This is a genomic window from Saccharothrix sp. S26, assembly GCF_021390395.1.
In the GTDB taxonomy this organism is placed as follows: Bacteria; Actinomycetota; Actinomycetes; order Mycobacteriales; family Pseudonocardiaceae; genus Actinosynnema.
This window is the reverse complement of sequence record NZ_JAJUWT010000007.1, coordinates 112680-168328: the sequence shown is the minus strand read 5'-3', so window position 1 is coordinate 168328 and position 55649 is coordinate 112680. Positions and strand designations below refer to the sequence as shown.

Sequence of the window (55649 nt, the reverse complement as noted above, 5' to 3'; positions counted from 1 at the left end):
GCAGCATCACGCCGAGGAACAGCTGGAACCAGTCGGAGTTCCAGTTCGCGTAGACGATGCCCTGCCGGGCCATGCCGAAGATCAGCGCGCCGATCGCCGCGCCGACGGCCGAGCCGAACCCGCCGGTGAGCAGGCAGCCGCCGATGACCGCGGCGATGATGAACTGGAACTCCAGGCCGATGCCCTGGTTGGCCTGGACGCTGGTGAACCGCAGGATGTTGATCGAGCCGACCAGCCAGGCCGCGCCGGCCGTGGTCATGAACAGCAGCACCTTGGTCCGCGTCACGGGCACGCCGACCGCCCGTGACGACAGCGGCGACCCGCCGACGGCGAAGATCCAGTTGCCGAACCGGGTGCGCAGCAGCACGACCGCCGCGACGGCCGTGCACAGCACCCACCACAGGATGGACACGTAGAACGCCGTCCCGCCCAGCGTGAACGTCGACGCGAACAGGAACCCGGCCGACGAGTAGCCGTCGGCGGAACGCATCCCGGACACCTGCACGGTCCCGGTCACCAGCCGCGTGATGCCGAGGTTGAGGCCCTGCAACGCCAGGAACGTCCCCAGCGTCACGATGAAGCTGGGCAGCCCGGTGCGCGTCACCAGCCACCCGTTCAGCGCGCCGACCGCGAGCGCGAACGCCAGCGAGGCGAGCAGCGCGAGCCACACGTTCCAGCCGAGGCGGGTCGCGAGGATCGCGGTGACGAGCGCGGTGGAGGCGGTCATCACGCCGGCGGACAGGTCGAACTCGCCACCGATCATGAGCAGCGCGACGGCGACGGCCATGATGCCGAGCGTGGACGCGTCGTCCAGCCAGGTCGCGACCCCGCCGGTGCTGAGGAACCGCTCGGTCGCGACCGAGAAGAACGCGAAGACCAGCAGGGCGCCGAGCAGCGCGCCGATCTCGGGTCGCAGCACCAGCCGGTCGAGCGGCCGGGGCGGGCCGACCCGCTCGTCCGGCGGGTCCGATACCGCGGTCGAAGTCACCGGGGTCCTCCTCAGCGGGTGCCGCGTTCGGCGTACTCGGCGACCTTGTCGACGTTGGACTCGTCGACGAAGCCCGGTCCGGTGAGGACGGGCTTGCCGCCGCCGACGGTGTTGGCGTTGTCGCGGTAGAGCTTGAGCATCACGATCGGCAGGTAGCCCTGCTCGTACTGCTGCTGGTCGACGGCGAACAGCACGTCTCCGGCCTTGATGGCGGCGGTGACGTCGGCGTTGAGGTCGAAGGTGGCCACGGCGGCCTTGGCGGACGCGCCCTTGACCGCGTTCACCGAGGACACCGCGACCTGCGGGTTCAGCGCGAGCACCGCGTCGACGGACGGGTCGGTCTGCAACGCGCCCTTGATCCGGGACTCGACGTCGGTGGGGTTGTTGATGTCGACCTGGAGGTTGGTGACCGTGCCGCCGAACCCGGTTCGCGCGCCGTCGCAGCGCTGGTTGAGGCCGACGTTGCCGGCTTCGTGGATGACGCACAGCAGCTTGGTCTTGCCCGCTTGCCCCAGCTTCTGCCCGGCCTGTTCGCCGGCGACGCTCTCCTCCTGGCCGACGTGCGCGAGCGCGCCGAAGGAGGCGCTCTTGTCGGAGCCGGAGTTGATGGTGATGACGGGGATGCCGGCCTTGACCGCGTTCTCGATCGAGGTCTTCAGGGCGTCCGGGTTGGCCATCGAGACCACGATCCCGCCGACCTCCTGCGACACCGCGTTGTCGATCAGGGTCGCTTGGCGGCCGGGGTCGCCGTCGGAGTTGTAGTCGACCGTGACGCCGAGCTGCTCACCCGCGGCGGTGGCGCCGTTCTTCACCACGTTCCAGAACGCGTCGCCCGCCGTGCCGTGGGTGACGACGGCGACGCGCAGGTCACCGGTCGGGGTCTGGGCCGCGCCGGTGCTCGTGGTGGTGTTGTCGGCGGCCGGGCCGCTGCACGCGGCCAGCAGCGCGAGCCCGGCCAGGGCCAGGCCCGCGCGCGGGACCGGTCGAGTGGACGTCATCGTCTCTCCTCGCTCCAGGGGAATCAGGCGGTGATCCGGGTGAGGTGCGCGAGGCTGCGCGCGGTGTCCCGCACCGGGGTGTCGAGCGGGCTGCCGTCGCCGAGCGCGGTGTCCTGCTCCAGGACGTACCAGCCGGTGTAGCCGGCGTCCCGCAGGGATGCCACCAGCGCCGTCACGTCCACGTCGCCGTCGCCGAGCGGCACGTACATCCGCTGCTTGACGGCGTCCGCGTAGCCGATCCGACCGTCGCGGACGGTGGCCGCGATGTCGGCGCGCACGTCCTTGAGGTGCACGTGGCCGATCCGCCCGGGGTGGCGGCGGGCCAGGTCGACGGGGTCGGTGCCGCCGATGAGCAGGTGGCCGGTGTCGAGGCAGAGGTCGAGGTCGGAGTCGGCGAGGAACCGCTCGACCTCGGCGGTGCGCTCGACGTGCGTGCCGACGTGCGGGTGCAGGGTGGTGCGCAGGCCGTGGGCGGCGGCCCGGTCGCGGACGAGCGCGGCGGTGGCGACGAGGGTGCGCCACTCGTCGTCGGTGAGCGCGGGGCGTTCGTCGTAGCCGTCGAGGCCGGTGGCGGCGGCGAGCACGAGGACTTCCGCGCCCGCGGCGGCCAGCAGCGCGGCCACCCGGTCAGCCTCGTCCGCTGTGGACTGTGCGCCGGTGTGCAGCGGGACGGCCAGGAAGCCGCCGACGAGGGTGAGGCCGTGGTCGTCCAAGAGGGACTGCAACGCCGCCGGTTCGGCGGGCAGGTAGTCGGGCGGGCCGAGTTCGGTGGCCCGCAGCCCCGACGACGCCATCTGCGCGAGCACGGTGCCCGCGTCGAGGACCTTGCCCCAGCCCGGGACCTCGCACACACCCCAGGAGATGGGCGCACCGGCGACCTTCACGCGGCGACCTCCGTCCCGACGCGGACCGGAGCGCCCGAACGCCGCGACCGCTCGCACGCCTCGGCCAGCCGCAGGCTGGTCACGCTGTCCCGCGCGGGCGACGGGTTCGCCACCGCGCCGGCCACGACCTGCGTGAACACGGTGACCTCGGCCAGGTAGGCGCGGTGGAAGCGCTCCGGGAAGCCGGGGTAGGCGTCGGCGGCGGCCTTCGGGCCGTCGGGTTCCAGCGACGTCAGCGGGGTGCGCGGGTCGAGGCCGACGGCCAGGCTGTCGCGGCTGCCCAGCACCTCGATGCGGTGGTCGTAGCCGACCGGGTCGTGCCGACCGCCGGCCAGCACCGCGTGCGCGCCGCCCGCGAACCTCAGCATCACCACGGCGTTGTCGACGTCGTCGGCGTCGGCGAACGCCCGGTCCACCAGCACCGACCCGGAGGCGTAGACCTCCACCACCGGTTCGCCGACCAGCCACGGCACCGCGTCCAGGTCGTGGATGAGCAGGTCGCGGAAGATGCCGCCGGACTGCGGCAGGTAGGCGAGGTCCGGCGGCCGGGCGTCGTTGCCGAGCGCGCGGACGAGGTAGACGTCACCGACCTCGCCCGCGCGGACGCGCCGGTGCAGTTCGGACACCGCCGGGTCGAACCGGCGCTGGAACCCGACGAGCACCTCGACCCCGGACGCCTCCACGTCGGCCACCAACGCCCGCATCTCGTCCAGGTCGCTCGCGATCGGCTTCTCGCACAGGGTGGGCACGCCCGCCGCGAGGGCCGCGCGCAGCAACGCCGGGTGGGTGGTGGTGGGCGTGGCGAGCAGGACGCCGTCACTGGCGGTGAGCAACGTGTCGAGGTCGTCCACGCTCCTGGTGCCGGGCAGGAGGGCGGACGCCTGCGCCGCGCGGCCGGGCACGGGGTCGAACAGGAGCACCTCGTCGACCTCGGCGAGCGTGGCCAGGTTGGTGGCGTGCATGGTGCCGATCCGACCCACTCCGGCTACTCCGATGCGCATGCCGCAGGTCTCCGTCCTGGTAGAGGCGCTCCGGCGTTGGAGCGCTCTATTTGTTGGAGCGCTCTAAGGCTGTAGCGTCCGTCACACGGGTGTCAAGGGCGCGTTTCTCGTCGAAGGGGGGACACCGGGTGGCCAGACCGACGATGGACGACGTCGCGGCCCGCGCCGGCGTGTCCCGCGCGCTGGTGTCGCTCGTCATGCGGGGGTCACCGAAAGTGAGCGACCGCCGCCGGGCGGCCGTGCTGGAGGCGGCGGCGGAGCTGGGGTACTCGCCGCACGCGATGGCGCGCTCGCTGGCCAGCCGCACGTCGCACGTGCTCGGCGTGATGGTGTCCGACCTGCACAACGCGTTCTTCGCCGAGGTCGTGGACGGGCTCGACGCGGTGGCGGCCGAGCACGGCTTCGACCTGATCCTCAACACGGGCGGGCGCAGCGCGGCGCGGGAGCGGCGGGCGTTGCGGAGCCTGCTGTCGTTCCGGCCGGCGGGCCTGGCGCTGCTGTCGCCGGTGGTGCCCGCGGCGGACATCGGCCGCGCGGCGGAGCAGACGTCCGTGGTGCTGGTCGCGCGGTCGTCCCGACTGGCCACTGTGGACGCCGTGAACGACGACGGCGAGCGTGGCATCACGCTCGCCGTCGACCACCTGGTGTCGTTGGGGCACAAGCGGATCGCGCACCTCGACGGCGGTGGTGGCTCGCAGGCCGCGCCGCGGCGGCGCGGGTACCTGGCGGCGATGGCGGCCCACGGCCTCACGCCCCGGGTGGTGGCCAGCGAGTACACCGACGCGGCCGGCGCGCGTGCCGTGCGCGGGCTGTTGGGCGACCTGCCGACCGCGATCGTCGCGTGCAACGACTTCAACGCGGTCGGCGCGATCTCGGCGTTGGAGGAGGCCGGGTTGCGGGTGCCGCGGGACGTGTCGGTGGTCGGCTACGACAACACCTCGCTGGCCGCCTTGCGGCACGTCTCGCTGACCACGATCGACCAGCCCCGCCACGAGTTCGGCCGGCTGGCCGCCGAAGCGCTGCTGCAACGGGTGCGCGGCGAGCGGGTCGAGCCCGTGCGCCACCTGCTGCGCCCGTCGCTGGTGGTCCGCTCGACCACGGCCCCGCCGGTCAGGCCGGCTTGAGGCCCACCACGCCGAGCACGATCAACCCCAGGCACGCCGGCCGCAGCGGTGACGCCGGCGCTCCGGCGACCGCGCCGGCCTGGCCCACGCGTTGATCGACGCCTCGGAGCGCGAGTTCCAGGCCGCGTTCCTCACCGGTCCGCCCCCGTCGGCCCCGGCGCGCCGCCCGCCGACCGCGTCCGGGCGTTCCTGCACGCCCTGGTCCCACCGCGGCGCCGAGGCCGACCGGCTCAAGTCCGGCCTCGACGCCGTGCTGGACGGGCTGCTCGCGCGCTAGGCGTCCACCTTCGGTCGTTCCGGCTCCGGCGACGCCGCCTCGGCGGGCGGGGTCGGCCTGGCGATCAGGCGGCGGATCAGCGGCCAGCTCACCAAGACCACCACGATGCCGTAGACGACCAGCGCGAACGGCGTGTTGAACAGGCCCGTCAGGGAACCGTCGGACAGTTGCAGCGCACGGCGCATCTGCTGCTCCGCGGCCGGGCCGAGGATCACGCCGATGATCGCCGGCAGCACGGGCAGCCCGTAGCGCCGCATCACGAAGCCCAGCACGCCGATCACGAACATCACCAGCAGGTCGAACACGTCCGCGTTCACCGCGTACGCGCCCACGCTGGCGAAGAACAGGATCCCCGCGTACAGGTACGGCCGCGGGATGCGCAGCAGCTTCGCCCACACCGGCGCCAGCGGCAGGTTGAGCACCAGCAGCAGGCACAGGCCGATGAACAGCGACGCGATCAGGCCCCAGACCAGCGCCGACTCCCGCTCGAACAGCAGCGGACCCGGCTGGATGCCGTACTGCTGGAACGCCGCCAGCATCACCGCGGCCACCGCCGTGGTCGGCAGGCCCAGCGTCAGCATCGACACCAACGTGCCCGCGGCCGACGCGCTGGCCGTCGCCTCCGGCCCGGCCACGCCCTCGATCGCGCCCTTGCCGAACTCGTCGCGGTGGCGGGACAGCCGCTTCTCCGCCACGTACGACAGGAACGTCGGGATCTCCGCGCCACCCGCCGGGATCGCGCCGAACGGGAACCCGATCAGCGGGCCGCGCAGCCACGGCTTCCACGACCGCCGCAAGTCCTCGCGGCCCAGGAACGCCCGGCCGACCGGGATCGCCTCGGCGGGCTTGCGCCGCAGGTGCGCGGCCACCCACAACGACTCGCCGACCGCGAACAGCGCCACCGCGACCACGACCACGTCGATACCGTCGGCCAGGTGCAGGGAGCCGAACGTGAGCCGCTGCTGGCCGGTCATCTCGTCCAGCCCGACCAGGCCGATGGCCAACCCGATCAGCAGGGACGCGAAGCCGCGCACGCGGGACGCGCCGAGCACCGACGTGACCGCGATGAACGCCAGCACCATGATCGCGAAGAAGTCGGGCGCGCCGATGTCCACGGCGAACCCCGCCACCGTCGGCGCGAGCAGGACCAGCAGCGTCGTGCCGATCACGCCACCGACGAAGTGCCCGATCGCGGCCGCCGCAAGCGCTTGCGAACCGCGCCCCTTGCGGGCCATCGGGTTGCCGTCGATCGCCGCGACCACCGCCGCGCTCTCACCCGGCGTGTTGAGCAGGATGGACGTGGTCGAGCCGCCGAACATGCCGCCGTAGTAGATGCCCGCGAACATGATGAACGCGCCGGTCGGCTCCAGGCCGTAGGTGACGGGCAGCAGCAGCGCCACCGCCATCGCCGGGCCGATGCCCGGCAGCACGCCGATCGCCGTGCCCAGCAGCACGCCCAGCGCGGCCAGCGCCAGGTGCGTCGGCGTCAGCGCGGTCGCGAAGCCCTCGAGGAGGTTGTTGAACGAGTCCACGTCAGAACGTCCCCACCAGCGGACCGCCGGGCAGTGGCACGCCCAGCAGGTTGTTGAACAGCACGAACGTCACCACCGACAGCCCGGCGGCGAGCAGCGGGTCGCGCACGGGGTTCCGGCTGCCCAGCGCGTAGGCCGCGCCCCAGAACAGCACCGCGCCCGAGATCGGGAAGCCGACCACCCCGATCAGCGCCGCGTTGGCCAGGAACGCCCCGCACAGCAGCAGCACGGTCCGCCAGTCCGCCGGCGCGGCCAGGTCGACGTCCTCGCCGCCCTCCGCCTCACCGCGACCGCCGCGCAGCACGTCGCGCGCCAGCAGCGCGGCGACCACGATCAACCCGACGCCGACCACCACCGGCACCGCCCTCGGCCCCACCGGGCCGCGCTGCGCGAAGTCGGTGTGGATCCGGATCGCGTCGACCAGGACCAGCACGCCCAACCCGACCAGCACCGCGGACACGCCCAGCTCGGAGCGCTCGCGCAGCCACGCCCGGCTCAGGGGTTTGTCCACCGCGTTCACCGCCTTGTGCACGCCCAACCCTCCACTCATGCCAACCCCAGGTCCTTGAGCACGGTCGCCACCCGCTCGTTCTCCTCGCGCAGGAACGCGCCGAACTCGTCGCCCGGCGCGAACGCGTCCGTCCAGCCGTTGCGCGCCACCGCCTCCCGCCACTGCGGCGTGCCGTGCAGGTCGGTGAACAGGACCACCAGCCGGGCCCGGTCGGCGTCGGAGATGCCCGGCGGCGCGACCACGCCGCGCCAGTTGTTGAACTCGACGTCCACACCGGACTCGCGCAGCGTCGGCGCGTCCACACCGGACAGCCGCGACCCGCTCGTCACGGCCAGCACCCGGATCTGCCCGGCCTCGATCTGGTCGCGGTACTCGCCCACGCCCGACACGCCGAACGCGACCTTGCCGCCCAGCACCGACGCCAGCAGCTCGCCGCCGCCGTCGAACGGGATGTAGTTGACCCGCCGCGGGTCCAGGCCGACCGCCTTGGCGATCAGCATCGGGGCCAGGTGGTCCGGCCCGCCGGGCGAGGAGCCGCCGCCGACCGTGACCGCGCCCGGGTCCGCCTTCCACGCCGCGACCAGCTCGTCCAGCGTCCGGTACGGCGAGTCCTTGCCGACCACGACGATGTCCGGCTCCTCGATCAGCTTCGCGATCGGGGTGGTGTCCAGCAGCGACGACGGGGCCTTGTTGGTGTAGACGCTGCCGACCACGCCCAGGCCCATCGACATCACGAGCTTGCCGTTGCCGCGCTCGCTGACCGTGCGGCCGAGGCCGACCGTGCCGCCCGCGCCGGGCAGGTTGAACACCTCGGTGTTGCGGATCAGCTCCGCGTCCTCCATCGCCTTCGCGGCGGTGCGCGCCGTGACGTCGTAGCCGCCGCCCGGCGCGTTCGGCACCAGCACGCGCAGGCTGCGCAGCGACGCCGTGGTGTCCGCGCCGGACGTCAGCAGCGGCGGCACGAGGACGACGACCGCCAACGCGCCGACGACCGCGAGCCAGTTCCTGATCCGCACTGTGATCCCCGCCTCTCTTCCGCGTGGTTGGACATGTTCCACTCGTGTAAACAGAGAAGTCCCGCTTGCGCGCCTAAGGGTTCTTTTGTTCTTTGTGGTCACGGGAGGTGCTGATGGGTGGTCGGGGATCGCTGGCCCGTCAGCTGCTCGTGTGGCAACTGGTCGTGGTCGCGGCGCTGCTGTGCGCGGTGGGCGTGCTGTCCGTCGTCCAGGCGGGCAACAACTTCCGCACGACCGAGGGACGCCGGATGCTGTCCGTGGCCGAGGACGTGGCCGCGACCGCGGGCGTGCGGGTGTCGTTGGCCGACCCGCTGCGGCACTACGCGCTGGCCCCGTTCGCGGAGAGCGCCCGCAGCCTGTCCGGCGCCAGCTACGTGATCATCACCGACCCGGCCCGCAGGGCGCTGACCTCGCCTGATCCCAGCCAGCTCGGTGAGCCGCTCGACCTCGGCGGCAGCACCGCGTTGCAGGGCCGGTCGTGGGTGGGCGAGCTGGGCGGCGCGACCGTGGCGCACGTGCCGGTGATCGGCGACGACGGCGCGGTGATCGGACTGGTGGCGGCCGGGCGGCAGGCGCCGGGCTTCTGGGACGGTGTGCTGGACTCACCGGACAACGCGCTGCGGCTGCTCGGCGTGGCGCTGGTCATCGGCGTCACCGGGTCGCTGCTGCTCGCCCGGCGGGTGAAGAACCAGACGCTGGGCCTGGAGCCGCACGAGATCACCGCGCTGGTCGAGTACCGGGAGGCACTGCTGCACGGCATCAAGGAGGGCGTCGTCGCCCTCGACCCGCAGCACCGGATCACCCTGGTCAACGACCACGCGCGCGACCTGCTGGCGCTGCCGCCGGACGCGGTGGGCCGGTCGGTGGCCGAGCTGGACCTCGACCAACGGCTGCGCGACGTGCTGACCGGCCGGGCCACCGGCGTGGACCAGCTCGCGCTCACCGGCGGCCGCGTGCTCACCCTGAACTACATGCCGCTGGACGTGCACGGCGCCGTGGTCACGCTGCGCGACCGGACCGAGCTGACCGCGTTGCGCGACGAGCTGGACGCGAACCGGCGCGCCACCGACACCCTGCGCGCCCAGGCGCACGAGTTCAGCAACCGCCTGCACACCATCGCGGGCCTGGTCGAGCTCGGCGAGTACGACGAGGTGCGCGGGTTCATCAGCCGCATCACCACCGCGCAGGGCGCGTGGCGGGCCGAGGTCGGCTCGAAGGTCGCCGACCCGGCCGTGGCGGCGCTGCTGATCGCCAAGTCGAGCCTCGCCGCCGAACGCGGCATCGGGCTGCGGATGGCGCCCGACAGCTCGCTCGGCGCGGTGGACGAGGCGTTGTCGACCGACCTGGTCACGGTGATCGGGAACCTGGTCGACAACGCGCTGGACGCGTTGTCGGAGCGGGGCTGGATCGAGGTGTCGGTGCGGCAGGCGCCCGACGAGGTGGTCGTGGTGGTGCGGGACTCCGGGCCCGGTGTGGCGGCGGGGCTGGCCGAGGAGGTGTTCCGGCACGGGTTCACCACCAAGGCCGCCGAACAGGGTCAGCGCGGGCTCGGCCTGGCGCTGACCCGGCAGGCGTGCCTGCGGCGCGGCGGGTCCGTGCGGGTGCGCAACGAGGACGGCGCGGTGTTCACCGCCCGGCTGCCCGTGGAGGTGCCGGTGTGATCAGGGTCCTGGTGGTGGACGACGACTTCATGGTCGCCAAGGTCCACAGCGGGTACGTGGCGCGCACGCCCGGGTTCGAGGTCGTCGGCGTGGCGCACAACGGCGCGGACGCGGTGCGGCTGGTGCGCGAGCTGCGGCCGGACCTGGTGCTGCTGGACGTGTACCTGCCCGACGTGGACGGCCTGGCCGTGCTGCGGGAGCTGCGCGGGTTGGCCGACGACGTGGACGTCATCGTGATCACGGCGGCGACGGACGTGGAGACCGTGCGCAGCGCCATGCGCGGCGGTGTGCTGCACTACCTGATCAAGCCGTTCGAGTACGCGGCGCTGCGCGACCAGCTCGCCCACTTCGCCGCGCTGGACCGGCGCCTGGACCAGCTCGCGTCGGCCGGCCAGGCGGACGTCGACCAGGTCTTCGGCGCACGGCCGCGCAGCGCGCCCGTGCTGCCGAAAGGGCTGACCGCGCAGACCGCCGCGCTGGTGGAACGCGTGCTGCGGGAACGCCCGGTGACCGCCAGCGAGTGCGCGGACGCCACCGAGCTGGCCCGCGTGTCCGCGCGCCGGTACCTGGAGCACTTCGTGAGCACCGGGAAGGCCGAGGTGCGGCTGAAGTACGGCGGCACCGGGCGGCCCGAACGCCTCTACGTCTGGCTGGGCTGACCGCTCTTGCGCACGAGCAGGTAGCCCTGCGGCGTCTTCTCCCACCTCGGGTCGGCCGACTCCCGCTCCACCCGGGTGTGCGGCTCGAAGCCCGCGTCGACGAGCTGCCCGAGCAGCTTGTCCGGGTCGAGCCGGTAGGCGTCCGCCACGATGTCGTGCCCGTAGGCGTGCTCGATCCGGCGGACCTCGTCGCCGACCTGGAACGCCAGGAGCAGCAGTCCGCCGGGTGCGAGGACGCGGTGGAACTCGCCGAACACCGTCGGGTGCTCCTCCCACGGCACGTGGATCAGCGAGTACCAGGCGAGCGCGCCGCCGAGCGAGGCGTCCGGCAGGTCCAGGTCGAGCATCGAGCCGACCTCGAAGCCGATCTCCGGGTGATCGCGGCGGGCGACGGCGACCATCTCGGGCGACAGGTCGACGCCGAACACGTCCACGCCGAGCCCGCGCAGGTGGCCGGCGATCCGGCCGGGCCCGCAGCCGACGTCCGCGACCCGGCCGTCGACCAGCTCGGCGAACAGGCCGAGCACCGCCCGGTCCGCCGGAGTCTCGGCCAGGTGGTCGCGCAGGGCGTCGGCGTAGTCGTGGGCGACGGTGTCGTAAGCGGTGCGGGTCATGGTCAGGAATTCCGGCTCGGTCACGCCACGCGACCCTAGTCCCAGCCGCCGCCGCGCCGACCCTGCTTCGTCTGGGCGCGGCGCTTCTTCTCCGCGATGCGGCGCTCCTTGGAGCCCTTGGTCGGCTTGGTCGGGCGGCGCACCGGCGGCGGCGCGGCGGCCGCGTCACGCAGGAGGGCGGCCAACCGCTCCCGGGCCGCCTGGCGGTTCTGCAACTGGGCCCGGTGCTCGCTCGCGGTCACCGTGAGCACGCCGTCCACCAGGCGCTTCTCCAGCCGGCCGACCATCCGGGCACGCAGCCACCCCGGCACGGACGGCGAGGCAGCCAGGTCGAAGCTGAGCTCCACCCGGCTGTCCGCCGTGTTCACGCCCTGGCCGCCGGGGCCGGAGGACCGGGAGAACCGCTCGCTCAACTCGGCCGCCGGGATCACCAGCGTCCGCGTCACGGTCAGGTCCTCGGCCACGCACCCAGGTTAGAAGACCAGGCCGGGCACCGTCACGATCTTTGCCAGCTGCTCCCAGTCCAGCGGCGGCACCGGCCCGTTGGGGTTGACGTTGTCGTTGGTGTTGGACGCCTGCGCGGTGAACACCGCGCCGTCGGGCGTGGCAGTGCTGACCGTGACCTCGGTGATGCCGCCGGACTCGCGCGTGGACACCGTCACCGCCCGGCCGGCGTACTGCCGCACCTGGCACCTGGTGTCGCCCGGGTCGCACCGGGTGGTCTCGCGGAAGGTGTGCAGGTGCAGGGACACCGACCCGCGACCGGCGGGCGTGGTGACGTCGGTGGTCGACGCGTACCCGGTCGTGTCGACCGCGTAGAACGTCCACGGGTCCATGAGGGTCGGGTCGATCGCCGACCGCGGGACCGCCGCACCCCTCGCGTCGGCCGGGATCGCCCCGGACGCGGCGAGCACCGCGGTCAGCTCGGCCGCGCGCTGCGCCGCCACCGGCTTGGGCGGCGGCGGGATGGGCACCGTGACGACCGTCGAGCCGGAGTTGCCGCTGGACCTGGTCTCGGGCACGGACGTGCCGGTGTCCACCGGCGGTGCGGTGGTCGAGGACCCCTCGACCGCCAGCGGCACTCGCGGCCCTCCGCTGCCACCTCCGGCTCCCGACCAGAGCAACGCCGGCACGGCGACGGCCGCGACGGTGGCGAGCACCGCCGCACCGGTGTAGCCGCGGCGGCGGACCGCCTTGCGCCGGCCTTCGCGGACGATCGCCGCCTTGTCGATGCCCAGCGGGGGCTCGTCCTCGAACGCGGTCGCCAGGCTCTGCTTGATGTCGGTCATCGCTGCTCCTCGAAGACGTGGCGACCGAGAAGTGCGCGCAGCGCGGCAAGGCCCTTCGCCGCCTGGCTCTTGACGGTGCCTTCGGTCCGACCGAGCAGTCGGGCGGTTTCGGTGACGCTCAGGTCCTCCCAGTAGCGGAGCACCACGACGGTGCGCTGCCCCGACGGCAGCATCGCCAGCGCCCGGCGCACGTCCAGGTCGGCGGGCACGGCACCGGGGACCGGGCTGTCCGGCACCGAGTCGACCACGGTCTCCCGACGCCGGAACCCGCGCCGGCCCTCGTCGATGGCCGCGCGCACCAGCACCTTGCGGGCGTAGGCGTCCACGCTGTGGCGCCGCACCCTCGGCCAGGCCACGTACAGCTTGGTCAACGCCGTCTGGACCAGGTCCTCGGCGCGGTGCCAGTCACCGCACAGCAGGTACGCCGTCCTGCGCATCACCAACGCGCGGGCGTCGACGAACTCACCGAACTCGCGATCGCGTTCCACTCACCCTCCTCGGTCGCCGCTTAGTACGGATCGGCGACCGCCGGAGGTTGCCGGTGACTAGAAGCGCGGGTGCTCGCCCACCAGGGCCGCGCCCGGCTCCTCGGAGCGGACCACTTCGCCCAGCACCCACGCGGGCACGTGGCGGGCCGTGAGCACGGCCAGGGCGCGGTCGACGTCCTCGGGGGCGACCACGGCCACCATGCCGACGCCCATGTTGAACGTCTTCTCCATCTCCTCGCGCTCGACCCGGCCGCGCTGGGCGATCAGGGCGAACACGGGCGCGGGCGTCCAGGTGCCGCGGTTGAGGTCGGCGCGCAGGCCCTCGGGCAGCACGCGGGCCAGGTTCGCGGCCAGGCCACCACCCGTGACGTGCGCGAACGTGCGCACCTCGGTCTCGGCGGCCAGCGCCAGGCAGTCCTTGGCGTAGATGCGGGTCGGCTCCAGCATCTCCTCGCCGAGCGTGCGGCCGAACTCCTCGACGTGGCCCTCCAGCGGCATCCGCGCGATGTCCAGCAGCACGTGCCGCGCCAACGAGTACCCGTTCGAGTGCAGGCCGGACGAGCCCATGGCGATCACCACGTCACCGGCGCGCACCCGGTCAGGGCCGAGCATCGCGGACGCCTCGACCACGCCGACACCCGTGCCGGAGATGTCGTAGTCGTTCTCGCCCATCAGGCCGGGGTGCTCGGCGGTCTCGCCGCCCAGCAGCGCGCAGCCCGCCAGCACGCAGCCCTCGGAGATGCCCTTGACCAGCGCCGCGACCTTGTCCGGCACGACCCGGCCGATCGCGATGTAGTCCTGCAGGAACAGCGGCTCCGCGCCGCACACCACCAGGTCGTCCACGACCATCGCGACCAGGTCGATGCCGACCGTGTCGTGCTTGTCCAACGCCTGCGCGACCGCGATCTTGGTGCCGACGCCGTCGGTCGAGGACGCGAGCACCGGCTCCTTCCAGCGGTCCAGCCTGAGCTGGAACAGCCCCGCGAAGCCGCCGATGCCGCCGAGCACCTCGGGACGCTGCGCCTTCGCCGCCCACGGCTTGAGCTTCTCCACCGCCTCGTCGCCGGCGTCGATGCTTACTCCAGCTGCGGCGTAGGTCGCCTTGGCGCTGTCGGTCACGTCTCTGTGCTCCACGATTCCGGGCATCCACATTTCAGGGCATCTGTCCATCCGGGCGCGCGCCCGGCTCCGCCGACGCTCAGGGGCGTTGCAGGGCGTCCTCGGCACCGTACCCGTTCGTCAGGACGGGGGTGGCCGAGCCCGAGACACCCCGGATGCCCTCGAGCAGGTGCTTGCCGATCAGCGCGTCGTCGGGCAGCGGGATCGGGTACTCGCCGTCGAAGCACGCGCAGCACAGCCGCGTCTTCGGCTGCTCGCTGGCCGCGATCAGCTCCTCCAGCGACACGTAGCCCAGCGAGTCCGCGCCCACCGAGCGGCGGATGCCGTCGGTGTCCAGGCCGTTGGCGATCAGCTCGGCCCGGGAGGCGAAGTCGATGCCGTAGAAGCACGGCCACTTGACCGGCGGCGACGCGATCCGCACGTGCACCTCGATCGCGCCCGCCTCGCGCAGCATCCGCACCAGGGCGCGCTGCGTGTTGCCGCGCACGATCGAGTCGTCCACGACGACCAGGCGCTTGCCCCGGATCACGTCGCGCAGCGGGTTCAGCTTGAGCCGGATGCCCAACTGGCGGATGGTCTGCGACGGCTGGATGAACGTGCGGCCCACGTAGGCGTTCTTGACCAGGCCCGAGCCGTACGGGATGCCGCTGGCCTGCGCGTACCCGATCGCGGCTGGCGTGCCCGACTCGGGCACCGGGATGACCAGGTCGGCCTCGACCGGGTGCTCCGCGGCCAGCCGGCGGCCGATCTCGACGCGGGTGGCGTGCACCGAGCGCCCGGCGATCGTGGTGTCCGGGCGGGCCAGGTAGACGTACTCGAAGATGCAGCCCTTGGGCTCGGGGTTGGCGAACCGGCTCGACCGCAGGCCGTTCTCGTCGATCGCGATCAGCTCGCCCGGCTCGACCTCGCGGACGAACGACGCGCCGACGATGTCCAGCGCCGCCGTCTCGCTCGCCACGACCCAGCCGCGCTCCAGCCGGCCCAGCACCAGCGGCCGCACGCCCTGCGGGTCACGTGCCGCGTAGAGGGTGGACTCGTCGGAGAACGTGAGGCAGAACGCGCCGCGCAGCGTGGGCAGCAGCTGCATGGCCGCCTGCTCGATGCCGATGTCGGCGGCCTGGGCGGCGAGCAGGCCGCACACCAGGTCGGAGTCGGTGGTCGCGCCGTGGCTGGTGTCCACGCCGACCTCGCGGGCGCGGGCCATCAGCTCGGCGGTGTTGACCAGGTTGCCGTTGTGGCCGAGCGACAGCCCGGAGCCGGTGGCCGTGGTGCGGAACGTCGGCTGCGCGTTCTCCCACGTGGTGGAGCCGGTGGTGGAGTAGCGGCAGTGGCCGACGGCGACGTGGCCGCGCAGCGACTGGAGCACCTGCTCGTCGAACACCTGGCTGACCAGGCCGAGGTCCTTGAAGACCACCACCTGGCTGCCGTCGCCGACCGAGATGCCGGCGGCTTCCTGGCCGCGGTGCTGCAAGGCGTACAAGCCGTAGTAGGTGAGCTTGGCGACCTCTTCGCCGGGTGCCCACACGCCGAACACACCGCATTCTTCGCGGGGTTCGCGTTCTTCCTGGGTTTCGGGGTCAATGCGGCCGGTTGCTGAATGGTCGGTGACCACCGGGTTGCTCCCTAGCGACGAGGGTCGGGGCTGCACCATCGAGTGTAAGGCTGATGGGGGCGGTACCACCCCCCTCAGACCCCCTCCGACGTGACCAAACGCACCCTCACCCGGCCGTCAGTCCAGCTTGAGGGCGTACCAGACCTGCTCGTCGCCGGTGTGCCGCAGCGGCAGCCTGCCCCACAGGCCGTAGTGCACGAGCTGCGCCTCGCCGCTGATCCGGAGGTCGGTTTCCTCGCCCGGCCAGGCCGCCCGCACCTCGGGCACGACGCCCGGCGCGAACGTCACCACCCAGGCCTCCGGCACGTCCGTGAGCTGCACGAGCGCGGTGCCCTTGGCGGTCGGCGGCACGTCGGCGGCGTACTTGGCGGCCAGCAGGGTGGTGAGCGCCTCGTCGATGCCGTCGACGGCGAAGTCCGCGTCGCCCACGACGAGCTCCCGCAGCGCCGCCTGGGCGTCCCACCGGCGCAGGTCCAGCTCGTGCGCGATGCGCCGGTGCCAGACCCACGCCAGGTCCGGCGCGGAGGGCGAGAACGTCCAGGCCGTGCGGTTGCCGGGGGTGGACGGCAGCAGCTCGGCGGCTTTGGCGAGCTGCTCGTCCAGGTACGCCAGCGGCACCACGCCGGCCGGCGGGCTCGGCAGGCGCAGCTGGACCGTGCTGCCGGTGCGCAGGTACTCCAGCGACGTCTCCAGGAACCTGCCGACGTGCAGCGTCAGGTCGGTGAACGTCCAGCCGGGGCAGCTGGGCACCTTGGCGTCGGGGTCGGCCTTCCCGACCGCCGCCCGGAACATCCCCGCCTGCGCGGTGAAGACCTCGGTCCACCGCTGGGTGGTCCAACCTCCAGGCACGTCCAGCCTCCCGCTTGAGTCGATCGGTGCGCGGCCATCGTGCCGCACGGGGATCCGCCCCGGCGGCGCGACGACCGACCTTCTCCCCTACCGACGCGGGGGCACCGCCGTCGGTGCCCTCCGATCACGTCCCGGTCGCACCTCTCACCACAACCGGTTGCGCACCTCGTCCCGGGCCGCCGCGTCGAGCCGCGCGGCGGCCTCGTCCCACCACCGGGCCAGGTCGCCGACCTGGAACTCCCACTCCTGTTCGGGTTCGGCGGCAGCGGGGTCGACGGTGCCGGTCTCGTCGGTGCTCTGGGCGAACACCGACGCGAGGTCCACGCCCGAGAAGTCGGCGGAGAAGTCGGCGGTGGGGTGCTCGTCGGCGGTGCGGACCAGGGCGTGACGACCGGTGGACGGCCAGTCGACGCAGGAGGAGTCGTCGGTGGTGAAGTCGGCCGAGGTGAAGTCGAAGGTGGAGAAGGTGGTCAGGGGTTCGGTGACGAACAAGTGGGTCAGGGCGGGTTCGGGGAGGGCGGGGTCGTCGAGGTGGCCGGTGAAGCCCGTGTCGGGCTGCGCGGACCACGGCTCGACCCACGTCTCCCCCCACGTCTCGGGCGAGGTCTCCGGCCACCCCACGGCCTCCACCGGCGAGAGGACGTGCGCCGCGGCAGCCGACCCGACACCCCAGTCGGAACCGGGCTCCGGGTTCGGCAACGCGTACGCGTTCATCGGCACGAGGTGGTCGGTCCACTCGTCGTCGTCGTGCTGGGCGACATTCGGGGATTGGGCCGTTCGGGGTGGTGGGTGCAGCGCGCTCCAGACCGGTGTGCGCGCCGGCACGTCGTGGCCGAGGGTCGGTGCGGGCGAGTGCGCCGCGACCTCCGTGCGCACGACCGGGTCGAGGCGGTGGACGAGGGCGGTTTTCCAGCGCTGCCAGCGGATTTGCCGGGCCGAGAGCATGCGGTGACGCGGTCCGGAGCGGGGTCGGGTCAGCAAGGCCACGAGCAGTGCCCGGACTCTCCCGACGAGTTCGCGGGCGACGTGGAAGGCCACGGTTCTGGGCGCGGGGAGCAAAAGTGTCATGTGTCAATGGTCGAACTGGCGTTCGACGTCGGCAAGATCACCTTCGAGTGATCACCAATGGGCGGTTTGTCGGCCCTCCTTGGCCCCCGGGGCGAGGGAACCGAAGATGATGAACGCGCGTCGCATTGCCGGTGGTTGGCGGCACGAAGGGTGGGCGATCGTGTTCGGGGTGCGACCAGAGACGTTGCGAGAGGCGTCCAAGCAGTTCCACGAAGGTGCGGACGCGACCGGCGACGGCGCGGAGATGATCTCCATGCTCCGGCTGGACGCCGACGCGCTGGGGCAGGTGCCCGCGGCGGCGGAGTTCGTCGACGCGCTGGCCAAGTGGTCCGGTGAGCAGTCCGACGACCTGCGCCGGGGCAGCGCCTGGTACCGCGACGCCGGTGACGGCCTCAACGAGAACGCCGACGCCTACCAGCGCTCGGACGACGACTCGAACTCCTCGTTCCGCGGCATCGAAGGGGGCCTGGCGTGAGCTTCACCGACCCCGAGGTCCTGTACGGGCAGCTGGCCGCCGGTGACGCGGGCCGCGTCGCGGCCGCCGCCGACCCGATCACGGGCGCGATGAGCGCGGTCGGCCGCGCGGGCCAGGCCGTCACCGCCGGCGGCAGCACGGCCACCGCCGACTGGCGTGGGGACGCCGCGACCAAGTTCGGCGCGCGCGCCGAGCTGTCCGCCAAGTCCGCCACCGTGGCCGGCGAACGGCTCGGCGCGGGCGCGGACATCGTCCGAGCCGCCTCCCGCGCTTACACGCAGATGCGCGGCAGCGCCGACCAGCTGATCGACTTCTGGCGCGGCCGCTCGCCCGCGCTGGACGAGGCCCAGACCCGCGAGCTGGCCGGCCGCGTCAACGAGCAGCTGAACAACGTCAAGGCCGGCTACGAACGCGTCCTGCGCTCGTACGCCGACGCCCTCACCAAGGTCCGCCCCGGCTTCGAGGAGACGGCGGGCAAGGACGCGGGCTGGGCCACCGCCGTCACGGCCCTGCGCACCACCGCCACCGTGCCGGGACCGGGCACCGACCCCAGGCAGGTCGCCGCCTGGTGGAAGTCGCTGACCAAGGAGCAGCAGGACGAGCTGCTGCGCACCAGGTTCCAGGAACTGGGCCAGTTGCGCGGCCTGCCGTCGGAAGTCCTCGACCAGGCCAACCGGATGCGCATCCAGGACGACGCCCAGCGCTTCGGCGCGCAGCGCGACCAGCTCGACGCGGAGATGGCCGCGCGGGCACGCGAGCTGGGCCTGGACCCGGGCAAGTCCGAAGACCTGACCAAGCTGATGAACGACGAGCGGTACGCGTCGCTCAGCGAGCAGCGCCAGGAAGCCGCCACCAAGGCCGAGAACGCCGAGAAGGTCCAGCGGAGCATCGAACGGGCCGAGACCCTCGCCAAGGACAACGGGTGGCTCAACGCCCAGGGCCGGCCGGACGTGCGCATCCTGGCCTGGGACCCCTACGGCCCGCGCGGCGACGGCGGCACCGCCATCGCCTACGGCAACCCCGACACGGCCAAGAACCTCGCGGTCAGCGTGCCCGGCACGGGTTCGACGCTGGACGGCTTCTCCGTGGACCAGGCGGGCAACCTGCGCCAGGCCATGGGCGCGGAGGGCAACGCCACCATCCAGTGGCTGGGCTACGACGCGCCCGGCTGGGCCCCCGGCGAGGTCGACAACCCCGCGCAGGCCCGCGAGGGCGGCGCGAACCTCGTCGCCGACGTCAACGGCTACCGCGCCGCCGCCGAAGCCGCCGGCAACAACCCGCACGTGACCGTGATCGGCCACTCCTACGGCTCCACCACGGTCGGCTACGCGGGCATGAACGGTTTGGCGGCGGACGACATCGCGTTCGTCGGCTCGCCGGGCGTCGGCGCGTCGAACGTCAACCAGCTCTCCGCCGGCCCCGGCCACGTCTACGTCGGCGCGACCGAGCACGACCCGGTCGTGCAGGGCACGAGCCAGACCTGGTTCACCGAGGACGGCTCCTCGGTCGGCCCGTACGACGACCGGTTCGGCGCGCGGACGTTCGGCACCACCGACGGCACTTCCGCGCTCGGCGCGCACTCGCAGTACTACGCCCCCGGTTCGGAGTCGGTGCAGAACCTGGCCCGGATCGCGACCGGCAACGGCGACTCGGTCACCTCGCAGGACTGGGACGAGAACCCGCTCGGCCCGTCGCTGCCGGGCTCCCACATCCCCGGCGTCGGGCCGGTGGTGGACTTCGTCGGCGGCACCGCCGTCGGCGCGGCGGACCTGGTGGCCGACGCCGGGACCGGGCTGTGGAACGCCGGTCGCGAGGCGGTGAACGGCAACTGGTCCGAGGCGGGCACCGGCTTGCTCAACACGGGCAAGGAGGTCGTCAACGACGCCGTGGACGTGGTGGTCGGCGGGGTCGGCGACGTGGTCGAGCTCGGCCGTGACGCGGTCGAGGGCGTCGGGAAGGCCTGGGACAAGACCGTCGGGTCCTGGTTCTAGGTCAGCGCAGGCGGCAGGGCCCGATCTCGGTCTGGACGCCTTCCTGGTCGAAGCCGCCGCGGTCGGACTGCCGCACCGAGCACACGACGAGGTCGCCGACCTCGATCCCTTCCGGGAACTGGTCGAGGTCGGCGGACTTCTTGCCGATCCGCTCGAGCCCGCCGGGCTGGTCCTGGTCGATCTCCAGGTTCGCGTACGCGGGCTTGGTCTGGCCCATCGACTCGTACGGCGGGTTGACCTGGACGACCTTGAAGTTCACCTCGCCGGCCCAGTCGCTGCCGCAACCAGCGAGGAGAGCTCCGACCGCGAGGACGGCGACACACGCCTTGAGCGCCTTCACGCGGTCGAGCTTAGCTAGAAGCGCAGCACCGGGAGCAGGGTTGACAGATCCGCCCGGCTGCCGGACGCGGTGACCTTGGCGTCGTCCAGCGCCTGCGCCCAGCCGAGCCTGCCCACGGCCAGTTCCAGCCACGTGCGCGGGTCGGTCTCGATCACGTTCGGCGGGGTGCCGCGGGTGTGGCGGGGGCCCGCGACGCACTGCACGGCGGCGAACGGCGGCACCCGCACCTCCACGCTGCGGCCGGGCGCGACCTGTTCCAGCGTGCGCAGGCTCAGCCGCACGGCGGCGGCGAGCACCGGGCGTTCCGGCTTGTCCGCCTCGCCGGCGAGCCAGGGCAGCACGGCCTCGACCGCGGCGCGCACCTCGTGGGGGTCGACGGGCTTGGACGGCACCGGATCAGGCTATCGGCCGCGGCCGGTGCGCGGGTCAGATCCGCGCGGCGCGCACCGCTTCGGCGAGCAGTTCGTCGACCTGGTGGGCGAGCCGGCGTGAGTCGGTCGGGCTGAACGTGCTCCACGGTGCCGACCCGTTCGACGCCCGCCGTTGTTGCAGGTAGCGGCCGTCCTCGGTGTCGAAGAAGGCGACCACCCGGTCCGGCCGGCACCGCTTGCCGTACTTGTCGCGGGCCGCCGCGCCGAAGTTGCCGGTGTGCACGAGCCCGGTGAACATCTTCACCAGCGTGACCGCGTCCTCCTGGCGCACGCCGTGCTCGCGCAGGCAGTTCTCCAGGCTCTTGGGCGAGCCGTCGGACTTCTTGACCGCGGCCTCCAGGTCGGCGCTGGGCATGGTGACCGAGTGGCCGGTGCCCGCCGGGTGCGCGGGCAGCGCGGCGAGCACCGCCGACGGCAGGCCGCTGCCCGCCGCGCGCCGGAACGTCAGCCGGTTGTCGGTGAGCGTGGCCACCGCGCCGTCGTCGCCGTTGGCCACGGCCAGCACCCGCACGCTCTTGCCGATCCAGACCCGGCCGTCGACCTCGCGCTCCGGCCTGCTGAACATGCGCAGCAGGTGGTCGAGCTCCGGGTGCAGCCCGGTCGGACCGCCCAGGCCCCGCGCGCCGATGCCGTGCCAGACGCGCCGTTCCAGCTCGGCCCGCTCGGCGTGGGTCTTGCCCGGTGAGGGCACCTTGATCACCAAGGGCATCTGGCCGAGGTCGAGGCGTTCCCAGAGCACGTCGAACTCCTCGGCCGAGAGCTCGATCGGCTCCCGCTCCGCGGGCCCCCCGAAGTACGTCACCGCTGTCCCCGTCCCTCCAACAGCGGACACGGGCCCGCGCCGAGTCGACGCGAGCCCGTGCACCGCGAGATCCCTACTGCGGCATTTCCCCGATCACGGGCGGCGCGACGAGCCGGTCGTCGCCGAACACGTCGTTCGTCTCGACCAGGTAGTCGGCTGCCTTGTGCTCGAGGTCGTCCTCACCCTCGCCGCCGTGCGCGCCGGGCGCGCCACCGGCCAGGCCGGGACCACCGGGGCGACCCGCCGCGCCGGGGCCGCCCGCGCCGGGGACGCCCGCGCCGGGGCCGAAGCCGCCCGCGCCGGGCACACCGCCGCGACCGGGCAGGCCGGCCGGGTTGCTGCCGCCGGGCAGGCCCGCACCGGGCATCCCGGCGCCGGGCATCCCGGGCACACCGGGACGCATGCCGGGGCCGTTGGGCCCGTGACCGCCGGGGCCACCGGGACCGCCCGGCATGCCGGGCATCCCCGGCACCCGGTTGGCGGGCAGGCCGGGGCGCGGCCCGCCGGGACCGGTCGGCACCCTCGGCGGCACCGGCCGCTGACCGTCGGTCGGCGGCTTCGGCGGGGTCCACGTGGGCGGGGGCACCGGGCCGACGGGCGGCCGGACCGGCGGGTTCACCGGCGGGTTCACCGTGGGCGGTGGCGGCGTCGGCGTGCCGGTGGACGGCGGGGCCCACGACGGGGTGGTGTTGCCGCCGCCCGTGCCGGGCAGCTGGCCGGGCAGCGTCACCTGCGAGCCGGTCGACGGCGGGGCCCACGAGGTGGTCGTCGTGCCACCGCCGCCGCTCGGGGCCGTCCAGGTCGGCGTGGAGGTGTAGTTCGCGCTGGAGTTGTTGTACTCGCCCGCGCCGGCAGGCGGCGGGGTGTCGATCACGACCTTCGGCGGCGGGACGAACTTGCCCAGCGTGTCGGCGTTCCACTCGCTGCTGGACTGGTAGTTGTTCATCACCTCGACGGCCTTGGCCTCGGCGTTGTCCTGCGCCGCTTCCTGCCGCTCGTGGTCCTGCTGCTGCTGGATGACGTGCATCATGCCGACCGGGCCGGTCAGCCCGCCCAGGATCTTGTCGCCCAGCGACGGCGCCTCGGTGGTCACCGGCACCGGCTCGGGCATCTCCTTGCGGGCGTTGGCGATGTACTCCGCCTGGAGCTGGGCGGAGGTCTCCATCGTGTTGGAACCCTGCTGGGCGTCCGCGGCCCACGCCGCCAGCGGCGACAGCGAGGCGGTCGTCGTGTCGGCGGTCTCGCCCTCCCAGCTCGCGCCGAGCTTGGCGAGCCCTTCCTGGATCGAGGTGTCGATCTCGCCCAGGGCCTCGGACAACGACTTCCAGGAGTCCTCGAGCGGCCGGGACGCGGCGACGCCCGGGCCCTCGTTGATCATCCGGTAGAGATCGGGGTGGGCATACCCGCGCCAGCGGTGGTCACCCATCGTGCTCGCCCCCCTCGGGTGCGTAGGTCAGCAAGGTCAGCCGTTGTTGATGCGTCCCCAGGACGCGGTGTTGTCGCCTTCGACCCGGCGGTAGTCGGCCTCGATCGCGGTGAGCTGCTCGACGACGCCCTTGAGCTGCTCGCGGTACGCCTTGAGCGCCACCAGGCCGGCGGAGTCGCCCGCCTCGAAGGTGTCCCGGTTGAACCGCTGCGCGGTCTCGTCGCTCACCGGGTCGCCCGCCCACGGCTTCGCCTCGAGCTGCGTCATCGCGTCGGTGAGCCTGGCTTCGAGCTGGTTCAACGCGTCGGAGAAGACCTTGCGCGCGGCCGGGATCGCCGAGGGCTCGATGCTGAGCTTGCGCTGCGCCCCGGCGTAGTCGGGCAGCGTCGTCGGCGTCGTTCCCCCGCCACCACCATCCGCGATGAACACGGCACACCCCTCCTCAGTGCTGCACATACCCCAGCGTGTGCATCTGGGACGACTCTAGCTCTGATGCGTGACGCGGGTGAGCGGTTCCCTCCGCAAAGGGAGCAGTTCTACTTGGTCAAGTTCGCCACGACGGCCGCTGCGACCGGCTGCACGACCTGGCACAGGGCCGTCAGGTCGGTCTCGCCGAGGCTGGCGGCCTGCACGTCGACCACCTGGCCGTCGGAGACGTCGACGTCCACCGAGCACGACAGCCCGAGCTGGGTGTTCGCCTCCACCATCAGCGCGGGGAAGCCCTTCACCTCGAGCTGGGTGACCTTGCCCTTGGACTTGGCGTAGTCGTCGATGCCGGCGGTGGTGTCGGCGGTGATCCCGACGAAGTACTTGCGGTCCTCGCGGCTGATCGTGCAGCTCTTCTTGTCCGGCTGCCCGCCCGGCTGCGGCGGCTGGTTCAGGCCGAACTCGGCGCGCTGCGCCTCGGTCAGCAGTGCGCACGGGTCGGTGTCATCGATGTTGATCGTCTTCGGCCGCTTCGACGCCTGCCCGGAGGCGGAGGTCGGCCGGCTCGACGTCCCGCCTTCGGCGGTGGTCGTCGGCGTCCGGTCACCGGGGTTGGCGGACCCGTCCGTGGCTTGCGAGCAGCCCGCGAGCAGGGCCAGGGCGGCGATGAGCGGCACGACACGGCGCATGAGGACCAACGTATCGGATCACCGTCACCCGTCAGGCGCAATGCCGACAACGTGACGCGGGTGACCGCGGTCAGCAGCCCGCGTAGCGGCACGCCACCACCGAGGGCCATTCCACCGGCCGGCCGGCGTCGATCGACCACGCGAGCCGCACGTACTGGGCGTGCGTCCAGGCCAGTGGCGTCGCCGACGTGGTGCCGCGACCGTCCCAGACCTGCTCGGGCAGCATCCGCCCGGGGTTCGCGGTGGACGCGATGTCGGCCAGCCGAGCCCGCGCTCCCGCCACGTCGCCGGCCAGCAGCTCGTACTCGCCGCGCTCACCGGCGAAGATCGGCCACAGCCGGCCGTACGTGCGGCCCTGGCCGATGTTCCACGGGCCGCCGTCGGCGCGCTCGCCGTAGCCGTCGCCGTTGTACCGGTGCCAGAACCGGCCCACCATCAGCTGCTCGTCCACCACCTGGACGGTGTTGCGGACGACCGGGTCGTCGGGCGCGCGCACGCCCAGCCGCACGAGTTCCAGGAAGCTCGGGTCCACGGCGGCGCGCTGGTCGATCGCGGTCGGGTGGTTGTCGCCCGGGTTGTAGGCGGTGCCCGCGTCCGGCCGGCCGTCCTTGGTGAGCCGCAGGTAGTACGGGTCGGGCGAGAACGGGCCGGTGCGGGTGACCGTCCAGCCCTCCAGGCGTCGCTCCCAGTCGTCGGCGACGGCCAGGTACCGCGCCGCGCGCGGGTCGCCCGACCGCTGGAGCAGGTCGGCCAGGCAGACCAGGCCGGCGATCTCGGCGGCGATCGTGCCCGGCGAGTAGCCGCTCTGGTTCTCCCAGCGCTCCTGCTGGGTGAACGGCGCGTCCGGCTGGGCGATCACGAACTCTGCCGCCGCCACCAGCTTGTCCACAGTGGACCTGTCGGCCCGGCCGAGCAGCCAGGCCAGCAGCATCGGCGCGGCCTGCTCGTCCTGCTGGACGTTGGTCCAGTACGGCTCGCCGTCCACCCTGGTGTTCTGCGGGAGGTGCCCGTCGGGCTGCTGCTGCACGTGAAGCATGAAGTCGAGCGCGCGCTCCGCCGCCCCACGATCACCGGCCGCGAGCATGGCACTGGCCACTTGGTACAGGTCACGCGGCCACACCAGGGCGTACGAGCCGAACTCCGGCGCGATCGTGCGGTCGAACCCGAACGCCCACGGGAAGCTCGGTGAGGCGATGAACGCGCCGGGGTGCCGCTTGTCCTCGGTCGCCGCCAGCACCATCATCGACGTGTCGTAGAGGTCGCGGTCGGCGCTCTTCGGCCGCTTCAGGCCCTTGAGGTAGTCGTCCCAGCCCTGGTCGTACCGGCGGGCGTGCCTGGGGAAGCCCTCGACCAAAGACGCCCTCGCCGTGGTCAACGCCTCCTCGACGTGCGCGCCGAAGCCCATCGCCAAGGTCGTCGCGCGGTCGCGCACCCCGTCCACGTGCAGCTTCCCGGTCTGGATGACGTTGCCGGTGGTGGAGCTGTGCGCCGTGATCGGCTCGTCGGCGACCAGCGCGCTCGCGGCTTTCGCGTCGTGCGCCAGCAGCGCCTCGGGGTGCTCGACGGCGGTGTCGTCGTCCCCGTCACGGGACAGGTTCGGGTCGAAGACCACCCGCACGTCCACCGGCCGTTCGGCGCGCAGCCGCACGTCGGCCAGCACGGTCGGCCGGGACGGGTCGGTGGTGTAGGTGACCTCGGCGTGCCAGCCGTCGCCCCGGAACGACTGGCGGTAGCGCAGCCGGCCGACGGGTTCGGTGCGGCCCTCGACCGCGCGGCCGTCGACGACCAGCCGCAGGTCACGCGTCGCGGGCGTGCTCAGGTCGGGGTAGAAGACCTCGGTGGGACCGGTGCGGCCGAGCGTGAACCAGACCGGGCTGCTCGCCTGGCGGGCCGTGCCGAACCCCTGCTTGTCAGCCGGCGCGTAGGTGGCCGGAGGACCGGGGACGGTCAACGCGCTCGCCAGCAGCACCGCGACTAAGGAGGTCATGCCCTTCTGGATGCGCAACGGCGCGCGTGGTCAAACGCGGGTACGTAGGGTCGGCGGGGTGGGAGACACAGGACCTGGACGGATCGAGGACTACGCGCTGCTGTCCGACCTGCGGACGGCGGCCCTGGTGGGCCGGGACGGCTCGATCGACTGGCTGTGCATGCCGCGGTTCGACTCGCCGTCGTGCTTCTCGCGGCTGCTGGGCACCGAGGACGACGGGCACTGGCGGATCGCGCCGGTCGCCGAACCGCTGTCGGTGCGGCGGTCCTACCGGGACGGCAGCCTCGTGCTGGAGACCGAGTTCGAGACCGTGGACGGCGTGGTGCGGCTGATCGACACCATGCCGCCCGAGCAGGAGGACTGGGACGCCGACACGCGCGTGGTGCGCGTGCTGGAAGGCGTGTCCGGGCAGGTCGAGATGTCGTTGCGGTGGGTGCTGCGGTTCGCCTACGCCGACTCGGTGCCGTGGGTGCGGCGCGGTGAGCGGGACGGGCAGGAGTGCATCGTCGCGCTCGCCGGGCCGTCCGCCGTCGCGCTGTACGGCGACCGGCTGCCGTACCGGGTGCACGGCAAGCGCGCGCACGAGGCGGAGTTCACCATCTCGGCGGGTGAGCGGCTGTCGTGGGTGATGGAGTTCGCGTACTCGCCCGACGAGCCGCCCGCGCCGGTGGACGCCCTGGCGGAGGTGGCGCGGTCCGAGGCGTTCTGGCTGGCCTGGTCGTCGCGGATCGACTACGACGGGCCGCACGCGGACGTCGTGCGGCGGTCGTTGATCACGTTGAAGGGCCTGTCCTACGCGCCGACCGGCGGGATCGTGGCCGCGCCGACCACGTCGCTGCCGGAGACGTTCGGCGGCGAGCGCAACTGGGACTACCGGTACTGCTGGCTGCGCGACGCCACGTTCACGTTGCTGGCGCTGGACAACTTCGGCTGCACCGGCGAGGCCGAGGCGTGGCGGAAGTGGCTGCTGCGCGCCGTCGCGGGCGACCCGGCCGACCTGCAGATCATGTACGGCCTCGGCGGCGAGCGGCACCTGGTGGAGTGGGAGGTCGACTGGCTGCCCGGCTACCGGGGCGCGCGGCCGGTGCGGGTCGGCAACGCCGCCTACCGCCAGTTGCAGCTCGACGTGTACGGCGAGGTCATGGACGCCCTGCACCTGGCGCGGGAGCGCGGGCTCGGCGAGACGCCGGACTCGTGGGCCATGCAGCGCGGCATGATGCGGCACCTGGAGAAGGTGTGGGAGCGGCCCGACAAGGGGCTGTGGGAGGTGCGCGGGCCGGACCGGCACTTCACCCACTCGCGGGTGATGCTGTGGGTGGCGTTCGACCGGGCCGTGCGGGCGGTGGAGGAGTTCGGCCTGCCCGGTCCCGTGGAGAGGTGGCGGGAGCTGCGCGCGGCCGTGCACGCGGAGGTGCTGGCCAAGGGCTGGAACGCGTCGGTGGGCGCGTTCACCCAGTACTACGGCGGCACGGAGCTGGACGCGGCCACGTTGCTCATCCCGGCGGTGGGCTTCCTGCCCGGCGACGACCCGCGCGTGCTGGCGACCGTGGACGCGATCGGGCGGGTGCTCAAGCACGGCGACCTGGTCGACCGGTACGGGACGTCGCCCGGCGAGTCCGAAGTGGACGGGTTGGCCGGTGTCGAGGGAAGCTTCCTGGCGTGCTCGTTCTGGTACGTCGACGCGCTGGCGTTGGCCGGGCGACGCGAGGAGGCGCTGGCGATGTACGACCGGCTCGTCGACCTGTGCAACGACGTGGGCCTGTTGGCCGAGGAGTACGACGCGGGCACCGGGCGGATGCTCGGCAACTTCCCGCAGGCGTTCAGCCACCTGGCGCTGGTGAACAGCGCGGCGGTGCTCCACGGCGGCCACACCCGCGAAGAGCGCCACCGGGGCGGTGCGGCGTGAGGGCGGCGGAGGTCGTGCCGGGCGAGCCCGCGGCGTCCCGCGTGGTGGACCGCGAGGTCGGGCCGGTGGACGACGAGCTGCTGGTGGAGGGCCTGCTGGCGGGCATGTGCGGCACCGACGTGGAGATCATCCGCGACGGCTTCGGGTGGCTGCCGCCCGGCCGGGAGCGCATCGTGCCGTTCCACGAGTCGCTGGGCCGGGTGCTGTTCGCGCCCGAGGACTGCGGGTTCTACGAGGGCGACCTGGTCGCCGGGGTGGTGCGCCGCCCCGACCCGGAGCCGTGCCCGGCGTGCGCGGTGGACGCGTGGGACTTCTGCCGCAACGGCAAGTACACCGAGCGCGGCATCAAGGAGCTCGACGGGTACGGGATGCAGCGCTGGACCGTGCCGCCGAAGTTCGCGGTGAAGCTCGACCCGACGCTGGGTGACGCGGGCGTGCTCACCGAGCCCACGTCGGTGGTGGCCAAGGCGTGGGCGCAGGCGTCGGCGGCGGCCGCGCGGTCGCACCTGCCGGTCCGGTCGGCGCTGATCACGGGCGCGGGCCCGATCGGCCTGCTGGCCGCGTTGCTGGGCGTGCAGCGCGGTCTGGCGGTGCACGTGGTCGACCGCGTCACCGACGGCCGCAAGCCCGACCTGGTCACCGCCCTGGGCGCGACCTACCACCCGGACGTGGACGAGGTCACCGCCGAGGTCGACGTGGCCATCGAGTGCACCGGCGCCGCACCCCTGATCTGGGAGTGCGCCCGCCGCGCCTCCGTCACGGTGCTGGCGGGCCTCTCGGGCGAGCACACCCCCGTGCCGCTGGACCCGGGCGTGTTCGATGGCATGGTGCTGGGCAACAAGACCGTCGTGGGCACCGTCAACGCGGGCCTGCCCGACTACCTGGCCGCCGCCGAGGCCCTGTCCCAGGCCAGCCGACCGTGGCTGAACGGCCTGATCACCCGGCGCGTGCCGCTGGAGCGGTTCATGGACGCTCTGGACAAGGAGTCCGACGACGTGAAGGTGGTCGTGGACCTGGCCTAGCGGCGCAGCAGTTCGTCGATCTCCTCCGGCTTCATCGGCTTGGCGAAGAACCAGCCCTGGCCCGTGTCGCAGCCGATGCGGTGCAGGCGCTTGGCCTGGGACGGGGTCTCGACGCCCTCCGCGGTCACGCCCAGTTGCAGCGCGTGGGCCAGTTGGACGAGCGTGGAGACGATCTGGACGTCCACCGCGTCCTCCTCGTCCGCCGCGCGCAGGCCCTCCATGAACGAGCCCGCGATCTTCAGCTCGTGCACGGGCAGGTGCTTGAGGTAGGCCAGGTTCGAGTAGCCCGTGCCGAAGTCGTCGATCGCGATCCGCACGCCCATCTCCGACAACGCCCGCAGCGCCTCCAGCGGCTCGTCGGCGGTGCCCATGATCGCGCTCTCGGTGAGCTCCAGCTGGAGGTGGTGCGGCGGCAACGAGCACTCGTCCAGGATCCGCTTCACGTCCCGCACCAGCTCCGGGTCGCGGGACTGGCGCACGGCCAGGTTGACCGAGACGAACGGCGCCGAGTCGCCGAACTCCTCCAGCCACCGCCGCGCCTGCTCGCACGCCCGCCGCAGCACCCAGCGGCCCAGCGGGACGATCAGCCCGGTCTCCTCGGCCAGCTCGATGAACCGGTCCGGCGCGAGCCGCCCGAACTCCGGGTGCTGCCAGCGCACCAGCGCCTCCACGCCGACCACGGTGCTGTCCTCCAGCCGCACCAGCGGCTGGTAGTCCACGTAGAACTCGTCGCGCTCCAACGCCGCCGGCATCGTCGCCGACAGGGTGAACCGGGCGACCTCCTTGGCGTTGCGCTCCGGGTTGTACAGCGCCCACCGGGACTTGCCGTCCGCCTTCGCCCAGTACAGCGTGATGTCCGCGTCACGCATGAGGTCGGCCGCCGTGGTGCCGGACAGCGCGCGCTCCACGATGCCGATCGACGCCGACACGGTCAGCTCGTGCCCGCCGATCCGGATCGGCGACTCCAGCTCGCGCAGCACCCGGTCGGCGACGTCGACGATGTCCTGCGTGTCCTGCGAGCCCTCCACCAGGATGACGAACTCGTCGCCACCCATCCGGGCGACGAGCTTCCCCTCCCCGGACACCGAGTGGTCCAGCCGCCGCCCGACCTCGACCAGCAACTGGTCGCCGATGTCGTGGCCGAGGCTGTCGTTGATCACCTTGAACCCGTCCAGGTCCAGGTAGCACAGGCCGGCGCGGTGGCGTGCCCGGTTGTTGAACACGCGGCCGAGGCGCTCCAGGAACAGCGCCCGGTTGGGCAGGCCGGTCAGCGGGTCGTGCAACGCCTGGTAGCGCAGCCGGTTCTGCAACAGGTGGCGGTCGGTGACGTCCTCGATCATCGCCACCTGGTACTGCGGGTCACCGTGGTCGTCGCGCACCAGCGACAGCGTCAGGTGCGTCCACACCTGCTCGCCGTCGGCCCGGCGGAACCGCTTCTCCGCCCGGTAGTGGTCGCACTCGCCCGCGGTGAGCTGGTCGTACAGCCGCCAGACGCTGCCGCCGTCCTCGGGGTGCATCAGGTCGCGGATGTTGTACTGCCGCATCTCCTCGACGCTGAACCCCAGCATGTCCTGCAACGCCTGGTTCACGTCGAGGATGCGGCCCTCGATGTCGGCGATGCCGATGCCGATCGCGGCCTCGGTGAACATCGCCCGGAACCGCGCCTCGGACGCGCGCAACGCGGCTTCGGCCTGGTCACGGGCGTCCAGCACGGCCGCGCGGATCGCCTCCTGCTCGGCCAGCGTGCGCTCGCGCAGCGCACGGGCGTACCCGGCGGCCAGCGCGCCCTGCAACGCCGCGAGCCTCGACCGCATCAGCTCGTCGGGCTGGATGCCCAGCTCGCCGAGCAGGTCGTCGCCGAGCAGCTGCACGGTGCGGCCCAGCGTGTCGGTGCCGGTGAAGTGGGCCTCGACCAGCCGCGCGCCGATCTCGTAGCCGGGCGCGGTGCGGAACGGGCTGGCGTGCAGCGCGTGCACCAGCACCTCGGTCAACGCCTGGAGGTGCTCGGCGACCTCGGCACGCGTCATGGGGACGTAGCTGCTCCCGATGACGGCGGTGGCCCAGGTGCGGGCGAAGGACTCCGCCCCGGCCAGTACGGCGGGGTCGAGGTTCGATCGGCCCGGTGCTGCCACCCGATGGTCAACCTGTTCCGTCATGTCCGCCGGCCTACCGCCACAACCCAGAGGATACGGCCGGTCGCGGCGCGCGGTCGACAAACCGACCGGGCAGGTGACCGGCACCGTGGCCGTCCATCAGGCCTTCCGCCCCACGCCGCCGAAGCTGATGAAGTGCGCGGCGTCGGGGTCCACGTCCTCGGGCGACTCGGGCCGCCACAGCGGCAGCCGCGCCACGCCCGGCTCGACCAGCTCGAACCCGTCGAACATGACCTCGACCTCGCGTTTCGACCGGAAGCACATCTCGCTGACGCCGCGGTTGTAGACGCTCTTCGCCTCGTCCCACGCCGGGTCCCACTCGCCCTCCTCGAACCCGGCGTGCGAGATCGCCAGGTAGCTGCCGCCGGGCAGGACGTCGCGGTAGTCGGCCACGATCCCGCACGGGTCCTCGGCGTCCGGCACGAAGTGCAGCAGGGCGATCATCAGCACGCCGATGGGCTCGTCGAAGTCCAGCAGGCCCTGCACCTCGGGCGAGGACAGCACCTGCTTGGCGTCGCGCACGTCGGTCTGCAGCACGTTGACCAGCTCGTTGCCGGTGAGGATGGCCCGGCCGTGCGCGACCGCGACGGCGTCCACGTCGACGTAGACGACCCGGGCGGACGGGTCGGTGGCCTGGGCGATCTCGTGCACGTTGCCGACCGTGGGGATGCCGGAGCCCAGGTCGAGGAACTGGCGGATGCCGCGCGACAGCATGAACCGCACCGCGCGCCGCAGGAACGCCCGGTGGTTGAGCACGATGCTCTTGATGATCGGCACGTCGGTGAGCACCTTGTCGGCCACGGCCCGGTCGACGGCGAAGTTGTGCGCGCCCCCGAGCCAGTAGTCGTAGACCCGCGCGATGCTCGGGCGGGCCAGGTCGATGTCACCCGGCGCCCAGGTGGGCCGCTCCACGCTGTCCACGCGAAATCTCTCCTCTGACGCGCTCGTGTTCCCACCGTTGCGGTGACACCCACATCATGGGCCAATCCGGTGAGTTAGCACACCGTCGGATTGCGCGAGTTCTCCAATCGCCCGCCGCCGAGGTGATCACCGGGAAGAATGACGGCCCGTGGGGTACCTGTGGATCGCGGGCGCGGTCGTCTCGGTGGTGGCGGTCGTGCTGCTCGTGGTGCAGCACCGGCGCGGGCGCAGCCTGCTGGTGCCCACGCTGACCGGCTCCATCGGCGCGTTCCTGCTGGTCGCGGGCTGGTTGTTCGTCGTGGACCCGGGCGCGCCGAAGAACGAGGCGATCAAGACCGGTGGCCTGGCGGGCGGCGCGATCGTCGCGCTGTACGCGCTGTGGCTCAACGACCGGCGCCGGCGCACGGACGAGGACCGGCAGCGGATCGAGGCCGCCCGGCAGAAGCTGGAGGACGCGCGGGCCGAACACGATCGGTCGCGGGTCGCCGACGAACGGTTCGCTCGATCGGTGGAACTTCTCGGTCATGACGCGGAGCAGGTGCGGGTGGGCGCGATGCACGCCCTGGCCGGGCTGGCGCGCTCCCGCGTCGAGTACACCCAGACCGTGCTGGACGTGCTGTGCGCGTACCTGCGGCGGCCGTTCGACGGCCGGCCGGAGGACCGGGACGAACTGGAGGTCCGGCTCACCGCGCAGCGGCTGGTCGCCGACCTCCTGCCGCGCGCCGACGTCGAGGGCGCCCCGTCCTACGACCTGGACCTGACCAGGGCCTACCTGGAGTACTTCGACCTCTCGCACCGCCGGGTCGGCGACCTGGTCCTGCGGGCGGCCCGGCTCAGGCAGTCGAACTCCTTCCACCACGCCGTCGTGCGCGGCGGCGCGTGGTTCACCGACGTCGACAGCACCGGCCGGTTGTACCTGCACCACATGACCTTCCACGGCAAGGCCTGGTTCAGCCGGTTCTCCGGCACGGACCGGGTGGACTGCACCGGGACGAGGTTCCTGGGCGCGACCAAGTTCGCCGGCGCCGCGTGCACGGGGGCGGTGAGCTTCGAGGGGTGCGAGTTCGCCGAGCCCATCGACTTCACCGACGCGAGGTTCACCGGTGGCGTGAACCTCGCCCTGGCCAAGCCTTCGGTGGCCCGCACGCACGCGATGCACGTCTCGCTGGAGCACGACAACGCCCTGCCCGACGGCTGGGTGGTGGAGCGCCGCGCGGACAGCGGCCTCGGACTGGTCAGGAGCTGACGTGAGGGGACGCGGTCTGCTGGTGGCGAGCGTGCTCGCCGCGGTGGTGGTGACGGTCGCGACGACCGCGGCGCTGGTCCTGCTCGACCCCAGGCAGCCGAAGGCGGAGGCGATCAAGACCGGCGGGCTGGCGGGCGGCGCGATCGTCGCGCTGTACGCGCTGTGGCTCAACGACCGGCGCCGGCGCACCGAGGAGGCGCGCCACGAGCTGGAGATCGAGAAGGTCGCCGACGAGCGGTTCGCCCGCGCGGTCGAGCTGCTGGGCAACGAGGCCGACCAGGTCAGGGTGGGTGCGATGCACGTGCTCGCGAGCCTGGCGCACACCACGCCCCGGTACAAGCAGACCGTGCTGAGCGTGCTGTGCGCCTACCTGCGCCGGCCGTTCGAGCACGCGGCCATCAAGGACAACCCCGAAGACCCGGAGCAGGCGTTCGCCGGCGACGAGCGCTTGGTCTCCCCCGAGGAGGACCACGAGATGACCGTCCGGATGACCGCCCAGCGGCTCATCACGGACCTGCTGCCCTGGGGCGAGGACACCGACGACGCGCCGTACCAGCTCGACCTGACCGGGGCGAAGCTCGTGCACTTCCGGCTGGAGGGCCGCCGGTTCGGCCGGCTGGTCGCCCGGCGGGCGCAGTTCTACGGGATCACCCAGCTCGGAGAGGCGGTGCTGAGCAAGCCCGCGCTGTTCTCCGGCGCCACGTTCCACGGCCGGGTGAACTTCCGGGACGGGAGGTTCGACGGCGGCATCTCGTTCCAGGACACCACGTTCAAGCGCGAGGTCAACGTCACCGGGGCGAAGGTCGGCACCTTCCTGCACCCCTCGCCCGAACCGCCGCGGGAGCTGGTCGGCGAGCTCGAAGTGCTACCGGGAACCGCGTTCCGCAACGACCCGGCCGGCTGGCCGCTAACCGGCGACGGGCAGCCCCCGGCCCGCCTCCAGGACCATGTCGAGCAGCACTGACGCGGCGGCGCTCACCGCGGGCGCGGTGACCACGGCGGTCTCGGCGGTCGGCGCGTCGACCAGCTCCACGAACCGCGCCCGGGTCTGCTTGGCCGCGAACGACGCGGGCACCAGCGCGACGCCGAGGCCGAAGCCGACGAAGTCGAGCAGCGAGTGCACGTCGTTGACCTCGACGGCGACCTTGCGGTCCACGCCCGCGGTGGCCAGCGCGCGGTCGACGTCGTCCCGCGTGCCCCAATCCGGGTTGAAGTCCACGAACGGCTGACCGGCGAGCTCGGCCAGGCGCACCGACTCGCGTTCGGCGAACGGCAGCTCCGGCGCGCACGCCAGCACCAGCGGCTCGCTGGACAGGGTGGACGCCCTCAGGTCGTCGCCCACCCGGCCGGAGGTGACGAACGCGAGGTCCAGCCGCCCGGCGCGGACCAGGTCGACTAGCTCACCGGAACCCGCCTGGCGCAACCGCAGCTCCACGCCGGGGTGCAGCTCGTGGAACCGGGCCAGCACGGCCGGCAGGTGCACGGCGTGCAGGCACTGGATGCTGCCGACCGCGAGCGTGCCGCGCAGCAGCCCCTGCACCGCGGCCACCGCGTCCCGCGCCGCGTCGATCGTGCCCAGCACGCGCCGCGCCTCGACCAGCAGCGCGCGCCCGGCCTGGGTCAGCTCGACCTGGCGGGTGCTGCGCACGAACAGCGGCGCGCCCAGCTCCACCTCCAGCGCCCGGATCGACGCGGAAAGACCCGATTGGGCGACGTGCATGCGCCGTGCGGCGCGCGTGAAGTGGCACTCCTCGGCCACGGCCACGAAGTACTCGAGCTGCCGGAGTTCCACGATTCATCACCCGTACTGCTGAATTGCATCAGCTTCTTCTGTTGGACAGCTCAATGCCTACCGCGCAAGCTGGAGGAGCACAACCGCGACACACGGAGGTATGCCACCCATGCTGACTCGCCGGATCGGAGGGGTCGAGGTCAGCGCCATCGGCCTGGGCGCGATGCCGATGTCGCTCGAGGGCCGGCCCGATCGCGCCCGGGCGATCGAGACCATCCGCGCCGCCCTCGACAAGGGCGTGACGCTGATCGACACCGCCGACGCCTACTCGGCCGACGACCGCGACTTCGGGCACAACGAGGAGCTGATCGCCGAGGCGCTCAAAGGCGTCGACGGCGTCATGGTCGCCACCAAGGGCGGCCACACCCGCACGCCCGGCGGCGGCTGGGAGGTCGACGGGCGGCCGGAGTACCTGAAGGCCGCGTGCGAGGCGTCGTTGCGCCGGCTCGGCGTGGACGCGATCGACCTCTACCAGTTCCACCGGCCCGACCCGAAGGTGCCGACCGCCGAGTCCGTCGGCGCGCTGGCCGAGCTGCTGGACGAGGGCAAGATCAAGCTCGCGGGCGTGTCCAACTTCGACCCGGCGCAGATCCGCGAGGCCAACCAGGTGCTGGGCGGCCGGCTGGCGAGCGTGCAGAACCAGTTCTCGCCCGCGTTCCGCTCCAGCGAGCCGGAGCTGGAGCTGTGCGCGGAGCTGGACATCGCGTTCCTGCCGTGGAGCCCGTTGGGCGGCATGAGCGCGGCCGGGCAGCTCGGCGAGCGGTTCGCCGCGTTCGCCGAGGTCGGCCGCGACCACGGCGCGAGCCCGCAGCAGGTGTGTCTGGCGTGGATGCTCGCCAAGGCGCCGCAAGTGGTGCCGATCCCCGGCTCCTCGCGGCCGGAGAGCATCTCCGACTCGGCCGACGCCGTGCACCTGCGCCTGTCGGAGGAGGAGCTGAAGCGCCTGGACGGGTGACACCCTGCGGATGCGGCGGAGGACGTCCGGCCTGACGATTCAGGCCGGACGTACCAGCACCGCCGACCGAATGGGGGAGTCGATGGGGACGCACACCCGGCCGCGCACCTTGATCACCCGACTGGGTGCCCTCACGATCACGTTGGCGATCGTCCCGGCCCCCGTCGCGCAAGCGCGGCCGGAGGGCTCCGCGGACCACTTCGCGGGCTCGCAGATCGCGAAGCACGAGGGCCGGGGCCGCGCCGCGCCTCATCGGCCGGGGTCCGAGGGCACGGTGCCCGGCATGGACGTCAGCAGCCACCAGGGTGACGTCGACTGGGCGAAGGCGTGGTCGGACGGCGCGCGGTTCGCCTACGTCAAGGCCACCGAGGGCACCGGGTACCGCAACCCGAACTTCGCCCAGCAGTACAACGGCTCCTACGACATCGGCATGATCCGGGGCGCGTACCACTTCGCGTTGCCGGACCGGTCGGACGGCGCGGCGCAGGCCGACTTCTTCGCCGCCAACGGCGGCGGCTGGTCGCGTGACGGCAGGACGCTGCCCGGCGCGGTCGACCTGGAGTACAACCCGTACGGCGACACGTGCTACGGCCTGAGCCAGGACGAGATGGGCGCGTGGGTGCGGGCGTTCAGCGACCGGCTGTTCCAGCGCACCGGCCGGCACCCGACCGTCTACACGTCCACGAGCTGGTGGAACCGGTGCGTCGGCGAGGCGGACCGGTTCGGCGACACGAGCCCGTTGTGGGTGGCGCACTACGCCGACGTGCTCGGCCCCCTGCCGCACGGGTGGGACTACGAGACGATCTGGCAGTGGCAGGCGGCCGGGCTGTTCCCCGGCGACCAGAACCTCTTCAACGGTGACGCCGAGCAGTTGCTCAGGATCGCGCTGGGGTAGTCGCCGTTGCTCCGTTTTCGTGACTAATTCACATGAACCCTGGTGAAGTGGTTAGAGGTGCCGCACACTGCCCATCGAGTCAACTCCCTGCACTGGCTCAAGGAGTCCCTGATGAACAACCTCGCACGCTCCGCCGTCGCCCTCCTGACCGCCCTCGGCCTGGCCGCGCTCGGCTTAGCCGGCACCGCGCAGGCCGCGCCCGCCGTCGACGACCACGCCATGGGTTCGCAGATCGCCAAGCACGAAGGCCGCGGCGACCAGCGCGTCGTCATCCCGACCGACCCCAGCGCCCAGGCCGTCGTGTACGGCATCGACGTCAGCGGCCACCAGGGCAACGTCGACTGGAACTACTGGTGGGGCCAGGGCAAGCGGTTCGCCTACGTCAAGGCCACCGAGAGCACCACCTACCGCAACCCGTACTTCGCCCAGCAGTACAACGGCTCCTACAACGTCGGCATGATCCGGGGCGCGTACCACTTCGCGCTGCCCGACCGGTCCTCCGGCGCCACCCAGGCCGACTACTTCGTCAACAACGGCGGCGGCTGGTCGCGGGACGGCAAGACCCTGCCCGGCGCGCTGGACATGGAGTACAACCCGTACGGCTCCACCTGCTACGGGCTGTCCCAGGCGAGCATGACGGCCTGGATCAAGTCGTTCAGCGACCGCTACCAGGCCCGCACCGGCCGCTGGCCGGTCATCTACACGTCCACGAGCTGGTGGAGCCAGTGCGTGAACGGCGACTTCAGCTCCACCAACCCGCTGTGGGTCGCCCGCTACTCGTCCACCGTCGGCACCCTGCCGTACGCGTGGCCGTTCTACACGTTCTGGCAGTACTCGTCGTCGCCGATCGACCAGAACCAGTTCAACGGCGCCTACGACCGGCTCCAGGCGCTCGCCAACGGCTGACCAGCGGTGGCCGGCCGGGTCCGCACCCGGCCGGCCACCGGCAGGCGATCAGTCGAACAGCGCCGGGAGGGTGCCCTCCCACGCCTCGCGCAGCTCGGCCAGCGGCAGCGAGCCCAGCTCCTGGATCTCCAGCGCGTCGGACTCCGGGTCCACCACGCCGACCTTGCGCCACGGCAGGCCGCGCGCGGTGCACATGTCGGTGAACCGCAGCTCCTCCGTGCGCGGCACGGCCACCAGCACGCGGGCCGTCGACTCGCTGAACAGCTCGGTGAACAGGTCACCCTCGAGGAACACCCGCGCGCCGACCTCGCCGATCAGGCACGTCTCGACCAGCGCCTGCGCCAGGCCGCCGTCGGACAGGTCGTGCGCGGCGGACAGCATCCCGTCGCGCGACCCCGCCACCAGCACCTCGCCCAGCAGCTTCTCCCGCGCCAGGTCCACCTTCGGCGGCAGGCCGCCCAGGTGCCCGTGCACGACGTGCGCCCACTCCGAGCCGCCGAACTCCGCGCGCGTCTCGCCGAGCAGCAGCAGCGTCTCGCCCGCCTCCGCGCCGATCCCGGTCGGGATGCGGCGGCGGACGTCGTCGATCACGCCCAGCACGCCCACCACCGGCGTCGGCAGGATCGCCGTCGAACCGGTCTGGTTGTAGAAGCTGACGTTGCCGCCGGTCACCGGGATGCCCAGCGCCACGCACCCGTCGGCGAGGCCCTTCACGGCCTGCTCGAACTGCCACATCACCGCCGGGTCCTCCGGCGAGCCGAAGTTCAGGCAGTTCGTGACCGCGACCGGCGTCGCGCCCGTGGTCGCCACGTTCCGGTAGGCCTCGGCCAGCGCCAGCTGCGCGCCCGCGTACGGGTCCAGCTTGGTGTAGCGGCCGTTGCAGTCGGTGGACAGCGCCACGCCCCGGTGGGTCGACTCGTCGATGCGGATCATGCCCGAGTCGGCCGGCTGCGCGAGCACCGTGCCGCCGCGCACGTACCGGTCGTACTGCTGGGTGACCCACCGCTTCGACGCCAGGTTCGGCGACGCGGCCATGGTCTTGACCAGGTCGAGCAGCTCGTCCTTGGCCGGCCTGGGCAGCCGGTCCGGCGTGTCGGCCTGCACCGCGTCCTGGTCGGCCGGGCGCTCGATCGGCCGGTGGTACACCGGGCCCTCGTGCGCCACCGTGCGCGGCGGCACGTCCAGCACGACCTCGTCGTGCCAGGTGATCACCAGCCGGTCGCCCTCGGTGACCTCGCCGATCTCGGTCGCGATGACGTCCCACTTCGCGCAGACCGCCATGAACGCGTCCAGGTCCTCGGGCCGCACGACCGCGCACATGCGCTCCTGCGACTCGCTGGACAGGATCTCCGCGGGCGTCATGCCCGACGCGCGCAGCGGCACCCGGTCCAGGTACACGTGCATGCCGCCGTCACCGGCGCTGGCCAGCTCCGACGTCGCGCACGCCAGGCCCGCGCCGCCCAGGTCCTGGATGCCCACCACGATCCGCTGCGCGAACAGCTCCAGGCAGCACTCGATCAGGACCTTCTCGGTGAACGGGTCGCCCACCTGCACGCTGGGCAGCTTCTTGCGCTTGCCCGCCCCGGCCGTGTCGTCGAAGGTCTCCGACGCCAGCACCGACACGCCGCCGATGCCGTCCAGGCCCGTGCGCGCGCCGAACAGGATGACCTTGTTGCCCGCGCCCGAGGCGTGCGCCAGGTGCAGGTCCTCGACCCGCATCGCACCCACGCACAGCGCGTTCACCAGCGGGTTGCCCGCGTAGGTCGCGTCGAACACGACCTCGCCGCCGATGTTGGGCAGGCCGAGGCAGTTGCCGTAGCCGCCGACGCCCGCCACGATGCCCGGCAGCACGCGGCGCGTGTCCGGCGCGTCGGCCGGGCCGAACCGCAGCGGGTCCATCACGGCCAGCGGACGCGCGCCCATCGCCAGGATGTCGCGCACGATGCCGCCCACGCCCGTCGCCGCGCCCTGGTAGGGCTCGACGTAGGACGGGTGGTTGTGGCTCTCGGCCTTGAACGTGATCGCCCAGCCGTCGCCGATGTCGACCACGCCCGCGTTCTCGCCGATGCCCGCGAGCATCTTCGAGCGCATCTCGTCGGTGGTCGTGTCGGAGAAGTACTTCAGGTGCACCTTGGACGACTTGTAGGAGCAGTGCTCGCTCCACATCACCGAGTACATGGCCAGCTCGGCGTCCGTGGGGCGGCGGCCCAGGATGTCCTTGATGCGGGCGTACTCGTCGTCCTTCAGGCCCAGCTCCTTGTAGGGCTGCTCCTGGTCCGGCGTGTTCTCCGCGTTCTTGACGGTGTCGACGGTCATCAGGCCTTCACCACCGAGTCGACGAGGGACAGGAACATGCCGAGGCCGTCGTCGGTCGGCCCGGTGAGCGCGTCGATCGCGTGCTCGGGGTGCGGCATGAGGCCGACGACCCGGCCGTTGGCGCTGGTGATCCCGGCGATGTTGTTGCGCGAGCCGTTGGGGTTGTCGCCGACGTAGCGGAACACCACGCGGCCCTCGCCCTCCAGCTCGTCCAAAGTGGACTGGTCGGCCTGGTAGCCGCCCTCGCCGGACTTGAGCGGCACGAGGATTTCCGCGCCCCGGTCGTACCGGGTGGTCCAGGCGGTGGAGTTGTTCTCGACCTTCAGCCACTGGTCGCGGCACACGAAGTGCAGCTTGTGGTTGCGGATGAGCGCGCCGGGCAGCAGGTGGGCCTCGCAGAGGATCTGGAAGCCGTTGCAGATGCCCAGGACGGGCATGCCCTTCTTCGCCGCGTCGACCACTTCCTGCATGACCGGTGCGAACCGGGCGATCGCGCCGCAGCGCAGGTAGTCGCCGTAGGAGAACCCACCGGGCACGATGACCGCGTCGACACCCTTGAGGTCGTGGTCGGCGTGCCAGAGCTGGACCGCCTCCCCGCCCGCGTACCGGACCGCGCGCTCGGCGTCGACGTCGTCCAGCGTGCCGGGGAACGTGATGACCCCGACCCTCATGCCTCCACCCGCCTCACGACCCAGTCCTCGATCACGGGGTTGGCGAGGAAGGTCTCGGCGATCTTGGCGAGCGTGGCGTCGTCGACGTCGTCGGCGACCTCCAGCTCGAAGTGCTTGCCCTGGCGGACAGAGGTGATTCCGTCGAACCCGAGACGGGGCAGCGCGTTGGCCACCGCCTGTCCTTGCGGGTCGAGGATTTCGGGCTTCGGCATGACGTCGACGACGACTCGGGCCACGACAGGCTGCTCCAAGGTAGGAGGGCTGGCGGTACTGCCAAAGCCTACCTGACCAGGGTGTTCATCAACTTCACCGGTGGCGGACGGCACACGTTCACCTGAGATCACCCGATCGTGACACAGCATTTCAGGGCCGGTTCCTGCTGACCTGAATCGCGCCGAGGCCCGTAAGCCGAGGAAGTGAGCGCGGTTCCCCTCCCGGAAGGTTGGGCAGCCGCGCTTCGCGTTGTCTAGGGCCAGTCACGCCTGATCACCGAGCCGATGACAGCCGCGGCCCATGTTCGGCACACCGCGAATGATGTGCACGCATGGCGAACTCGACCAGTTTCGGCCTGGGAACAACAAGCCGTTCGCTGTCGGCGGATGCGGTGGCAGGGCGGCCTGGTGCGCCGCAGGGTGGGGACCATGCGGATCCTGGTGCTCGGTGGGACGGTGTTCCTCAGCAAGGCGACGGCGGCCGAGGCGGTGCGGCGGGGGCACGAGGTGGTGTGCGCGGCCCGCGGTGAGTCCGGGAAGGTGCCGGACGGGGCCGTGCACGTGCCCGTGGACCGGGATGTCGACCTCGGGCCGCTGGAGGGGTCGCACTTCGACGCCGTGGTGGACGTGGCCAAGATGTCGGTCACGTGGGTGCGGCAGGCGTTGCGAGCGGTGACGGCGGAGCACTGGACGTTCGTCTCCAGTTGCTCGGTCTACGCCGACCACTCCGTCCCCGGCGCGACGGCCACGCTCGACCCGCTGGAGGACGACCCCGAGGCGCCCATGTCCTCCGAGCGCTACGGCGCGGTCAAGGTCGCCAGTGAGCACGCCGTGCTCGACGCGGTCGGCGACCGGGCGTTCATCGTCCGCGCCGGCCTCATCACCGGCCCCGGCGACCCGAGCGACCGGTTCGGCTACTGGCCCGACCGGCTGGCCCGCGGTGGCCGGGTGGCGGTCCCCGACGCGCCCGACCAGCCGGCGCAGCACATCGACGCGCGCGACCTCGCCGCCTGGATCGTGGACGCCGCCGAGCGGCGCACCACCGGCACCTACGACGCGATCGGCCCGGCCAACCCGTTGTCGCTGGTCCTGGGCGAGATCGCGGGCGCGGTCGCACCGCCGGGCACGGTGCTGGTCCGCATCCCCGAGCCGGTCCTCCAGCGGCACGGCGTCGAGCCGTGGACGGGTCCGAAGTCGCTGCCGCTGTGGCTGCCGCCGTCGCACCGGGCGATGATGTTCCGCGACGCGGGCCCCGCGTTGGCCGCGGGCCTGCGGGTCCGGCCCACGGCCGAGACGGCGGTCGACGCGTTGGCGTACGAACGGACCCTGGGCCCGGACCGCACGCGACGCGCCGGGCTGCCGCCGGACGTGGAGGACGCGCTGCTGCACGACGTGGGCTGACCGGCCACGCGAGAGAGGAGCACCCCCGATGCTGATCGCCCACTTCGGGCACTCGTGCCTGCTGGTCGACACCGGCGCGGCCCGCCTGCTGTTCGACCCCGGCGCCTACTCGTCGGGCTTCGAGCAGGTCGACGGCCTCGACGCGATCCTGGTCACGCACGAGCACCGCGACCACCTCGACCCCGGCAAGCTGGCCGCCGTCCGCGCGGCCAACCCCGGCGCGCGCCTGATCGCGCCGTTCGACCTGGAGGGTGCGGAGATCGTCACGCCCGGTGACGCGCTGGAGGTCAACGGCTCGGTCGTCACCGTCCTCGACGCGCCGCACGAGGTCATCCACCACCAGATCGAACTGCCGGTGAACGTCGGCTACCTGGTCGACCACGGCGCGTTCTACCACCCCGGCGACTCGCTGACCGTGCCCGAGCAGCGCGTCGACGTCCTCGGCCTGCCCACGGCCGCGCCGTGGATGAAGGTCTCCGACGCGGCGGACTTCCTGGCCCGGGTCGGCCCGCGCAAGGCGGTGCCGATCCACGAGGCGATCCTCGCGCAGACCGAGATCTTCTACCGCGTCCTGGTCGGCACCGCGCCCGAGGGCGTGGAGGTGGTCGTGCTGCCGCGCGGCGAGGCGGTCGAGCTGTAGGTCGTGGCCGTCGCGCCGTGGTGCAGGGCCAGGTCGACGGCCTCCAGCAGCACCTCGCGGACGCCGAGCCGGTCGAGGTCCGCCGCGTCCACGCCGAGGCGCACCAGCCCGCCGCGCCGGGCCGCGCGGCCGACGCTGAGCAGGTAGCTCCAGTGCTCGGCGACCATCCGCACCCGGCCCGGCCGCACGTCGCCGGTGCGCAGGTCGCGCACGCCCGCCATGTCCGCGCAGACGGCGAACCGGTGCCGGCGCAGGGCGACCACCGTGCCCGGTGACGCGAGCCAACCGGGCGGTGCGAACACCTCCGTGGCGAGCCCCAACCGGGCGACCGCGGCCCGTGCGGCGACCAGCCGCAAGCCGGCTTCGTGCGCGGGCAGCGCGGCGAACTCGGCCCGGCGGCGCAGCGACACGGCCCGGCGCGTGGGGTCCGGCTGGTGGTCGAAACCGTGCAGGACCAGCGCGTCGCCCTCGGCCACGCGCTGCCGCACCCAGGTCAGCGCCTCACCGGGCACGGCCTTGCGCGGGGCCAGCAGCAGCGACAACGGCACCCGCCGCCGGTCCAGTTCGTCGGCGAGGTCGGCGCACCGGGCGAGCGTGCTCGGCCCGATGCCGGACAGCGAAACCACGAGTTCGGCGACCATGCCACCCAGTGCGCCCCATCGGCGTGTCACCCGCTCTAAAACCAGGTGACGCCCGGGTGCGGAGCCGGCGAACTATTCCGCGACCTCGGGGCTGGGCCAGTCCGCGAACGACCGACCGGTGATCCGCTCGTACGCCTCGACGTACCGCGACCGGGTGGCGGCCACGACGTCGTCGGGCAGCGCCGGCGGCGGGGTGTCGGACGCCCGGTCCCAGCCGGAGGCGGGCGAGGTCAGCCAGTCGCGCACGTACTGCTTGTCGAACGACGGCTGCACGTGCCCCGGCGCGTACCCGTCCTGCGGCCAGTACCGCGACGAGTCCGGCGTCAGCACCTCGTCGCCGAGCACCAGCGCGCCGGAGCTGTCCAGCCCGAACTCGAACTTCGTGTCCGCCAGGATCACGCCCCGCGAGCGGGCGAACTCCCGCGCCGCGCCGTAGACCTCCAGCGTCACGTCCCGCAGCCGGGCGGCCAGGGACGCGCCGACGGCGGCCTCCACGTGCTCGAACGACACGTTCTCGTCGTGCGCGCCGATCTCGGCCTTGGTCGCGGGCGTGAAGATCGGCGGCGTCAGCTCCGCCGCCTCCACCAGCCCCGGCGGCAGCTCCACGCCGCACACCGACCCGGTCCGCCGGTACTCCGCCATGCCCGAGCCGGTCAGGTAGCCGCGGGCCACGCACTCGACCTGGACCATCTCCAGCCGGCGCACCAGCAGCGCCCGGCCGCGCACCTCGGCGGGGATGCGCGGGTCGTCCCACGCCACCAGGTGGTTGGGCGTCAAGTCCGCGAACCGCTCGAACCAGAACACGCTCATCGCGGTGAGCACCCGCCCCTTGTCCGGGATCGGGGTGGTCAGCACGTGGTCGAAGGCGGAGATCCGGTCGGACGCCACGAACAGCAGCAGCTCGTCGTCCACCTCGTGGATCTGACGGACCTTGCCTGCGGCGACCTGGCGGTAGTCAGCGAGCTTGGGCACGGCCGAAGCCTACTTGTCCCAGCTCGTGGGCCACCCTTCCCACCTGCGGCAAGATTCCTCCCATGCGTGCACCCGGACTGATACTCGCCGTGACCGCCGCCCTCGCGGTCGCCTGCGCCCCAGCGGACCAGACCGCGCCGCCGACCAACCAGGTGGACGGCGTCACCTGCACGAAGGACAAGCTGCCCACCCTCACCTCGGGCAAGATCACCTTCGGCACGGACCAGCCGGCGTACGAACCGTGGTTCGTGGACGACGACCCGACCAACGGCAAGGGCTTCGAGTCCGCGATCGCCTACGCGCTGGCCGAGGAGCTGGGCTACGCCAAGGGCGACGTGGTGTGGACGCGGGTGCCGTTCAACGCGGCGATCCAGCCGGGCAAGAAGACCTACGACATGGACCTCAACGAGTTCTCCATCACCGAGGAGCGCAAGCAGGCGGTCGACTTCTCCGCGCCGTACTACGACGTGGACCAGGCCGTGATCACGCTGAAGTCCTCCAAGGCCGCGTCGGTGAAGACGCTGGCCGAGCTCAAGCAGGTCAAGATCGGCGCCCAGGTGGGCACGACCAGCTTCGACGCCGCCCAGCGCCTGCAACCCGAGCAGGAGGTCGCGGTCTACAACACCAACGACGACGGCAAGGCCGCGTTGCGCGCCGGGCAGATCGACGCGCTGGTGGTGGACCTGCCGACCGCGTTCTACATCACGTCCGCGGAACTGGAGGACGGCCTGATCATCGGCCAGGTGCCCGCCGGCGACGGCAAGCCCGAGCAGTTCGGCATCGTGCTGGACAAGGGCAGCCCGCTCACCGCGTGCGTGTCCACGGCGGTGGAGAACCTGCGGGCCGAGGGCACCCTGGCCAGGATCGAGCGGGAGTGGCTGTCGTCCGCGGGCACGGCACCCGAGCTGAAGTGACCAGCGAGCTGCAACGGGAGCGCTTGTCCTACAAGCGCTCCCGCGCGCGGCGGTCCACCCTGGTCGCCCTGCTGTCGACCGCCGTGTTCGCCGTCGCGGTCGGCGTCACCGTCGCCCGCGCGCCGGGCTGGCCGCGCGTGCGGCAGTCGTTCTTCGACGTGGAGATCGCGTGGCGCTCGCTGCCCGCGATCCTGGAAGGGCTGTGGCTGAACCTGCGCGTGCTCGCCGTGTGCGGTGCGCTGATCCTGGTGTTGGCGCTGGTCGTGGCGGCGGTGCGCACGTTGCGCGGCCCGGTGTGGTTCCCGCTGCGCGTGCTGGCCACGGCGTACGTCGACCTGTTCCGCGGCCTGCCGCTGATCATCCTGCTGTACCTGGTCGGGTTCGGGCTGCCCGCGCTGCGGCTGACCGGCGTGCCCAACGACTTCGTCGTGCTCGGCGGCGTGGCACTGGTGCTGGCCTACACGGCGTACGTGGCGGAGGTGTTCCGCGCCGGGATCGAGTCGGTCCACCCGTCGCAGGTGGCGGCGGCCCGGTCGCTGGGCCTGGGTCCGCGCGAGACGTTGCGGCTGGTCGTGCTGCCGCAGGCGGTGCGGCGGGTGATGCCCGCCCTGCTCAACGACTTCGTGGCGTTGCAGAAGGACTGCGGGTTGATCTCCGTGCTCGGCGCGGTGGACGCGGTGCGGGCCGCGCAGATCGAGCAGGCCCGGTCGTTCAACTTCACCCCGTACGTGGTGGCGGGGCTGCTGTTCGTGCTGCTCGCGGTGCCCACGGCGCGGTTCGCCGACGCGCTGGGCCGCCGGGTGGAACGCCGTCAGGGGGCGCGGTGACCGAGCCGGTGCTCAGCGTGCGGGGCGTGGTGAAGCGCTACGGCGACCGCACCGTGCTGGACGGGATCAGCCTCGACGTGCACGAGCACGAGGTGGTCGCCGTGATCGGGTCGTCGGGGTCGGGCAAGTCGACCCTGCTGCGGTGCGTGGACCTGCTGGAGGAGCTGGACGACGGCCAGGTGCTGCTCGACGGGGTGGACGTGTCCGACCCGCGGGTGGACGCCGACGTGGCGCGGCGCGGCATGGGCATCGTGTTCCAGGCGTTCAACCTGTTCCCGCACATGAGCGTGCTGGACAACGTCACCCTCGCGCCGCGCGTGGTGCACGGCGTGCCGCGGGCGCAGGCCGAGCGCCACGCGGTGGAGCTGCTCGACCGGGTCGGCCTGGCCGACCGCGCGGGCGCCTACCCCGAACAGCTGTCCGGCGGGCAGCAACAGCGGGTGGCGATCGCGCGGGCGCTGGCCTACTCGCCCCGGTTGCTGCTGCTGGACGAGATCACCAGCGCGTTGGACCCCGAGCTGGTCGGCGAGGTGTTGGCGCTGGTCAGGGAGCTGGCGCAGACGGGCCGGACGATCCTCATGGCCACCCACGAGATGGGTTTCGCCCGGCAGGTCGCCGACCGGGTGGTGTTCCTCGACGGTGGCCGGCTGATCGAGTCGGGGCCGCCCGAGCAGGTGCTGGGCGAGCCCGTGCACCCGCGCACGCGGCAGTTCCTGCGCCGGATCATCGACGCGGGCCGCCTTTAGGCCGCTCGGGCAGAGGCCACTTGGGGTATCGGTCGAGTGCCCCTAGTCTGCTTGGCGTGGTCCATCGGAAGGCATTTGTGGCACCCGTCGCGGCGAGCGGCGGCCTGCTCGCGCTGCTGCTCACGGGTGCCTGCGCGAAGCCGTCGGCGAGCCCGGAGCCGGTGCTGCTCCCGACGGTCTCCAGCTCCGCGCCGGTGACCTCGATCCCGGCTGTGGCGAACATCTCGGTGCTCCCCGCGGCGACCACCACCACCCCGCCGCCACCACCGACGGTCGCCGACACGACCGAGCCACCACCACCACCGCCGCCACCACCCGCGCCGGTGCAGCCGCAACCACAGCCGCCCGTCCAGACGACGACCCCGCCCCGGTTCGACGAGGTCGCCCTGGAGGGCTTCCCGTGCGAGACGGAGGGCGCGACGGCGGTCGACCCGGCGGGCCGCGCACTGGTCTGCGAGAAGACCCGCCGCGGCCGCCTGGTCTGGGACAGGGCTTAGAGCTTCACAGGATCGGCTCGGGCACGTACCCGGCCGCGGCCGGGTACTGCGCCAGCACGTCCTCGACCTGGCGCACGACGTCCGCGACCTGCGGCTCCGCCACGCCGGTGAACGACAGGCGGTCGGCCAGCAGGGCGTCCAGGGCGGCGCGGTCCAGAGGCAGGCGGTCGTCGGCGGCGAACCGGTCGAGCAGGTCGTTGCGGGACAGGCCCTCCTCGCGCATGGCCAGCGCGACCGCGACCGAGTGCTCCTTGATGACCTCGTGCGCGGTCTCCCGGCCGACGCCCGCGCGCACGGCCGCCATCAGCACCTTCGTGGTCGCCAGGAACGGCAGGTAGCGGTCCAGCTCGCGGGCGACGACGGCCGGGTACGCGCCGAACTCGTCCAGCACCGTGATGAAGGTCTCCAGCAGCCCGTCGAACGCGAAGAACGCGTCCGGCAGCGCGACCCGCCGCACCACCGAGCACGACACGTCGCCCTCGTTCCACTGGTCGCCCGACAGCTCGCCGACCATGGACAGGTAGCCGCGCAGGATGACCGCGAAGCCGTTGACCCGCTCGCACGACCGGGTGTTCATCTTGTGCGGCATCGCGCTGGAGCCGACCTGGCCCGCCTTGAAGCCCTCGGTGACGAGCTCGTGGCCCGCCATCAGCCGGATGGTCTTGGCCAGCGACGACGGCCCGGCGGCCAGCTGCACGAGGGTGGAGACGACGTCGAAGTCCAGCGACCGCGGGTAGACCTGGCCGACGCTGGTCAGCACGGTGCTGAAGCCCAGGTGGCCCGCCACGCCGCGCTCCAGCTCCACCAGCTTGTCGCGGTCGCCGCCGAGCAGGTCGAGCATGTCCTGCGCGGTGCCGACCGGGCCCTTGATCCCGCGCAACGGGTAGCGGGCGATCAGCTCGTCCAGCCGGCGGAACGCGACCAGCAGCTCGTCGGCCGCGGTGGCGAAGCGCTTGCCCAGCGTGGTGGCCTGGGCGGCGACGTTGTGCGACCGGCCCGCCATCACCAGGTCGGTGTGCTCGGCGGCACGGCGGGCCAGGCGCGCCAGGACGGCGGCGGTCTTGCCGCGCACGTGCTCCAACGACCGCAGCACCTGCAACTGCTCGACGTTCTCGGTGAGGTCGCGGGAGGTCATGCCCTTGTGCACGTGCTCGTGCCCGGCGAGCGCGTTGAACTCCTCGATGCGGGCCTTCACGTCGTGCCGGGTGACGCGCTCGCGCTCGGCGATGGACGCCAGGTCGACCTGCTCCACCACGCGCTCGTAGTCGGCGACCGCCTCGGCGGGCACGTCGAGGCCGAGGTCGGCCTGCGCCTTCAGCACGGCGAGCCACAGCCGCCGCTCCAGCACGATCTTGTGCTCGGCGGACCACAGCGTGGCCAGCTCGGTGGAGGCGTAGCGACCGGCGAGGACATTGGCGATGCGGGGCTTGACCGTCACGTGACCAGCTTATTTCGCCCGGACGGGCGACCGGAGGCGGGGGAGCGTCAGGGCACGGCCAGGTTCGGGTCGGTGGCCAGCCGCACGAGCTGGTCGACCGTCAGCGCCACCTCCGGCAGCTTCGACCCCGCACCCAGGTCGTACCGGTAGGCGGTGACCTGGACGACCGCGCCGTCCGCGCGCAGGTGCGCCACCGCGCGTGACACGACCACCGAGGTCTGGTCCGCGGTCGTGCCGGACACGAGCCGGGTGCCGTCGTTCCACCGCTGCGGGTCGTCGCACTCGAACTCGTCGCAGAACCGGTCGAACGGCGGCCTCGCCGACGGCGCGGTCACCCGCACCACCAGCCCGCTCTCGCCGACGCCGTCGACGAACCGGACGACGGCGCTGATGTGCGCCGGCTGCTCGGCGCTCACCTCGCTGACCTCGACGGCGGTGACCTTCGACCCCGGCACCACCTCGGGGAACCGGCTGGTCAGGTAACCCGAGACGAACGACGCGACGCCGCCGGTCGTGGACCTGGTCGCGGAGGGGGGAGGCGGCGCGGTCGCCGGCAGCGACGCCGCTTCGGGTCGGGAGGTCGGCGCCGGTGACGCCGTGGTCGTCAACACCGGTCCGCCCGCCGCGTCGACCACCGCCCGCCGGTCCAGCGCCCCGGGCAGGGACAGCACCGTGCCGGTGAGCGCGAGCGTCACCACCGCCACGGCCACGAACGCGCGCCGCCGCTTGCGCTCGTGCTGGGCGCGTCGGATCAGCTCGTCGGGGTCGAAGTTCAACGGCGGCTCGTCGCCCACCGCGGCCCGGAGACCCTCTCGCAGGTCTGCCTCGCTCATGACGCCACCACCGCCCCTCGCTCCAGCTCCTCGACCGCGGCGCGCAACGCGACCAGGCCGCGTGCCGTCTGGCTCTTCACGGTGCCCTCGGTGCACCCCATGGCCACCGCGACCTCGCTCACCGACAGGTCCTCGAAGTACCGCAGCACCAGCGCGGCCCGCTGGCGCGGTGGCACCCGCAGCAGCGCCGCGTGCACCAGGTCGCGGGCCCACAGCCGTTCGCCCTCGCGTTCCGGGTCGGCGGTCGCGTCGGCGACGTCGGGCAGCTCGCCGTCGCGCCGCTCGGCCCGCCGCCACGGCCTGCGCTTCTCGTCCAGCCAGGTGCGCAGCAGCACCTTGCGCGCGTACCCGGAGGCGGTGTCGCGCCACTCGATCCGGTGCCACGCCTGGTACAGCTTGAGCAGGCTGGCCTGCATCAGGTCCTCGGCCATGTGCCAGTCGCCGCAGAACAGGTACGCGGTGCGCCGCAGCGACGCGGCGTGGCTCACCGCGAACTCGCGGAAGCCCCGCTCCTCGGCCTCGCGCATGCTTTCCGATCCCCTTCCGCGCCCCCCACACGCTTCTACGCGGGAGGGGTCAGCGGGGTTGCATCGCCTTGCGCAGCATCCGCCGCGCGGCCGCCCTGGGGTCCGGGCTGATCTCGATGAGCGCGTTCACCACGGCCCCGTCGACCAGGGCGATCAGCTCCTCCACCCGTTCGCGGCTGACCGGCTGGCCCGCCCGGGTAAAGATGTCGAACAGCAGGGAGTGCAGCTCGCCGGACATCCGGCGCATCAACGGCCGCAGGTAGGGCCGCCTGCCCGTGGCGACGAGGCGCTCGTAGCGCAGCAGCACGGCTTCGGCGTCACCGTCGCCGGGCGGGCCGAGCAGCAGGTCCAGCACCAGCTCGATGAACGCGTCGCCGCCGCACTCGCGCGGGTCGAGCTCGTCGAGCCGGGCCTTGCCGTAGGCCAGCTCGGCGTTGCCGTGGAACTCCAGGGCGGCGGTCACCAGCTCGTCCAGCGAGTCGAAGTAGTAGGTGGTGGAGGCCAGCGGCAGGCCCGCGCGCTCGGCGACGGCGCGGTGCCGGATCGCGTCGAAGCCGCCGTCGACCAGGAGGGCCGCGGCGGCTTCGACCAGCGCCTGGCGCCGGCGTTCGCCCTTCGGCGTTGCGGCTGTCATTGCAGGAAAGGTACTAGTGCCCGCCACCGGCCAGGTTGAGGCCGATGACACCGCTGACGATCAGGCCGAGGGAGACCAGCTTCACCGTGCTGACGCCGTCGCCGAGCCAGATCATGCCGATCACGGCGGTGAGCGCCGCGCCGATCCCGGTCCACACCGCGTACGCCGGTCCGGCGGGCAGCTGCTTCATCGCCCACGCCAGGCCGGCGAAGCTGATCAGCGCGGACACCGCGAAGGCCACCGTCCACCACACCTTGCTGAAGCCCTCGGAGAGCTTCAGCGAGACCGCCCAACCGGCCTCGAAGAAGCCGGACACGATGAGCACGGCCCACGCCATGACGACCACCTCCCGATCTGGCACGACGGTACCAAATTAATGGTACGGACGTACCAGATAGGGGGCGATCCCGCTCTCCACGACTCAGAACCGGGCCGCGAGCCGGTTCGCGAGGCGGCCGAGGTCGGCCACGAACGGCTCCTCCGGCGAGCCCTCGCCCGCCTGGCTGAGCACGTACAGCTCCTGCCCGGCGGACGTCTTCGCGCTCGCGTGCGCGTAGGTGTGGTCCGGCACCACGCCGGTCGTGCCGCTCGGCACCAGCACCACCGACACCGTGCCGTAGGCGTCACCGTCGCGCACGGCGAAGCCCGCGCCCCGCCCGACCGGGCAGGTCGCCGCGGTGGCCGCGGCGGCGTTGGCGACCGAGAGCTCGTCGGCGAGGGCGACGGCGAGCTCCCGGTCCACCTCAACGCACCCGCGTTGGGCGCTGCCGGCCGACGGGCGGCCGGCACTCCCCGTCGACTCGTCCCCCTGCGTAGACGAGTCCTCGGGGAGGCTCTCGGGCGGGTTGCCGCCGCTGCGGTCCGGCACGCCGTCGGCGTCCTTCGGCAGCATCTCCGGCTCACCCGCGCCGAATGGTGTGACGTTAGGGGACGAGGCGCTGTGAGCGGAACCCGCCGCGGCCAGTTCGCCGTTGGAGTCGCGCACGAGGTCCACGCCGACGACCAGGCCGCCGAACGCGAGCACGAGCGCCGCCGCGGCCCCCACCGCCAGGGCCGACCTGCGGCGCGCGGTCGCCCGCGCCGAGGCCGACCGGACGGCGTCCACGTCGAAGGACGGGGGCGGCGCGTCACGGGCCGCGTCGCGGAACAGCTCGCCGAGCTTCTGCTCGTCCACCTACCTCCTCCTCCCGCTCACGACGCCGGCCGCAAGTCGTCGATCGTGTCGCCCAACGCCTCGCGCAGGGCCTCCAGCCCTCGGGAGGTCTGGCTCTTCACGGTGCCCTCGGAGCACCCCAGCGCCTCGGCGGCCGCCGCGACGTCCAGGCCCTCCAGGAACCTCAGCACGAGCACCGCCCGCTGCCTCGGCGGCACCCGCCGCAAGCCCGCGACCAGCGCCTCCCGCGTCGCCACCGCGTCGCCGATCTCGCCGTCGCCCGAGGGCGTCTCCGGGACCGAGTCCACGAAGCGCTCCCGCCGCCACGGCCGCCGCGACTCGTCGATCACCGCGCGCACCAGGGTCCGGCGGACGTAGGCGTCCAGGGCCTGCTTGTCCCGGACCTTGCGCCACCTGCGGTGCAGCGCGACGAACGCGGTCTGCGCGAGGTCGTCCGCCCGGTGCCAGTCACCACAGAGCAGGAACGCCGTTCGGCGCACGGCCTCTCGGCGAGCTGCGAAGTACTCCGCGAACTCCTGCTCGTCGCGCTGATCCACGCGGACTCTCTCCGCTCGTCGTGCTTGCACTGACCGGACGGAACCGGGGGCGACCACGGTTGCACGCCGGTTCACCGAGACTTGCGTCACCCCCATCGTGGTACCGCCGACGCGGGTGGGTCAGGGCTTGCCGGGTGTGATGTGATCCATTCGTGACCCAGCTCTCGCCACTCGACTTCCGCTCCGACACCGTCACCCAGCCGGACGAGGCCATGAGACTGGCCATGTCCCGCGCCGAGGTCGCCGACGACGTGCTCGACCACGACCCCACCATGCGTCGGCTCGAAGAACGGGTCGCGGAGCTGCTGGGCGTGGAAGCGGCGCTGTGGGTGCCGTCGGGGTCGATGGGCAACCTGATCGCGCTGACCGTGCACCTGCGGCCCGGCGACCGGTTCCTCGCGCCGCGCGGCGCGCACGTGCTGGACAACGAGCTGGGCACGGCGGCGTGGATCGCGGGCGGGATGCCGCACGCGCTGGAGTGCGACGCGGGGCCCGGTCGGGCGACGCCGGACGCGGTGCGCGCGGCGGCGGGGACGTCCGGGCCGTACTACACGCTGCGCACGACGCTGCTGTGCCTGGAGAACACGCACAACGCCGCCGGCGGGGCCGTGACGCAGCCCGACGAGCACGCCCTGCTCGTGTCGGCGGCGCGGGAGACCGGCCTGCGGGTGCACCTGGACGGCGCGCGGTTGTGGAACGCGGCCGTGGCGCTGGGGCTGCCGCCCGCGGCGTTGACCGTCGGGGTGGACACGGTGCAGGTGTGCCTGTCCAAGGGGCTCGGCGCGCCGGTCGGCTCGGTGGTGGCCGGGTCGTCGTCGTTCGTCGCCGAGGCGCGGCGGGTGCGCAAGATGCTCGGCGGCGGCGTCCGGCAGGGTGGCGTGCTGGCCGCCGCGGGCCTGATCGGGCTCGATCGCATCGACGACCTGGCGCGCGACCACGCGAACGCGCGGGCACTGGCTCGCGGGTTGGCCGAGCTGGGCTGGCAGGTGGACGAGCCGGAGACCAACATCGTGCTGGCCGGCGTGCCGGACCTGGACGTGACGCTGACCGGGCTGCGGCACCTGGGCGTGTTCGCCGGGCCGATGGCGGGCAAGGTGCGGTTCGTGCTGCACCGGGACGTGGGCGCGGACGACGTGGCGGAGGCGTTGCGCCGGATCGGGTCGGCGAGCTGACGCGCGCCGGGTGTTCTAGCTGCCGCTCTCAGCCCGGGCCGCGCGCAGCTCCGCGCGCAGTTCGGCCAGCTCGGCGCGGACCAGGCGCAGCTCGGCCGCCGTCGCCTGCTCGGCCTCGGCGACCGAGCCCTCCACCCCGCTGAGCCGTTCGACCAGCCAGGACGCGATGGTGCCGGTGATGACACCGAGCAGGGCGATGCCGCCGATCATCAGCAGTGCGGCGACCAGCCGTCCCTCCCAGGTGACGGGGTAGCGGTCGCCGTAGCCGACGGTGGAGATCGTGGTGAGCGTCCACCAGGCGGCGTCGCCGAACGTGGTGATCGAGGCGTCCGGGTGGTGGCGTTCGGCGTCCAGCACGGCCAGCGAGGCGCACAGGCCGACCAGGACCGTGACGCCCGCGGCGTAGACGCCGACGCGTTGCCGGAACCGGCCCGAGAACCGCTTGTTGAGCACCTTGAGGACGGTGATCAGCCGCAGCACGCGCAGTTGGCGGACCATCGGCAGCAGGACCGCGAGCAGGTCGAACAGGTGGGTGACGACGAACCTGCGCTTGTCGGCGGCGAGCTTGAGGCGCGCGGCGTAGTCGACCGCGAAGACCAGCCAGATCAGCCAGAGGACGACCTCCAGCACCTCGTGCAGGCCGGGGGTCGAGCGGTCGTCGAGGATCTGCCAGGCGTAGGCGACCACGAAGCCGACGGCCAGGCTCGTCAGCGGCCACTCGGCGCGTCGCTCCCACCGGGCGAGGCGGCGTTCATCGGTCTCGAACACCGACCCATGGTGCGGGTCGGTTCGACGTTTTTCCAGCTCGTGGAGACGATCGGGCGGGAATTCAGGGCCCCTTGATGCCCTTCGGGCGCTTGGAGCTCTTGATCGCGCCGTACGCGGCCGTGCCCAGGAAGAGCACGCCACCGATCACCGCGAGCCAGAACACGCCCTTGATCACGGCGCCGAGCACGGTGATCACGAGCCAGGCCGCGAGCAGCCACAGGATTATCCGGACCATGTCACCCGAACGACTGGATCACGCGATCAGTTCCCCACCGAGGCGCTGATCGGGGGTAAAACTGTCATCATGATGACGACAGCCAAGCACCCAGCCGCCGCAACGCCTCCTCGATGTCGTGGGCGGCCCCGGCGAAGGACATCCGGATGAACTCGTGCCCGCGCACGGGGTCGAAGTCGATGCCCGGCACGATCGCGACCCCGGTGTCGTCGAGGAGGCGGCGGCAGAAGTCCATCGAGTCGTCGGTGAGGTGGGAGACGTCGGCGTAGGCGTAGAACGCGCCGTCGGCGGGTGCCACCTTGTCGATGCCGAGGTCGGCCAGGCCCTTGAGCAGCACGTCCCGGTTGAGGCGGTACCCCTCGACCAGCCGTTCGGTCTGCGCGTAGGACTCGGGCTCGAACGCGGCGACGGCCGCGTGCTGGGCCAGGGCGGGCGGGCAGAG

59 protein-coding genes and 1 pseudogene (2 of these 60 cut by a window edge) are annotated in these 55649 nt (G+C 72.6%); 20 read left to right on the top strand and 40 right to left on the bottom strand.

Going from position 1 to position 55649, the window contains the following annotated elements:
* The 4 genes and pseudogenes from LZG04_RS13185 to LZG04_RS13170 all read right to left on the bottom strand — a co-directional run.
* Positions 1-988 carry the 5' portion of an ABC transporter permease gene (locus LZG04_RS13185; RefSeq protein ID WP_233816574.1) on the bottom strand. Its footprint begins 59 nt before the window's first position, so only the first 988 of its 1047 coding nucleotides appear in the window; it begins with the start codon at positions 986-988; its stop codon lies beyond the left edge, outside the window.
* A gap of 11 nt (positions 989-999) precedes the next feature.
* Positions 1000-1986, bottom strand: a complete 987-nt coding sequence (locus LZG04_RS13180) for a sugar ABC transporter substrate-binding protein (protein ID WP_233816572.1) — start codon at positions 1984-1986, stop codon at positions 1000-1002.
* A gap of 23 nt (positions 1987-2009) precedes the next feature.
* Positions 2010-2870, bottom strand: a complete 861-nt coding sequence (locus LZG04_RS13175; protein ID WP_233816570.1) for a TIM barrel protein — start codon at positions 2868-2870, stop codon at positions 2010-2012.
* A pseudogene (locus LZG04_RS13170) lies at positions 2867-3898 on the bottom strand (Gfo/Idh/MocA family oxidoreductase); the annotation flags it as partial. The pseudogene LZG04_RS13170 and the gene LZG04_RS13175, both read right to left, overlap by 4 nt.
* Positions 3899-3999: 101 nt before the next feature.
* Here LZG04_RS13170 and LZG04_RS13165 point away from each other — a divergent pair.
* On the top strand, positions 4000-4995 hold the full coding sequence (locus tag LZG04_RS13165; protein WP_233816566.1) for a LacI family DNA-binding transcriptional regulator: 996 nt from the start codon (positions 4000-4002) through the stop codon (positions 4993-4995).
* Positions 4996-5086: 91 nt separating this feature from the next.
* Positions 5087-5272 carry a hypothetical protein gene (locus LZG04_RS42485; protein ID WP_308199064.1) on the top strand — a complete coding sequence of 62 codons (186 nt, stop codon included), beginning with the start codon at positions 5087-5089 and terminating at the stop codon, positions 5270-5272.
* Here LZG04_RS42485 and LZG04_RS13155 read toward each other — a convergent pair.
* From LZG04_RS13155 to LZG04_RS13145, 3 genes are read right to left on the bottom strand one after another with little or no spacing between them, the layout of a single operon-like run.
* Entirely contained in the window at positions 5269-6804 is a 1536-nt protein-coding gene (locus tag LZG04_RS13155) for a tripartite tricarboxylate transporter permease (RefSeq protein ID WP_233816563.1), read from the bottom strand. The genes LZG04_RS42485 and LZG04_RS13155 overlap by 4 nt on opposite strands.
* A gap of 1 nt (position 6805) precedes the next feature.
* Positions 6806-7354 (bottom strand): tripartite tricarboxylate transporter TctB family protein, encoded by a 549-nt coding sequence (locus LZG04_RS13150; protein ID WP_233816560.1) that lies wholly within the window; start codon positions 7352-7354, stop codon positions 6806-6808.
* Positions 7351-8331: a tripartite tricarboxylate transporter substrate binding protein gene (locus tag LZG04_RS13145; RefSeq protein WP_233816558.1), complete on the bottom strand. Its 981-nt coding sequence runs from the start codon at positions 8329-8331 to the stop codon at positions 7351-7353. Before LZG04_RS13145 ends, LZG04_RS13150 begins: the two co-directional genes overlap by 4 nt.
* 113 nt (positions 8332-8444) lie before the next feature.
* On the opposite strand from LZG04_RS13145, the gene LZG04_RS13140 reads away from it, so the two are divergent.
* Together LZG04_RS13140 and LZG04_RS13135 are read left to right on the top strand one after the other, a co-directional pair.
* Positions 8445-9992, top strand: coding sequence for a sensor histidine kinase (locus LZG04_RS13140; protein ID WP_233816556.1), 1548 nt, complete (start codon positions 8445-8447; stop codon positions 9990-9992).
* Complete coding sequence (locus LZG04_RS13135; protein WP_233816554.1) at positions 9989-10651, top strand: response regulator; 663 nt, start codon at positions 9989-9991, stop codon at positions 10649-10651. The genes LZG04_RS13140 and LZG04_RS13135 overlap by 4 nt, the downstream gene beginning before the upstream one ends.
* On the opposite strand, the gene LZG04_RS13130 is transcribed toward LZG04_RS13135, so the two are convergent.
* The 8 genes from LZG04_RS13130 to LZG04_RS13095 all read right to left on the bottom strand — a co-directional run bounded on the left by LZG04_RS13130 (position 10633) and on the right by LZG04_RS13095 (position 17690).
* Positions 10633-11289, bottom strand: coding sequence for a class I SAM-dependent methyltransferase (locus LZG04_RS13130; protein ID WP_374202814.1), 657 nt, complete (start codon positions 11287-11289; stop codon positions 10633-10635). The two genes, LZG04_RS13135 and LZG04_RS13130, sit on opposite strands and share 19 nt — an antisense overlap.
* Before the next feature lie 11 nt (positions 11290-11300).
* Positions 11301-11729 (bottom strand): alternative ribosome rescue aminoacyl-tRNA hydrolase ArfB, encoded by a 429-nt coding sequence (gene arfB / locus LZG04_RS13125; RefSeq protein ID WP_233816552.1) that lies wholly within the window; start codon positions 11727-11729, stop codon positions 11301-11303.
* A 9-nt stretch (positions 11730-11738) separates the two neighbouring features.
* On the bottom strand, positions 11739-12554 hold the full coding sequence (locus tag LZG04_RS13120) for a hypothetical protein (RefSeq protein WP_233816550.1): 816 nt from the start codon (positions 12552-12554) through the stop codon (positions 11739-11741).
* Positions 12551-13042, bottom strand: a complete 492-nt coding sequence (locus LZG04_RS13115) for a SigE family RNA polymerase sigma factor (protein WP_233816548.1) — start codon at positions 13040-13042, stop codon at positions 12551-12553. Before LZG04_RS13115 ends, LZG04_RS13120 begins: the two co-directional genes overlap by 4 nt.
* A 57-nt stretch (positions 13043-13099) precedes the next feature.
* The gene (purM, locus tag LZG04_RS13110; RefSeq protein ID WP_267936185.1) at positions 13100-14188 is read right to left on the bottom strand and encodes a phosphoribosylformylglycinamidine cyclo-ligase; all 1089 of its coding nucleotides are present in this window, start codon (positions 14186-14188) and stop codon (positions 13100-13102) included.
* 52 nt (positions 14189-14240) lie between these two features.
* A complete protein-coding gene (purF, locus tag LZG04_RS13105) occupies positions 14241-15773 on the bottom strand; it encodes an amidophosphoribosyltransferase (RefSeq protein WP_233816546.1) in 1533 nt (510 codons plus the stop codon).
* A gap of 117 nt (positions 15774-15890) precedes the next feature.
* The gene (locus LZG04_RS13100) at positions 15891-16622 is read right to left on the bottom strand and encodes a maleylpyruvate isomerase N-terminal domain-containing protein (protein WP_233816544.1); all 732 of its coding nucleotides are present in this window, start codon (positions 16620-16622) and stop codon (positions 15891-15893) included.
* 144 nt (positions 16623-16766) lie between these two features.
* Positions 16767-17690, bottom strand: a complete 924-nt coding sequence (locus LZG04_RS13095) for a hypothetical protein (protein ID WP_233816542.1) — start codon at positions 17688-17690, stop codon at positions 16767-16769.
* Between the two features lie 169 nt (positions 17691-17859).
* Here LZG04_RS13095 and LZG04_RS13090 point away from each other — a divergent pair, with 169 nt between their 5' ends.
* A complete protein-coding gene (locus LZG04_RS13090; protein WP_233816540.1) occupies positions 17860-18165 on the top strand; it encodes a hypothetical protein in 306 nt (101 codons plus the stop codon).
* Positions 18162-20156: an alpha/beta hydrolase gene (locus LZG04_RS13085; RefSeq protein ID WP_233816537.1), complete on the top strand. Its 1995-nt coding sequence runs from the start codon at positions 18162-18164 to the stop codon at positions 20154-20156. The genes LZG04_RS13090 and LZG04_RS13085 overlap by 4 nt, the downstream gene beginning before the upstream one ends.
* A gap of 1 nt (position 20157) precedes the next feature.
* Here LZG04_RS13085 and LZG04_RS13080 read toward each other — a convergent pair whose 3' ends face one another.
* From LZG04_RS13080 to LZG04_RS13050, 7 genes are all read right to left on the bottom strand, one after another.
* Positions 20158-20496, bottom strand: coding sequence for a hypothetical protein (locus LZG04_RS13080; protein WP_233816535.1), 339 nt, complete (start codon positions 20494-20496; stop codon positions 20158-20160).
* Positions 20497-20510: 14 nt separating this feature from the next.
* Entirely contained in the window at positions 20511-20888 is a 378-nt protein-coding gene (locus LZG04_RS13075; protein WP_233816533.1) for a sterol carrier family protein, read from the bottom strand.
* 34 nt (positions 20889-20922) lie between these two features.
* Complete coding sequence (locus LZG04_RS13070; RefSeq protein ID WP_233816531.1) at positions 20923-21729, bottom strand: ESX secretion-associated protein EspG; 807 nt, start codon at positions 21727-21729, stop codon at positions 20923-20925.
* Positions 21730-21802: 73 nt separating this feature from the next.
* Positions 21803-23155, bottom strand: coding sequence for a PPE domain-containing protein (locus LZG04_RS41700; protein WP_267936182.1), 1353 nt, complete (start codon positions 23153-23155; stop codon positions 21803-21805).
* Between the two features lie 36 nt (positions 23156-23191).
* Positions 23192-23584, bottom strand: a complete 393-nt coding sequence (locus tag LZG04_RS13060; protein WP_233816529.1) for a transcriptional regulator — start codon at positions 23582-23584, stop codon at positions 23192-23194.
* 107 nt (positions 23585-23691) lie between these two features.
* Entirely contained in the window at positions 23692-24270 is a 579-nt protein-coding gene (locus tag LZG04_RS13055; RefSeq protein WP_233816527.1) for a DUF3558 domain-containing protein, read from the bottom strand.
* Between the two features lie 70 nt (positions 24271-24340).
* Positions 24341-26257, bottom strand: coding sequence for a glycoside hydrolase family 15 protein (locus LZG04_RS13050; RefSeq protein WP_233816525.1), 1917 nt, complete (start codon positions 26255-26257; stop codon positions 24341-24343).
* A gap of 10 nt (positions 26258-26267) precedes the next feature.
* Here LZG04_RS13050 and LZG04_RS13045 point away from each other — a divergent pair, with 10 nt between their 5' ends.
* Complete coding sequence (locus tag LZG04_RS13045) at positions 26268-28163, top strand: glycoside hydrolase family 15 protein (protein ID WP_374202820.1); 1896 nt, start codon at positions 26268-26270, stop codon at positions 28161-28163.
* Positions 28160-29185, top strand: a complete 1026-nt coding sequence (locus LZG04_RS13040; RefSeq protein WP_233816521.1) for an alcohol dehydrogenase catalytic domain-containing protein — start codon at positions 28160-28162, stop codon at positions 29183-29185. The genes LZG04_RS13045 and LZG04_RS13040 overlap by 4 nt, the downstream gene beginning before the upstream one ends.
* On the opposite strand, the gene LZG04_RS13035 is transcribed toward LZG04_RS13040, so the two are convergent.
* Both LZG04_RS13035 and LZG04_RS13030 read right to left on the bottom strand, forming a co-directional pair.
* Positions 29182-31341, bottom strand: a complete 2160-nt coding sequence (locus LZG04_RS13035; RefSeq protein WP_233816519.1) for a bifunctional diguanylate cyclase/phosphodiesterase — start codon at positions 31339-31341, stop codon at positions 29182-29184. The two genes, LZG04_RS13040 and LZG04_RS13035, sit on opposite strands and share 4 nt — an antisense overlap.
* A 96-nt stretch (positions 31342-31437) precedes the next feature.
* Positions 31438-32259, bottom strand: coding sequence for an SAM-dependent methyltransferase (locus LZG04_RS13030; RefSeq protein WP_233816517.1), 822 nt, complete (start codon positions 32257-32259; stop codon positions 31438-31440).
* A gap of 148 nt (positions 32260-32407) precedes the next feature.
* Here LZG04_RS13030 and LZG04_RS13025 point away from each other — a divergent pair, with 148 nt between their 5' ends.
* Both LZG04_RS13025 and LZG04_RS13020 read left to right on the top strand, forming a co-directional pair.
* Positions 32408-33505 (top strand): pentapeptide repeat-containing protein, encoded by a 1098-nt coding sequence (locus LZG04_RS13025; protein WP_374202813.1) that lies wholly within the window; start codon positions 32408-32410, stop codon positions 33503-33505.
* A 1-nt stretch (position 33506) separates the two neighbouring features.
* A complete protein-coding gene (locus LZG04_RS13020) occupies positions 33507-34469 on the top strand; it encodes a pentapeptide repeat-containing protein (RefSeq protein ID WP_233816514.1) in 963 nt (320 codons plus the stop codon).
* On the opposite strand, the gene LZG04_RS42480 is transcribed toward LZG04_RS13020, so the two are convergent.
* Positions 34413-35297 (bottom strand): LysR family transcriptional regulator, encoded by an 885-nt coding sequence (locus LZG04_RS42480; protein WP_233816513.1) that lies wholly within the window; start codon positions 35295-35297, stop codon positions 34413-34415. The genes LZG04_RS13020 and LZG04_RS42480 overlap by 57 nt on opposite strands.
* A gap of 109 nt (positions 35298-35406) precedes the next feature.
* Between LZG04_RS42480 and LZG04_RS13010 the strand changes: the two genes are divergently transcribed.
* The 3 genes from LZG04_RS13010 (at position 35407) to LZG04_RS13000 (ending at position 38053) form a co-directional block, all read left to right on the top strand.
* Positions 35407-36252 carry an aldo/keto reductase gene (locus LZG04_RS13010; protein ID WP_233816511.1) on the top strand — a complete coding sequence of 282 codons (846 nt, stop codon included), beginning with the start codon at positions 35407-35409 and terminating at the stop codon, positions 36250-36252.
* 82 nt (positions 36253-36334) lie between these two features.
* Complete coding sequence (locus LZG04_RS13005) at positions 36335-37147, top strand: lysozyme (RefSeq protein ID WP_233816509.1); 813 nt, start codon at positions 36335-36337, stop codon at positions 37145-37147.
* Positions 37148-37258: 111 nt separating this feature from the next.
* A complete protein-coding gene (locus tag LZG04_RS13000) occupies positions 37259-38053 on the top strand; it encodes a lysozyme (protein WP_233816507.1) in 795 nt (264 codons plus the stop codon).
* Positions 38054-38101: 48 nt separating this feature from the next.
* Here the strand turns inward: LZG04_RS13000 and purL are convergent, their stop codons facing one another.
* From purL to purS, 3 genes are read right to left on the bottom strand one after another with little or no spacing between them, the layout of a single operon-like run.
* Complete coding sequence (gene purL, locus LZG04_RS12995) at positions 38102-40369, bottom strand: phosphoribosylformylglycinamidine synthase subunit PurL (RefSeq protein WP_233816505.1); 2268 nt, start codon at positions 40367-40369, stop codon at positions 38102-38104.
* Positions 40369-41040: a phosphoribosylformylglycinamidine synthase subunit PurQ gene (gene purQ, locus LZG04_RS12990; protein ID WP_233816503.1), complete on the bottom strand. Its 672-nt coding sequence runs from the start codon at positions 41038-41040 to the stop codon at positions 40369-40371. The genes purL and purQ overlap by 1 nt, the downstream gene beginning before the upstream one ends.
* Positions 41037-41276 carry a phosphoribosylformylglycinamidine synthase subunit PurS gene (purS, locus tag LZG04_RS12985; protein WP_033428368.1) on the bottom strand — a complete coding sequence of 80 codons (240 nt, stop codon included), beginning with the start codon at positions 41274-41276 and terminating at the stop codon, positions 41037-41039. Before purS ends, purQ begins: the two co-directional genes overlap by 4 nt.
* A 405-nt stretch (positions 41277-41681) precedes the next feature.
* Here purS and LZG04_RS12980 point away from each other — a divergent pair, with 405 nt between their 5' ends.
* Both LZG04_RS12980 and LZG04_RS12975 read left to right on the top strand, forming a co-directional pair.
* A complete protein-coding gene (locus LZG04_RS12980; RefSeq protein WP_233816501.1) occupies positions 41682-42653 on the top strand; it encodes an NAD-dependent epimerase/dehydratase family protein in 972 nt (323 codons plus the stop codon).
* A gap of 28 nt (positions 42654-42681) precedes the next feature.
* Positions 42682-43293 carry an MBL fold metallo-hydrolase gene (locus tag LZG04_RS12975; protein ID WP_233816499.1) on the top strand — a complete coding sequence of 204 codons (612 nt, stop codon included), beginning with the start codon at positions 42682-42684 and terminating at the stop codon, positions 43291-43293.
* On the opposite strand, the gene LZG04_RS12970 is transcribed toward LZG04_RS12975, so the two are convergent.
* Together LZG04_RS12970 and LZG04_RS12965 are read right to left on the bottom strand one after the other, a co-directional pair.
* Positions 43215-43934 (bottom strand): DUF2334 domain-containing protein, encoded by a 720-nt coding sequence (locus tag LZG04_RS12970; protein ID WP_233816497.1) that lies wholly within the window; start codon positions 43932-43934, stop codon positions 43215-43217. The genes LZG04_RS12975 and LZG04_RS12970 overlap by 79 nt on opposite strands.
* A gap of 72 nt (positions 43935-44006) precedes the next feature.
* Positions 44007-44906, bottom strand: coding sequence for a phosphoribosylaminoimidazolesuccinocarboxamide synthase (locus LZG04_RS12965; RefSeq protein ID WP_233816495.1), 900 nt, complete (start codon positions 44904-44906; stop codon positions 44007-44009).
* A 62-nt stretch (positions 44907-44968) separates the two neighbouring features.
* On the opposite strand from LZG04_RS12965, the gene LZG04_RS12960 reads away from it, so the two are divergent.
* The 4 genes from LZG04_RS12960 to LZG04_RS12945 are packed head-to-tail and all read left to right on the top strand — an operon-like array spanning position 44969 to position 47890.
* The gene (locus LZG04_RS12960; RefSeq protein ID WP_233816493.1) at positions 44969-45820 is read left to right on the top strand and encodes an ABC transporter substrate-binding protein; all 852 of its coding nucleotides are present in this window, start codon (positions 44969-44971) and stop codon (positions 45818-45820) included.
* Positions 45817-46647, top strand: coding sequence for an amino acid ABC transporter permease (locus LZG04_RS12955; RefSeq protein WP_233816491.1), 831 nt, complete (start codon positions 45817-45819; stop codon positions 46645-46647). Before LZG04_RS12960 ends, LZG04_RS12955 begins: the two co-directional genes overlap by 4 nt.
* Positions 46644-47393: an amino acid ABC transporter ATP-binding protein gene (locus LZG04_RS12950; protein WP_233816489.1), complete on the top strand. Its 750-nt coding sequence runs from the start codon at positions 46644-46646 to the stop codon at positions 47391-47393. The genes LZG04_RS12955 and LZG04_RS12950 overlap by 4 nt, the downstream gene beginning before the upstream one ends.
* 56 nt (positions 47394-47449) lie before the next feature.
* Positions 47450-47890: a hypothetical protein gene (locus LZG04_RS12945; protein WP_233816487.1), complete on the top strand. Its 441-nt coding sequence runs from the start codon at positions 47450-47452 to the stop codon at positions 47888-47890.
* Positions 47891-47894: 4 nt separating this feature from the next.
* On the opposite strand, the gene purB is transcribed toward LZG04_RS12945, so the two are convergent.
* From purB to LZG04_RS12910, 7 genes are read right to left on the bottom strand one after another with little or no spacing between them, the layout of a single operon-like run.
* Entirely contained in the window at positions 47895-49328 is a 1434-nt protein-coding gene (gene purB / locus LZG04_RS12940; protein ID WP_233816486.1) for an adenylosuccinate lyase, read from the bottom strand.
* A gap of 47 nt (positions 49329-49375) precedes the next feature.
* Positions 49376-50161: a hypothetical protein gene (locus tag LZG04_RS12935; RefSeq protein ID WP_233816484.1), complete on the bottom strand. Its 786-nt coding sequence runs from the start codon at positions 50159-50161 to the stop codon at positions 49376-49378.
* Positions 50158-50688, bottom strand: a complete 531-nt coding sequence (locus LZG04_RS12930) for an RNA polymerase sigma factor (protein ID WP_233816482.1) — start codon at positions 50686-50688, stop codon at positions 50158-50160. The genes LZG04_RS12935 and LZG04_RS12930 overlap by 4 nt, the downstream gene beginning before the upstream one ends.
* A gap of 49 nt (positions 50689-50737) precedes the next feature.
* On the bottom strand, positions 50738-51322 hold the full coding sequence (locus tag LZG04_RS12925) for a TetR/AcrR family transcriptional regulator (protein ID WP_233816480.1): 585 nt from the start codon (positions 51320-51322) through the stop codon (positions 50738-50740).
* A 13-nt stretch (positions 51323-51335) separates the two neighbouring features.
* Positions 51336-51683, bottom strand: a complete 348-nt coding sequence (locus LZG04_RS12920) for a multidrug efflux SMR transporter (protein ID WP_374202812.1) — start codon at positions 51681-51683, stop codon at positions 51336-51338.
* A gap of 60 nt (positions 51684-51743) precedes the next feature.
* On the bottom strand, positions 51744-52496 hold the full coding sequence (locus LZG04_RS12915; protein ID WP_233816478.1) for a hypothetical protein: 753 nt from the start codon (positions 52494-52496) through the stop codon (positions 51744-51746).
* Between the two features lie 17 nt (positions 52497-52513).
* Positions 52514-53032 (bottom strand): SigE family RNA polymerase sigma factor, encoded by a 519-nt coding sequence (locus tag LZG04_RS12910; protein WP_233816476.1) that lies wholly within the window; start codon positions 53030-53032, stop codon positions 52514-52516.
* Between the two features lie 152 nt (positions 53033-53184).
* On the opposite strand from LZG04_RS12910, the gene LZG04_RS12905 reads away from it, so the two are divergent.
* Positions 53185-54204, top strand: a complete 1020-nt coding sequence (locus LZG04_RS12905) for a low specificity L-threonine aldolase (RefSeq protein ID WP_233816474.1) — start codon at positions 53185-53187, stop codon at positions 54202-54204.
* Between the two features lie 15 nt (positions 54205-54219).
* On the opposite strand, the gene LZG04_RS12900 is transcribed toward LZG04_RS12905, so the two are convergent.
* From LZG04_RS12900 to LZG04_RS12890, 3 genes are all read right to left on the bottom strand, one after another.
* Positions 54220-54972: a potassium channel family protein gene (locus LZG04_RS12900; protein WP_233816472.1), complete on the bottom strand. Its 753-nt coding sequence runs from the start codon at positions 54970-54972 to the stop codon at positions 54220-54222.
* A 61-nt stretch (positions 54973-55033) separates the two neighbouring features.
* A complete protein-coding gene (locus LZG04_RS12895) occupies positions 55034-55207 on the bottom strand; it encodes a hypothetical protein (protein WP_170232135.1) in 174 nt (57 codons plus the stop codon).
* A gap of 67 nt (positions 55208-55274) precedes the next feature.
* Positions 55275-55649: the 3' end of a pyridoxal phosphate-dependent aminotransferase gene (locus tag LZG04_RS12890; protein ID WP_233816470.1), read on the bottom strand. It continues 780 nt past the right edge of the window; 375 of the gene's 1155 nt are visible here — the last part of the coding sequence; its start codon lies off the right edge, out of view; the stop codon is at positions 55275-55277.

Bases quoted from the DNA above. Each gene is read 5' to 3' on its own strand.
- LZG04_RS13180 (WP_233816572.1), bottom strand. From the start codon at position 1,986: ATGACGTCCACTCGACCGGTCCCGCGCGCGGGCCTGGCCCTGGCCGGG.
- LZG04_RS13150 (WP_233816560.1), bottom strand. From the start codon at position 7,354: ATGAGTGGAGGGTTGGGCGTGCACAAGGCGGTGAACGCGGTGGACAAA.
- LZG04_RS13140 (WP_233816556.1), top strand. From the start codon at position 8,445: ATGGGTGGTCGGGGATCGCTGGCCCGTCAGCTGCTCGTGTGGCAACTG.
- LZG04_RS13120 (WP_233816550.1), bottom strand. From the start codon at position 12,554: ATGACCGACATCAAGCAGAGCCTGGCGACCGCGTTCGAGGACGAGCCC.
- purM (WP_267936185.1), bottom strand. From the start codon at position 14,188: ATGCCCGGAATCGTGGAGCACAGAGACGTGACCGACAGCGCCAAGGCG.
- LZG04_RS13095 (WP_233816542.1), bottom strand. From the start codon at position 17,690: ATGACACTTTTGCTCCCCGCGCCCAGAACCGTGGCCTTCCACGTCGCC.
- LZG04_RS41700 (WP_267936182.1), bottom strand. From the start codon at position 23,155: ATGGGTGACCACCGCTGGCGCGGGTATGCCCACCCCGATCTCTACCGG.
- LZG04_RS13055 (WP_233816527.1), bottom strand. From the start codon at position 24,270: ATGCGCCGTGTCGTGCCGCTCATCGCCGCCCTGGCCCTGCTCGCGGGC.
- LZG04_RS13050 (WP_233816525.1), bottom strand. From the start codon at position 26,257: ATGACCTCCTTAGTCGCGGTGCTGCTGGCGAGCGCGTTGACCGTCCCC.
- LZG04_RS13045 (WP_374202820.1), top strand. From the start codon at position 26,268: ATGCGCAACGGCGCGCGTGGTCAAACGCGGGTACGTAGGGTCGGCGGG.
- LZG04_RS13035 (WP_233816519.1), bottom strand. From the start codon at position 31,341: ATGACGGAACAGGTTGACCATCGGGTGGCAGCACCGGGCCGATCGAAC.
- LZG04_RS13010 (WP_233816511.1), top strand. From the start codon at position 35,407: ATGCTGACTCGCCGGATCGGAGGGGTCGAGGTCAGCGCCATCGGCCTG.
- LZG04_RS13005 (WP_233816509.1), top strand. From the start codon at position 36,335: ATGGGGACGCACACCCGGCCGCGCACCTTGATCACCCGACTGGGTGCC.
- LZG04_RS13000 (WP_233816507.1), top strand. From the start codon at position 37,259: ATGAACAACCTCGCACGCTCCGCCGTCGCCCTCCTGACCGCCCTCGGC.
- purL (WP_233816505.1), bottom strand. From the start codon at position 40,369: ATGACCGTCGACACCGTCAAGAACGCGGAGAACACGCCGGACCAGGAG.
- purQ (WP_233816503.1), bottom strand. From the start codon at position 41,040: ATGAGGGTCGGGGTCATCACGTTCCCCGGCACGCTGGACGACGTCGAC.
- LZG04_RS12980 (WP_233816501.1), top strand. From the start codon at position 41,682: ATGCGGATCCTGGTGCTCGGTGGGACGGTGTTCCTCAGCAAGGCGACG.
- LZG04_RS12975 (WP_233816499.1), top strand. From the start codon at position 42,682: ATGCTGATCGCCCACTTCGGGCACTCGTGCCTGCTGGTCGACACCGGC.
- LZG04_RS12970 (WP_233816497.1), bottom strand. From the start codon at position 43,934: ATGGTCGCCGAACTCGTGGTTTCGCTGTCCGGCATCGGGCCGAGCACG.
- LZG04_RS12960 (WP_233816493.1), top strand. From the start codon at position 44,969: ATGCGTGCACCCGGACTGATACTCGCCGTGACCGCCGCCCTCGCGGTC.
- LZG04_RS12935 (WP_233816484.1), bottom strand. From the start codon at position 50,161: ATGAGCGAGGCAGACCTGCGAGAGGGTCTCCGGGCCGCGGTGGGCGAC.
- LZG04_RS12930 (WP_233816482.1), bottom strand. From the start codon at position 50,688: ATGCGCGAGGCCGAGGAGCGGGGCTTCCGCGAGTTCGCGGTGAGCCAC.
- LZG04_RS12925 (WP_233816480.1), bottom strand. From the start codon at position 51,322: ATGACAGCCGCAACGCCGAAGGGCGAACGCCGGCGCCAGGCGCTGGTC.
- LZG04_RS12895 (WP_170232135.1), bottom strand. From the start codon at position 55,207: ATGGTCCGGATAATCCTGTGGCTGCTCGCGGCCTGGCTCGTGATCACC.